The sequence below is a fragment of the Desulfuromonas versatilis genome (genome assembly GCF_019704135.1).
Classification (GTDB): Bacteria; Desulfobacterota; Desulfuromonadia; order Desulfuromonadales; family NIT-T3; genus Desulfuromonas_A; species Desulfuromonas_A versatilis.
Window position 1 is genome coordinate 3,538,604 of record NZ_AP024355.1, and the last position, 56,419, is coordinate 3,595,022.

The window sequence follows — 56,419 nt, forward strand, 5'->3', positions numbered from 1 at the left end:
TACAACCGCAAGCGCCACCCCCACCCGACCTCGGACAAGGCCTCCAACCTGACGCTCGAGGTGGTCTGGACGGTGATCCCCTCGATCCTGGTGATGGGGATGTTCTACTACGGCTGGGCCGGCTACCTCGCCCTGCGCAACGTCCCCGAGGGGGCGCTGGTGGTCAAGGCCACCGGGCGCATGTGGTCCTGGAGCTTCGAGTACGCCAACGGCAAGCTCAGCGACAAGCTCTACGTTCCGGCCGGGCAGCCGGTGAAGGTGGACATCCACTCCACCGACGTGCTCCACTCGTTTTACATCCCCGCTTTCCGGGTCAAGCGCGACGCGGTTCCCGGGCTCGAGAGCCACGTCTGGTTCAACGCCGAACAGCCCGGCTCCTACGACATCTTCTGCGCCGAATACTGCGGGGTGGCCCACGCGGCGATGATCTCCACCGTCGAGGCGCTCACCCCCCACGAGTTCGAGGAATGGTACCGGGGCGAGCCCGCGGCCGCCGAGGCGGACGAGGGCGAGGCTCTGCTGACCCGCTTCGGCTGCATCGGCTGCCACTCCCTGGACGGCAGCAAAAAGGTCGGTCCGACCTTCCAGGGACTGTTCGGCAGCAGCCGCGAGGTGCTCAGCGCCGGGCAGAAGCGGACCCTGACCGCCGACGAGGAGTACCTGAAGCGCTCCATCCTCGAACCGGCGGCCGATATCGTCGAGGGCTTCCCGCCGGCGATGCCCGCCTACCAGGGGCAGATCTCCGAGTTCGAGCTCGAGGAGATCATCGAGTACTTCAAGCGGATGGCCGGGGCGAAAAAGACCCAGTCCCTCGGCGAACAGCTGATGCTCAGGCAGGGGTGCGTCGGCTGCCACTCCACCGATGGCAGCAAGAGCGTCGGCCCCACCCTGAAGGGGGTGTTCGGCCGCCAGGTGAAGGTGCTGCGTGACGGCAAGGAGCTGACCATCGAAGCCGACGAGCAGTACCTCAGACAGTCCCTGATCCAGCCGCAGGCGGACCAGGTCCAGGGCTATCCGCCGATCATGCCGACCTTCGGCGCCCTGCCGGAGGAGGAGATCGAAGCCCTGGTGGAATATCTGAAAACGCTGCAATGACCCCTTCGTTCAGGATTTCGAAGCGATGATGCCGATACTGCAGCTGACCCGGCCACGCCTCTCGGCGCTGGTGGCGGCCTCGGCCCTGGCCGGGGGCCTCGCCGGACCGCGCCCCCCGGGCCCCGTCGGGCTCGCCGCCCTGGGCTGCGGCGTGCTGTTGCTCACCGCGGGCTGTTCGGCGCTGAACCAGTTCCAGGAGCGGGACACCGACGCCCTGATGCGCCGCACCGGCGGCCGCCCCCTCCCCGCGGGCCGGCTCACCCCCCGGGCCGGGCTGCTCGCCGCCGTGCTGATGCTGGGCGCCGGACTGGGCACCCTGGGCGCGGCCCCGGGACCCGTCGTGGTCCTGCTGGGCCTGTTTGCCGCCTGCTGGTACAACGGCGTCTACACGCCCCTCAAACGCCACAGCCGCTTCGCGGTGCTCCCCGGAGCCCTGTGCGGCGTCATCCCGCCGCTGATGGGCTGGGTGAGCGCCGGCGGCGACCCTGGCGACCACCGCATCGTGGTTTTCTCCGGACTGCTGTTTCTCTGGCAGATCCCCCACTTTTGGCTGTTCACCCTCAGGCACCGGGAAGACTTTCAACGGGCCGGCCTGCCGACCATATTCGATGCCTTCAGCGCTTCCCAGGTGCTGCGCATCGCCCTGGCCTGGAGCCTGGCCCTGGCCACCGGGGGGTGGCTGCTGCTCGGCCTGGGGGTTCCGCAGGCCCCGGCCGCCCGGCTGCTGGCCGCCGCGGTCATTCTCTGGCTGACTTTGCGCACCCTCAGAGGGCTGCGTCGCGGCGCCCCGGCGCAAATGTTCGGCACGCTCAACCTGTTCATGGCGCTGCTGATCGGCTCGCTGCTGGTCAACGCCTTTACCGGCTGAGCGGCGCACCGCGAACCTTGCGGCGATCGGCAAAGTTTTGTTTGCCCTCACGTCCCCGGTGCGCTAAATTGAGCGAATAGAATTTAAATGAATATTTTCCGGAGGGGCCCAATGAATACGCAGACCAAGTCCATCCTGGTAATCGACGACAACAAGACCTTCGTCATGTACGCGGGGCTGCTGCTCAAGCGCATGGGCTACGAGGTCATTCCCACCGGCAGTGCCCTCGAGGCGTTGAAGCTGCTCAAGATGATGGCCCCCGATGCCGTCATCCTCGACGTCAACATGCCGACGATGGACGGCATTTCCCTGCTGCGCCAGATCCAGAGCGACCCCGAGCTGGTGGAGGTTCCGGTGATCATGGCCTCCACGGACAGCTCGGGCAAGACCAAGCAGGAAAGTCGCCGGCTCGGCGCCGCGGAATACCTGCTGAAGCCCCTGACCCCCGACAGCCTGCACCGCGCCATCCAGGCCGTGCTGACGCCGGACGGCGTGGAAAAACGCCGGCATTTCCGCATCGCCTTCGCCGGTAAGGTCACCGTGAAAAGCGCGACCGAAAGCCAGGAGCTGTTTGCGGTAAACCTCTCCCAGGGAGGGATCTATCTGCGCAAGAAGGAGCCGTTGCAGGTCGGCACCCAGGTCGAGATCCACATCGCCGCCGGCGAGAGGACCGACCTCCGGCTTTCGGGGATGGTGATCTACAAGAAGGACATCTACGACGGCGCCTTCACCACCCTGCCGGGGATGGCCATCCAGTTCAAAACCCCCGCCCCGCAGACCCAGGAGGAGCTCAAGTCCTTCATCAACGAGCTCGCCGCCCGGGACCTGCTCGAGGAGCAGGAAGAGGTGGTCATCACCATCCAGTAGCCTCCGGCGGGGTACGCCCCCGCTGCGGCAGCCAAACAAGAGCCTCCCGGGTCGCCATGACCGGGAGGTTCTTTTGCTTTCGTGCAGGCGTTTTTGGCCCTGGCAGTCAATGGGCGCCTCCATGCCCCAAAATTCCACCATTAATTGAAGATCGACAGCAATTTAAGGCAGCTTTTTCCTGATGTGTGCTCGATGGCCATCAGCCAGGGCAACTTCTGGTCTGAGGATCAAGAAGTGCGTCCCTGTTGATCACAGAGCGCAAAGAAAAAGCCCCCCATCCGTGGATGGGAGGCTTTCACTATTCTCTCGAATATTAAATTAATTATTAAAATAAGTGGCTTGCATCGGCAGGCAACCAGCCCTCCCGCCTATGTTCATTAGGCAGATGCATCTCTAATGGATGACCCGAATGATGTCCATGCCCTCAAACGGGGTCGATCCAATGTCGCCAGTCACATGCACCGGCACACTTTGCCCCTCCGGGAGTACGGAAATAACGGCGTCCCTTCTGAATTTAACAGTCAATTTGTCCTCATCCTTGCCGTGATGAATGCTGAACGGCCATGGTTCTGCGGGAACGATCTCTTCGAGGCGAATCGAAGTGATGTCGACATCCTCGGCCTTATATCCCGCCGGCAGGAAAATATCTACCTTAACCCACGTCCCTTTGGATTTCTGATTCAAAGTTTCAGGCTCAAACTTGATATCAGTTTTAATGGCGACCCTAGGGATGTGGGTTGTGAAGGTTGCCAGATTCATCCATTGACCGTAGCGATCCCCGTCAAAGGCCCTGGCTCGCCAATTGTAAGAGGTTTTGTCAGACAGCGGGGTCTCCAAGGTAACCGAGGTTGTGCCGTCCCCACCTCCAAGAATTCCGGTTTTCGCATCGATCAAAACATTATTGCTGTACACCTCAAAATCGTAGGTCAGTTGATCGCTATCGGGATCAATAGCGTTTTTGACCATAAGTGTTGGAGTAAGAATCTCAAGGGTTCGCCCATCTGCCGGAGCCAAGAGCAGCGGTGCCCCGGGAGCGTCATTTGCCGTGTTCACCATAAAGGAGGCCATCGGCATCCATTCGCTGAAAACGGTGCCATCAAAACTTCTGGCCCGCCAGAAATAGGTCTGGTTTTCTACAAGCGCAATAGGCACTTCCCAAGCCGTCACATCAGGCATCTCAACAATGCTGCCTGACTGGGCAATCAGGTTGGCCAAGGCCGAATCCTGGTAAACCTCGAACTCATACGTTAAAGCGTCACCATCCAAGTCCATCGAATTATGAACCGAGAGGGTCGGCGTAAACGAATTCACGCCCGTACCGTCGGAGGGGTTGTCCAAGGCGGGGATCGTTGGCGGATCGTTTACAGTATTGGCCATAAATTTAACGACAGTTGACCAGGCACTCTCAGCCATCCCGTCGCTTGCTTTAACGCGCACAAAGTACCTTGTGTTTTCCTGCAAGCCACTTACGAACCACGTGGTGACATTCACTCCCTCTGCCACGGCATCCGACCGCATGAGGGTGGCTGAATCAAAGGTCGCTACCGTGTCTACCTCGAAGTAATAAACAAGTGAAGTAGAATCAGGATCCTCACTGTTGGTAACGACAATATCGGTTTCCAACGCGGGTACCACTGAGCCATTTGCCGGAACTGTGACAACGGGCGCCGAAGGGCTATCGTTAGCCGTATTCACAAAAAACCGGGTGACGGTCGACCAGGGGCCCTCAATGAGCCAATCATCAGCTTGGGCACGCCAGTAATATAAGCCGTTCTCCTGAAGACTAATCGGCACTGTCCATGATGTGGTACCGTCATCACTTTCAACACCTGCCACCGAAGCAACAACCTGTGTGAAATCAGGGTCAAAAGCCAAATCGAAGTTATAGGTAAGATTCGTACTGTCAGGATCCGTGGAATTATTAACAGTGAGCACCGGGTTGAGCACTGCAACAGCCGCCCAATCTTCAGGGCTTGAAATGGTTGGTGCGGTGGGCGGATCATTAACCGTATTCACCCTGAAAGCAGCAGGCGTCATCCAGGGACCATACAAATGCCCATCATAGGCCCGGACCCGCCAGTAATAGGTTTCATTCTCGAAAAGTTGGTCCGAAACCGTCCATGCCGTGCTGCTGGCTGTTTCGAATGCCATACCTGAGACAATAAGGCTTGACAGCCCGCTGTCCCTATAGACTTCGAATTCATAAGTGAGATTATCGTCGTTGGGATCTGCGGCGTTGCTCACCACCAACGAAGGCGTGAATGTTTCAACATCGGCTCCATTCATCGGTCCGATGAGCGCAGGCGCTGATGGTGCGCCCTCGACCCTGAAATATGCACCGGCCAGGCTTTCTTCCACCCCATCAATATTCGCCTGGAGGACTACCAGGTAGTCCTTGGCACTGTATCCCTGAGTATCGATCAAGCCATTGTTGGTGTAGGTTGCCCCCATATTAAGGGCAGTCTGGTCGGCAATCGTATGGTACTCAATCTCCTCGGTAAGATGGATCGTCCTGATAGAAAGTCCGACATTTGCAAGGTCCAAATTGCCCGAGTTCGAGACACTGTATGTGGCCGTAACGACATCCCCCGAGAGGAGACTATTCTTGTCAAGGGATATCTGTCCCTTGAGCAGGGCTGTGGGCTTCGTAATGCTGCTGATTACCAAGTCACGCGTTGATGTAGAGACCAAGGCCCCAGAGGCGTCCATGACCTCAACTGTTACGAGATAAGAACCTGCCGGGTGGGTAGCAGTATTCCAGTAGGACTTGAAGTTGGTCGATCCTCCCTGCATAAGCACAGGAATTTCCTTGGTCCCCGAATATAGCTGGGTACTTCCTTCGGGATTTTGACTACTGACGGTGACCTTGGCGGTGAGATTTTCCATCGCATAATTAAGACTCTGGTTAGTTACGGTTGCAGTGATTGTTGCCTCTTCATTGGGATTGTAAGACACTTTATCGGTGACCAGACCAGACTTTACAGCAATACTTGGGACAATGGTGAAATCGGTCACCGCCGACCCGACTTGACTCTGTCCGTCAAATAAAACCAACTTTACTCGGTAGTTCCCAGCATAAGTGGCACCCGTATTGAATACGAGGCCATTGAAATTCTTCGTCTCACCTGCGGCGAACATCAGGCCTGAGAGTGCTTCTACCTCCTGCACCAGTGCTCCACTGCCATCTTCGATCGAAATCTTGGCATCAAGAGTTTTGGAGAATTGACTCTGGTTTGTGATCTCGGCACTTATGACAGAATCCTCTTCTACCCCGTAAGTGAGCTTGTCTGTCCGAACCAGTGTTGCGTACTTGGAATCCAATACCTGCACAAACTGAGGGCCGATTTCATTCCTGACGGTATTCCCGTTGATGTCTGTGTAAAGGACCTCAAGGCTGTGGCTTACCAATCGGTTCTCGCCCGCGATAGGGCTTTTCAGTGAAATCCGATAGGAAAGGTCTTGGATCTGCCCGATCGCAAAGGCATCAAAACGCCATTCAATGATTGCCTTATCATTTGCGTAATTAATGCTGTAAGGCTGCTGGGTGAATGAATTTGGGTCAATGACAATATTCGACGAAGAAATTGTATCGATCACCCGCACGTTATTGATGGGTGTCATGCTGATGCGCAGATCCGAAAGAACTGGTTTCTCTCCGCTGCTGCTTGGCTTCATTGTCACCCTTACCTCAATGAATCTGCCAGCAAGAGAGAAGGGTTGATTATTCGAAAGAGCCGTAAAATTCTTTCCGCTCAATCCCGCTTCTGTGTCTGAGGTACGCGCCTCAACGAGAATAAGAGCGCCTTCAGGAACCGTCCCCTCTGCCTCCTTGTTCCAAGTGACGGTTCCCCATTTGTTTCCTTCTACACCGCTATCTTGAACCACATACCAGGTCCCTTGGGATGAAGTCCCCCCAAGTGCGACGTATCCGGTCATGTCGCTGTAATTGTAGGGGTAGGCGCTAGCGCCAAGGCTCACTGCCTTATCTACGGCGCCGACCCTGAAGCCCCCTCCACCTACCGCGCCGGATTCAGGGTTGATTCTGTTGGCAGTCCAAAAGTAATAGTTCGTAGACCAAACCTTCCCGTTTGCATCGACCGCGACGCCCGTCGGCCCCGAATCCGTTGTTAGGCTACCAACATAGGTCCCATCCGTCCTCAGGTGTCCCACAGTCGATCCATATAATGAATGGGCCACCCAGACATTACTACCCTTGTCCACAACAACGCCTTGGGCGTAATGAGACCCGTGGTTGAAAATGCCCAGCAATGTACCATTGGGGGCCAGCTTTGCTACCCGGTTTCCCTCAAGGAAGGTGTGCCAAATTTCCCCCGTATTCGGGTCCACACCGAGACCATAATCCCCCCGGCCCTTCCCAAGACATGAACCCGTCATTGTTTTAGTGTCAAACCGCAACAAGCCTGAACCGTAACGAGCCGACCACAGGACTCCATTTTTATCAACGAGGCCGCCATAGCCCCCGCAACCAAGATTGAACGACGTTCCCGGAACAGGCTGACCTGTAATTCCACTCACCTTTTCGTGGATGGTATTGGCCCCGCCAACCCATACGTCATTGTTTGCATCAATTGCCACAGTTCGTGTGTTTGTGGCTGCGACCCTTGTGTAGTTAATAATGCATTCATCTTCAGCGGTGGTCACCCCTCCGTGCGTGTCGGCGCCACCAGTGTTATTCCAGGAAAGCCTGTTATCAGCAGCGCGGGAAGTCTTTATCAACCCATCGCTGTTACGATCAATGCAGGTGTTGTATTGAAATGGGGGCTTCAGAAATTGGCCAGTCGGATTTATCGAACCATCGGAATTTACGCGGGTCCCACCGATAACCAGCCCTACTCTTGTTATTGAACCTTTGCTTCTATCTACCGAGAAACCACTCTCATCCCGATTCGACACCCAGACGTTTCCGACCTGATCCACGGTGGTTCTCGATGGGTTTTTTCCCATCCCGTTCGGAGAAGTATAGTACTCCCCAAGGATCGTTCCGGTATTAACGTCGATCCGGACAATAGACCCTCGCCCGGAATTGGCCACGTAAATAAACGGAAAAGGCTCGGTCGTCTCGCCCAGCTGCAACTGATCGTTCACCCCTTCGTGATTCAGATTCAGCAAGGTCCCTTTATGAAAATCCGCATCCCTCGTATAGGTCACATCGATGCCTGGGACCGGAGCCCCGAAAGCCAACTGAGCTCCTGGCAACAAAAAGCAAACTGCGGCGAGGAAGAACAACGACAGAATTTTTCCATAGATTCTCATCACAATTCCTCCACACCCTTAAGCTGGATCTTTATCTGAATGTCTTTGTCCCCATCTGGAATCACAGTTGTTGGATCCAAAGTTTTTGACGGCACAATCCTGATCGATGGAGCCACGTAGATCGCGTCGGCAGTCTGGGCAAGGGGAGCTTCTCCGTTGAAGATCTTAATGGTCACAGGGTATTGTCCGCTCTGTCCAAAAGTGTTCGAGAAATCCGGAAGCGGGATGTTCTTGAACTGCTCAGACGCAGTGAGGAGAAAATCTTGAGAACCCTGGGTGAGTGTATTGCCATCGGGATCTTTTATTTCGTATTGAGCTGACAACGTGACTTCTGCATTGGATTTATTGACAAGGTATGCGGAAAGCCCGATGGTTTCGGTCGCCCGGATATTGACGAACTTGGGAGAGATGAGGGAGACCAGACCCTCAACCTCTGCTGTGGGGACGATTGTGAAAGAGGTCCTATTTTCAGCGAGCAGTCCCCCTTGAGCGTGATCGACCAGGGTGAGTACAACCTGGTATGACCCGGGAGCGTTCTTTTCCGTGTTCCACGCCAAGGACACCGGCTGGCTTGCCTGGGCATCCACTACAATGGGGTTCGCCGGGAAAGACACCAATCCGACCACATTCCCATACTGATCAACCATCTCTGCACCAACAGATATTTCTGCTGATGTGTCTCCCAGATTTTCGATTTCTGACTCTATCGTGACCAACTCGTTCCCGCCGTAGGTGAATTTGTCGGTAGCCAGAGTGTTGATGGTGACGTTGCTCAAGCGGCTCTTGGTGAGCGAAAAGAGCACCTCATATTCGCCGTAAGTGTCGGAAGCCAGGGGGACGTACCTGCTGCTGTATCCCGGGGCGGACGCCTTGAGGTCCATGACCATCTCGGTAACGCCGCCCAGGGAGTAGCTCCCATCGGCGTCGGTCGCCGCCGACTTGTTTCCACCGACAATGGCGACTTCGGCACCAACGATGGGAAGATTCGTTTCAGCATCCCGAACCGTCCCGAACACCGTCGTGGTGCTTGTCCCTTCAAGATTAAGCGCCAGAGGAACATCATACTCGCCGAATGCATTGACCCGGAAGGAGAAGACCTTACTGTCATAGCCCTCGGCCGAGGCCTTGATCGATACCGACATCGAGGTTATCCCGCTCAACAGGTAATTCCCCTGTGCATCGCTGACGGTCGACTTGTTCGTGCCGGGAATTGAAATGTTCGCTCCGGCTATCGTGGCCCCGGTTGCAGCATCGGTTATTTTTCCGGAGATGGTGCTGGAAGTGTAGTATCGCTGGAGCGGAACCTCGATACTTGTCTCACCCAAATATCCAGCAATGATGTCGACATTGACGCTTTGGCTGGAATACCCGGGGGCAGAAATCGACGCAGCGTAAGTGCCTACCGGGATGCCCGAGACGGAGAAGGCCCCAGCCCCGTCTGTAAAACCTGGGTCGAAACCTTCCGGCGCAGGAGTAAGAGTGATGGTCGCACCGAAGATCGGCTTGTTATTGCTGCCATCGAAAACGGTGCCTTTCAGAATCCCTGGTGGGGGAATCGTAGAGAGCGTCGGGTTGAAGATTAGAACTCCGCCCGGAGCCAGCGGACCTGTGAATCTTGCCCCGTAGTAGCCGGGCTTGGGCCCGGCGGCCGCAGTAACGGACACCGTCCCCGGGGTCACGTTGGAAATTTTATAGGTCCCCTCCGTGGAGGTGTGGGTTTGCCAGAAGCCCGTCCCTGTCGCCTGCATTTCGACCCCGGCGAAAGGAGCATCGACGATCCCATCCCAAACCGTCCCCTGGATATAGGCAGGACCAGGATTCACTGTCATACCAACCTTGCCCACATTATTGACCGCGCCTGCCGTGACATTTGCCGTCAATACCAGAGGCGCGTAACCGCTCAGTGAAAGCTTTATCTGCTGGGCATCTTTTTGGAGGGTATTGAACAGAAACTCTCCATTGCTGTTCGTGGTCGCGCTGACGGAAGGGTCCCCAGCCAGGGACAAAGACACCCCGCTCAAAGGCTGGCTGGACAAGGCGTCGATCACCGCTCCGGCCAGGCCGCCCGTAGTCACCAAGGGCGCCAGAGCGATGTCCATGGTCTGGGTCCATGGTGCCGTCCCGATGATGTACGACTTGGGCTTGTAGCCAGTCGCGGCCGCCTTGATGGTGATTTCTGGATAATTGATATCGGCGATGACATAGGTCCCGGCAAAATCGGTACGTGCCGTGAGATGGGTCCCCATTACGGCCACTTCCGCACCGGAGATCGGAACCCCTGTCGAGGCGTTGGTCACCTTGCCTGTCAGGGTCATCGCAAAAGACATGCTCAGGCGAATCGTCCCCAAGTCAATGGTAACGCCCGGCATTACCACCACGCGGAAGGTATGGCTGGCAAAGCCATTCATGCCAACCGTGACCTGGTAGGTATTTGGAGCAAGTCCCTGCAATTGGAAATACCCGCCATTGTCAGGGTCGGGTTCGACCGATAAGCCGCCCGATATTCTCACCGTGACCCCCTCCTCGTCAGGAAGTGAATCGAGGGGCCGGCCTGTCGTGTTTTCAACGACCCTGCCGACAATGCTGCCAGTAGTAACCTGGGACGGGGTATTGCCCATCCGGGGAGAAAAGGACAGGGTCGTTCTGGCAAAAACCGTTCCGCCACCCGTAACAGTCAGATAACCTGCCTTCGATGCGGAAATAGTCACTTCGCCAGGGGTGACGAAGGTAAACATGAAATTGCCGTCGTCTCCGGTTACGGCGCTCCCGGTCCAGGCGCCAGAGACGGCGACAGAGACTCCCGAAAGGGGTTGTCCCGAGGGATCCTTGATCGTTCCGGCAATGGTCCCGGCTGAATAACTCGATAGCAGCGGTATTTTCCCGAGATTCACAACGGCCCGGTCTGCAACACCCGTCGTGACTGTGTGGGAGGCGTAGCCAGCCATGGAGAAATTGACCAATTGATCACCGGTCGGCACATCCTCCAAGCTGAAATTACCTGATGAATCCGTAGTTGTGTTGATGAGAGGGTTACTCGCTAGAGCAACCGCGACACCACCAACACCTAAAGTGGTAGTTGCATCAACCACCGTCCCAGTAATCCTGCCGCCGGCGGCCGGTGGTGGCGGTGGGGGGGGCTTTTGCTCGGATAGATGAAGCGCCTTGAGAGCCAGAGCCGTAGAGTAGGGATCATCACTCCAAGAGCCGTCAGCGGCCTGGGTTGCGACAAGGAAGTTTATCGCCCCCTCCAAGGCCGTAACATCGGTAGAAACAGCTACGAGGGCGATATAGGAAAGGGCTGTCTCATGGACCGAGGAGGGAGCGCCACCGAACCCACCATCACTGTTCTGTCGAGAGGAGAGATAAGCGGTAGCCTTGTTGACGGCGGTGGCAATGGTAGTCATCTGGGGGAACTGCTGAAGGACAGCCGATATCACCGCTGTCATGTAAACACTGCTTCCGTCCCCCCTGCGAAAGCCCCATCCTCCGTCAGGGTTCTGGGTACCCGTTATATATGCCAGTGAGGGATAAATGACAGTAGGGGTTTGGTAATTGGCAGATTTAAGGGCTTGGAGAGCAAGAATAGTGTCGAGATTATTCGTTTCGTACCCGAGGTATCCACCCCATCCGCCTTTCGCAGAATCTAATGCGGGAATGAGTGCATTGACATCGGAGAGACCCAAGAGCCTTATTCTTGCTGCTATATGTTCAATGGACTGAAAAGATTGCGCTTCAAGCCAGGAGAGACCAGTGGAGTATGGGGTACCGGCGGTCTGGTTCAGGAGTTTTAGGGCCTCCAAGGCAGCCCCCGTAGCGACGGTAGGCTCGACCAGGGAGGTGCCGCTGCCCCAGTTACCTTCCGGACCTTGGGAAGATGTTAGGTATGCAAGGCCGGAGGCAATAGGGGGGAGCTGGGCCTGGGCGTTACCCGTCACAATGGCAAAACAAAGAGTTATTCCGACAAAGATCGAAATCCGCTTAAGCATCTTCCCTCCAGAAGCAAATATTGCAGATAAATCAATTAGCACTCAATGGCAATTGTTGGTGTTTTCTATGCAGCTTGTTGATTTCTTCTGCTAACATTTCATATTTTTCTTGATTGAGATTTTTTACACTGACAAAAAACTCAAATTTTTCATTTTCGTTGGTTATTATTTTCAAAAGAGGAAAATCGGAGACACCAACTCGCTTGATACCAACTTCAGCATTTTTGAAATTTGAAAAAGACAGACAGTCTTGAAAAGACCATCCACGATGATAAAATTTGTAGTCAATAAATATAATATTTTGGTTTGTAACGATTACATTTTTACACAGAATTTTATTATTGTTCTTATGAATACCTCGGATATATGGGATTTTAATATTCAAATGCACCTCTTCACTGCTCCCAATCCTTAATATTTTAAGCAACCTGTTTGTTGGATTATGTGAAAAATGATTTTTATTGTCAGTTTTAAATTTTATGCCAATCTCACTATTATTTTTACCACCTGGCAACTCTTCCTTATTGGCAAACTGACAATTCTTGCAAGTGTTAACTAATTCAATATTTTCATACCCACATTTTTTACAAAATGAGAAAATTTCATTACTTGTTATTTTTTCAACATATGAATTTATGTACTTTTTAGACAAAAGCTCCAACAAAGCAAATGACAAAAAGAATACAATCAAATTGCTTTTAAATATTGGAAATATCTGTCCATGAGCAATATCTAAATACAATAATGGGATTGCAAAAACTAAATATAAAACCCTTAGATACTTACCACCTTCGATCCGTTCAAACAATAGTGGCTTAAACAAAAAGTAAGATGCTAAAAATAGGCAAACCCTATACCTGCCCAGGCCTATCAAAAAAAGAAAAATACACTTACACGCAATACTTAACCCATTGATTAAATCTATTTTTTTATCACTAGACAATAAATTCATATCTTTCAACGGCTCCAACTAAAAACAATCCATGATTTTTCAAATAATAAACAAATCTTTTAAAATAATAATAAAGATTTATTCTAATTGCAGTAACCAATAGCCACCACTCTACAGGCCCACCAGGCAAGAGACCAGTCATGGTTAGCCCAATTTGGAGTGAAAAATACGTTTCTCCTATAATGATTGCAACCTCAGGAAGACTGTAAATTAATGAACTTATCGTCAATGTGATTGCAGTATATGCCTCAACAATGGCAGCTATCCCACTAGCAAATGTAGGCAAAGTCGCTGCAAATGCTCCAGGGACTCCAGCAAATATAATTGCTAGCAATGCAATGGCTACTGCCCCAGCGGCTGCGAGGCAATACAATAAAATTTCACCGAGCAACAGCAATGCTTGAACGTCAGCCCCATTCCCTCCCCCAGTAATCATATAGGCCCCAGCCCCCGTCTCAGGGGCTGTGATAATATACCCACAACCCGTCCAACCATTGGAACTGATATTGCCCTTCGAGACAGTGACCTCATTGCCTGCATTGACAGCATTCTGAATGTCATTTTTTACTTGCTGGTCAATCTGCAACTGAGGTAGGACCGTAGCGATATTGGCCTGATTGACGGTGAAAATGGGTATGCCTTGATCGTTGGCTATTTTTAGCGCCTTGACAGTGCTGATGGCCTGCACCGGATTGCCCGGTGTCGAGAACAACACTTCCGGAACCTTGTGTTCAAGCGCTGAGGAGGTCATCCCACTTCCAAGCATGTACTGTTTGACCGTATCATTGTTTCCGTCCTTGGCCTTGGCCACCTGAATCAAATAATCGGCATCCATGTTGAGGCCCCCAGGTTGCACAAACCTTGGAATCCCCCATAGTGTGAGCACCTTGAGTTTGGTGGCAAAGATGGTCTCCGAAGGCAAGGAAAGAGCGTTCACCCCCATGGTACGGGCCGAGAGGGTGTTCAGGGCTCCAAGTTCGGCGTGATATGCAATCGTCGTGGCGTAGAGAAGGTCACCCACTAACTCATCTTTAGTCAGACCGGCGAAATTCTGCCCCTCGAGCTTTGCCTTGATTGCCTCCAAACTGGCTTTAAGTGCGGTCAACTGGTGCGGGCTGATCCGCCCGAGGTTAAGCCCTATTGACTGGAAAACTCCCGCATCGATGTAATTGGTGATCTGGCTCGCCCCATACGCCGGGTCAAAGAAGGTCATGGTGAAAATATTTGTCCCGCCCAATCCTAGCGCCGCACCGGTCGCCAGTAACTGGCCATCAATTCGCAATTCAGGCTTCACGTTAATAAGATAGGCTGGGAGCGAAGACGGTAGCTCACTGGGCCGAATGGGGGAACCATCAGCATGAGGTTTAGGCAGGTAGGAATTGATAACTGCCTCATCCTGTGGGGTGGCGGGAGAGTAACTGAGCGTGATTTTTTTCCCCGCCAATTCCGGCAAGCTCTTTGTTAGCCTAAGAGAATTGTCCACCTCAGCCGGGGCATCAGGATCAAAATAGGAGACGTTTACAGCTTCGCTTTCCACGCGGAAGGAAAGCTTGTGCCTGAGGCCGTCAGGAATAGCAGCGAAGGTCGCCCCCTTAACCGCTGTGCGATAAGGCAAGGTCCCCAGAAGATAAGGGAGCTCCTGCTTAACTACATCTTTTCGGCCGAGGACGTCTCCCACCGTGGCATCGGGGTGATTTTGCTGGAGATAGTTCTGAAACTGCGCTTGATAGTCCTGCAACGATTGCTGAACTAAAAGAGAATTTACTCCAGTTGCATACCCCTGACTTTCGTTTACCGTGGCAGTGGCATTGACCTGGTCCAGAAAGGTCTGGGCATCGAAGGGAACGGCGCTTTTAAGATCAAGCCCCTCTGTGTAGTCATACTGCTTGTAGGAGGGGTCAAGACTGACCCAAGTATCCCCGGCACCCTCGACATGCTTTGCCCCCCGAGAAGGCAAATAGTCGATGTGGGCCTCAACCCAAACATGCTCGAATCGCGCTGCGACTATCTTGCCGCCTGCCACCAGGCCCTTAGTGGGGATTCCGCCACTGCTCATAAAATCAAGGGCCGCCATCGGATCGGTAAATCCACCAACCCAGTTCATAACTTTGTCGATAGGCAGCTCGACGGTGCCGGTCACATACCGCGCCTCAATACCTGCCGCCCGCAGCAAGGCGATGAGAAGCGAAGCCGTATCGAAGGCGTTACCCTGCTTGGTCTCCAGGGTCATCTGGGCGCCCTGGATGGAGCCCCAAGTGGGAACGAATTCGATATTGTGCCGCACCCACTCGTAGATCTTGACGGGATTTTTTTCCAGCTCCAGGGCCTTATTCCTGATCTCCGGGGCGAGCTGGACTTCGATCGTCTCAGCGAGGTTTTCAGGGGCCAGCAATCCTGCCAAGGAGCCAGTAGACGCAACCAGAACTCGCTTCTGGTTCATCCAGGCATTCGCATCCTTTTTCAAATCCTGCTCGAACTCCTCTTTTTTCATCCGGGGTTCGCGCTTTGGTCCTTTGGGCTGCCGGTTGGGAAGATTGTTGGGGTCAAAAGGGGTGTGCCGCGATGGGGCCTTGGCCTTTTTCAGGTGTTTTTCAGCCTTTTCGATGGCCGCTTCTGCTTCTTTTTTATCTTTTGCCTTTTCAATTCGATCGAGGTTTCCCTTTAATTCTTTAAGATTTTCGTCGTAATGCTTAACAAAGCGAACATGCCGCTCCAAAATTTCAGCAGGAAGCCCAGCCTCTTTGAGGCGCTTCTCCGTTTCGGCAAATTGCTTCCGGACCTCCGCGTCGAGAACATCGATCTCGCCCTTCCGCTCTTTTAGGCGTTGCTTCTTGCCGGCAACCTCCATTGCGGGATCGGTCAGGACGGATTCCAAGCCCTCGGTGAGCATCGAAAACTGCTCTTCTGCCGAAATGGGGCTTTTCAGCTCGTGCCCTTTTCCCTCCCCCCTCTTTGCCAGGTCTTGGGCCGCGTGCGCCACCCCGAATAGACCTCCGGATGTCCAGGTAAAGAAACAGACCACAACAGCTGCGGTTATCCTAACGAATCTGCTAAACATCAATCCCTCCACTAATGCCGCTTTCGAATTGAATTAAATTTACTTTTTCTGAGAACGCCTGCTCTTACTTCAAGTTAGTCAGCCATTCAACACCAGAGCCCCAAATGGGACCATTGGAAAAGCCGGGAGTTCGCCACTTAGCCCCCCGAAAAATTGGACAATACGAAACATTATGGCAAAGGTGCACCTGCCATCCGACCGCCCCCAAAGGACCGACGAGAGACCTGCCACCAAAACCGATACAAATGAAATATTATTTAATTGGAGCTACATAAAACGAAGGTTGCAAGTTTGTCAAGTAATTTTTTCATGAGTCCACTACAAGCTGAACAATAAGAATTATACCGGGCGGGGGTGGAAGGGACATGCGAGCGCGGATTTTCCGGAATCCTCCATCACTCAAAATTTTTTAGACGTAACACTCGCGGTCATAGGTGCCGGGAGGGTGATATTTGTAATTTCAGTATGCTACCGAACTCCTTTCTGCTGATTTTTGGAAATCCTTTCCAATTCTTGCAGGCAAGGAAGCGGGCAGCCGGGGCAAAGGGAGGGGTGATTTGTCCTGGGATGTTCCGACCTTGCGTATTTCACTCCTCACCCCTCACACCTCACGTTTTTGGTTTCAGGGCTCGATCCGGGTCCCCAGCACCTCCAGGAACCTGGCGAGCCAGGCGGGATGCGCGGGCCAGGCCGGGGCGGTGACCAGGTTGCCGTCGACGTGGGCCTGGTCGACGGCCAGCTCGATGTATTTTCCCCCGGCGGCCGTGACATCGGGGCCAACCGCGGGGTAGCAGGAGCAGGCGCGACCCTGGAGAACCCCGGCCGCCGCCAGCAGCTGGGCGCCGTGACAGACCGCCGCGATGGGCTTGCCGGCCGCGGCGAAGTGGCGCACCATCTTGAGCACCGCCTCGTTGAGGCGGATGTACTCCGGCGCGCGGCCACCGGGGATGATCAGGGCATCGTACTCCTCCGCCTTGACCTTGGCGAAGGTGGCGTTCAAGGCGAAGTTGTGCCCGGGTTTTTCGCTGTAGGTCTGATCCCCCTCGAAATCGTGCACCGCGGTGCGCACCGTCTCGCCGCTTTTTTTGCCCGGACAGACCGCGTGGACCTGGTGACCGACCATCTGCAGCGCCTGGAAGGGGACCATGACCTCGTAGTCTTCGACAAAATCGCCGACCAGCATCAGTATCTTTTTGGCTGCCATCCCGATCTCCTTGAATTTGGGTGTTTGCTGGGAGCTTCCAGCAGCCTGTTCATACTATCAAGGATTTTGGGCCAGGCAATTCATCCCCGCCCCAGCGCCCCGCGCAGCCGGATCACGGCCCCGAACCCGCCCACATTTCCCAATATCGCGCCCAGGATCCAGGCCAGGGACCCCGCGGCGAAGGCCTCGGGTCCCAGAAATACCAGTGCCACGTAGGCCAGCAGGCTGTAAGCGGTGAAGAAGAGATGCCGGAGGCGACCGATGGCGCCAATCTCCTGCCGGGTCAGAACCAGGCCGCCCAGCACCGCGCCCAGGATCACGAACAGCACCCCGCAAAGAAGATAGAAGACACCCGTAGGGATCGCGGCGTGCAGCCCGTGAAGCAGCTCGTTGTGGCCACCGAATCCCAGGCCGAACTGCGGGCAGACGCTCAGGGTCGCCAGGCCGGCGGCCGCTTCCACCAGCGTCAGTTTGCCGAAGCTCTTCCAAAGTGCGGGCCGCAGGTCCTTGACCACCATCCGCCGGACGGCCTCATCTATTCTCTGGGTCGGAGCGACCGGATCGGCATCGACAAACTCGGCGAATTCCCGCAGTCTCTGGCGTTCCGCATCAGTTATTTTCATGGCGTCTCTCCTGGTTCACCATCAGGCCGCGCAGTCTGCGGATAGCCCGGCTGATGATCTGCCGGGCGTTGTCCGCCGAAGTCTGGGTCCGCTGGGCAATCTCGGCGAAGGACAAACCCTCCTCGAACCGCATTTCCAGGGCGCGCCGCTGGCTCTCGTTGAGCCTGGCGAGTTGGGCGATTGTGGTGCGCAGGGGATCTGTGCCGGCCTCCGGCGCGGCGTAGGCTTCCACGGCCTGCTCGGAGGAGGTGATGTGCCTGGCATAGGTCTCCCCTTTGCGAACATGGTCGATCAGGGTGTTGCGGGCGATGGTGAAGAGCCAGGGCAGAAAGGGAATCTCGGCCCGGTACCTGTGCCGGCCGCGATGCAGCCTGGAAAAAACCGCCTGGAAAACATCCTCGGCATCGTCCCGGTTTTTCAGCCTGGTCAGGAGAAATCCGAAGACCCGGCTTTTATGTCGCGCATACAGGACCTCGAAGGCCTCCATGTCGCCCTCGCTATAGGCCAGCATCAGCTCCTCGTCGCTCAATTCACGCCACCTCATTCTCCGTTTACCTGCTGATACGGCCAGCAGCGGCAATTTGTGACAAAAATATTTTTTATTTTTTTTGTCACAAACACCTCCCATGGTCCGTTTTAGTGGGCAAAGGCACCCAACAGCCCGCATCCCAAGGAGGAAACCATGAAAACCGCACCATCCAGCAGCAAACAAATTCTGACCGCAGCAGCATTCATTCTGGCCACCCTGCTGGCTCCGCAGGCCGTCCTGGCCCACTGCGACACCCTGGACGGGCCGGTGGTTGCCGAGGCCCGGGTCGCCCTGGACCAAGGCGAGGTCACCCCGGTTCTGAAATGGGTCAAGGCCGAGAACGAGCAGGTGATCCGCGAGGCGTTCGCCCATGCCCTGGCGGTGCGCAAGCTCGGCCCCGAGGCCCGAAACCTGGCCGACAGGTATTTCTTCGAAACCCTGGTGCGCATCCATCGGGCCGGCGAAGGCGCGCCCTACACCGGCCTGAAGGCCGCCGGGGCCGTAGAACCGGTGGTCGCCAAGGCGGACCAGGCCCTGGAGCAGGGGAGCGTGGACAATCTGGCCAGGGCCATCGCGGCCCATACCGAAGAGGGAATCCGCGAACGTTTTGGGCGGGCTGTGGAAACCAGAAAACATGCCCAGCAGAGCGTGCAGGCCGGCCGGGAGTTCGTTGAAGCCTACGTGAGCTACGTCCACTACGTCGAGGGGATCGCCCAGAGCGTCCATGGCGCCCCTCACCACGGCGAGGCGCTCCCCACAGCCGGGCACCAGCATTGACCAAGACGAGCGGGCACCCCTGCCGGGGTGCCCGCTCACGGTGACCGTCAGGGGAATTCCTGCTTTATTTCAACCGCAGGGGCGGCCCCTGTGCCTGCCTTTACCGTCTGATAATTTCACGGCTTGTAGTACATCAGGCGCCTGGCCCAGGGGGCCAGCGCCTGCTCCAGCCTTCTCTGCTCCTCCTCGGCCATGGCGGAAGCCGCGGCCGCCGCCGCGACGTTCTGCCGCACCTGGCCGGGGTCGTCGCAGCCGATGACGATGGTGGAGACCGCCTGGCTCAGCGCGTAGCCGATCCAGGGCTCGACACCGGCCAGCCCCGGCACCTGCAGGCCCAGGCCGCGGCAGAGCACCTTCATGCCGATGATCCCCAGGTTTCTGCTGCGCGCCTCGGGAAGCACGGTGTCCAGGAAGCTGCGGTGGGCCGGTTCGGCAGGATTGACCGGCATCAGCACCGTGTCGAAGTCATACAGGTCGAGGGCTTTGCGCATGATCCGCGGATCCTCGTGGCCGGTCACCCCGACAAACCGCACCCGCCCTGCCCGTTTGGCCTCGTCGAAGGCCTCGATCGCCCCGCCGGGAGCGAAGATCTGCTGCAGGTCGGCCTCGCTGCGCACGTCGTGCACCTGCCAGAGGTCGAGCCAGTCGGTTTTCATGTTGTCCAGGGTGGTGCGCAGGTGCTCCCGGGCCCCGGCGGCGCTGCGCTGGTGGGACTTGCTGGTGAGGAAGATGTCCTTGCGCCGCTCCCCCAGGGCCAGGCCGTAATAGCCCTCGCTCCCCGAATAGGCCCGCGCCGACTCGAAGTAGTTGATCCCCAGGGCGAGGGCCTGGTCGATGACCGCCTGCGCCTGCTTCTCCTGCCCGTAAGTGCGCAGAACCCCCTCGCCCCCCAGGCCGAGTTGGGTGACCTCGACGCCGGTTCTGCCGAGAATGCGTTTTGGGATCTGCATACAGACTCCGTAATGCGTAATGCGTAAATCGTAATGGGTGAATGCAGGTTCGCCTTACGCCTTACGCCTCACGCCTCAGGGCAAACACGCAGGTTCGCCCCTACAAGGCTCACCGGTTCAGCCGCCAGTCGTACTCCTTCCACTCCAGGTCGGCGGCCAGGCCCTGCTCGATGAGAAAGTCCTTGGCCTCGCCATGATCGGTATAGTGGATCAGGGTATCCACCACCCCGTCGTAGCCGCCGAAGTCCGACTGGTACCATTTGAAGATGGGCGAGAGCAGCAGCAGGCGCTCGCGGGGGCGGATCTCCACCTCGGGGCCGTTGATGAAGCCGGCGGCGGCCACGTCGAGCTGCGCGTCGATCCGCTCGGGGGTGTAGAAATTGATGGGCGGGCATGAGGAGCTGGCGCAGACCAGGGTGAAGTGGATGCGCGGATCGGGCGGGTCGATGATGTGATCGATCCTCCCGTCGCTGGAGGAGAAGGGGTGAAACAGGCCATGGGGGGGGCGATGGTTGCCGCGCAGGATGCCGTGCTCGATGTCATCGGGACTGAAGCTCAGCTCGCCGATGCGGTAGCAGAGCCTGGAGAAAAACCCGTGGATCTCCTTGACCGAATCGCGGACCTGCATCTCAACCACCCCGTGAATGACCAGGGTGTTGTAGATGTTGATCCAGAAGGCGAGCCGCTCCTCGCGGTTGCGCAGCAGGTTCAGGTCGTAGTCCCGCAGCAGGGCGGTGTCGGCCACGTACTGCCGGTAGGCCTCGGATTCGCGCATGGCGGCGTAGTCGACCTTGCCCCTCTCCAGGTCGTAGAATTCGGCCTTGAGACGGTTGATGTCGTTGCGCAGATGGGCGGCAACATCGCTTTTCGGGGCGGTATCGGGTACCGGCCCGCTGTTGAGAATCGTCCTGTCGGCCATGCCAGGCTCCTCCCGCTGAAAGCCCTCAAGGGGCCGCAAACTGTCCAACCCCGGCAACTGGCCGGGTCAGGCTCCGCTCAACACCTGCCCCCGCTCGCGGAACAACGCCTCGAGTTCGAGCAGCCCCTGACGGTACAGGGCCGCGGCCCGCTCCACTTCCTCGACCGCCGCGGCCGCTTCCATCCGCTCCAGGGGGGTGTGCAGCGCGACGATCTTGTCGAGCAGGGCGAAGTCGAAATCGACCAGGCGCTCCTCGTCGGAGCTGCTCAACCACGGCCCGGCCTGGGCGGGAAGCTGGCCGCGGGCGACCTCGGCCTTGACCCTGGCGGTTTGCTGGAGCAGCGCCCCGAGGTCCTCCGCCAGCCCCTCACCGGCTCGCCCTGAGGCAATGAAATCGGCCAGGCGGTCGCGAACCTTCTCGAGCTCGCGGGCCAGGTGACGACAAAGCAGACGGTCGGTCTCACGGTAGCTGATGGCGCTGTACCCCAGAAAACCGGGGACATGCCTGCCGAGTATCGCCGTTTTGTGGGCAAGATCGTTCTTCATGTCATGGGCCATCCCCCCCGCGAGATCAGTTTTCGAGCAGGATCAGGTCGGGGTTTTCGATGTGCTCGATCAGGGCGTTGAAAAACCTCTGGGCCGTGGCCCCGTCGATGATCCGGTGGTCGAAGGTCAGCGACAGCGGCACCACCGGCCGCGCCACCACCTGCCCCTCCCGCACCACCGGCGCTTCCTCGATGCGGCCGATCCCCAGGATCGCCGCCTCCGGGGGGTTGATGATCGGCGTCCCCCAGAGTCCGCCGATGGCCCCGTAATTGGTGACGGTGAAGGTTCCCCCCTTGAGTTCGGCCGGGGTGATCTTGCGCTGCCGGGCCCGCTCGGAGAGGTCGAGCAGGGCCCCGGCCAGCTCGAGAATGCTCATGTGCCGCGCCCTGCGCACCACCGGCACCAGCAGGCCATCGGGCGTATCCACGGCGAAGCCGATGTTGATCTCCCGATGCAGCACCACCTGCCCGGCCTGCTCGTCGAGGGAGCTGTTGAGCAGGGGGTAACGCTCCAGCACCAGGGTCAGGGCCTTGACCACCAGGGGGAGATAGGTCAGTTTGAGCCCGCGGCTTTCGACCAGCTTGCGCTCGCGTTGGCGCAGTTCGCGCAGCGCCAAGGCATCGGCCCGCTCCATGATGGTCACGTGCACCGCCGAGGAGTGCGAGGCGACCATCGAGCGGGCCATCACTTTGCGCACCCCCTTGAGCGGGATGCGTTCGGGCTCGCGGGGCGCTTCGGTCCGGGCCTCCCCGGCACCGGCCGCGGCCCGGATATCCTCCGCGGTGATCCGCCCCCGGGGACCGCTGGGCTTGACCCCGACCAGGTCCACCCCGAGCTCCTCGGCCAGCTTGCGGTCTGCCGGCAGAACCGCCACCGGCGCTTCCGGCTCCGCCTCGGCAGGGGGAGGCTCCTCGGCCACCTCCAGTTGCCCCACCACCCCGAGGGCCGCGGGGCGTTCGGGCTGCGCGGCGGCCTCTTCCTCGATCACCGCCAGCACCTCTCCGACCTGGATGGTATCGCCTTCGGCGCCGCGCAGCTCGCGCACCGTTCCGCCGACCGGCGCGGGGAGCTCCACCACCGCCTTGTCGGTCTCCATCTCCACGATCGGCTGGTGGGCCTTGACCCGGTCGCCGACCGCGACCAGCCAGCGCACGATCTCCCCTTCCGCGATCCCCTCCCCGACATCGGGGAACTTGAATTCGAACATGCAACCTCTCCAGAAAAACCGCCAGATCAAACGATGGGCAGCGCCATGAAACCGCCCATCCCAAAGGCCCCCGTCAGAACTCCAGTACCTTGCGCGCCCCCCGCAGAATCCGCCGCAGGTCGGGCAGGTAGAAATGCTCGCCCTTGGGCAGGGGCATCACCGTATCGAAGCCGCTCACCCGCTCCACCGGGGCCTTGAGATAGAGCAGCGCCTGCTCCATCAGCAGAGCCGAAATCTCCGCCCCCAGGCCGCAGGTGCGCGGCGCCTCGTGCACCACCACGCAGCGGCCGGTCTTTTTCACCGATTCGACGATGGCCGCCTCGTCCAGCGGCGAGATGCTGCGCGGATCGATGATCTCCGCCTCGATCCCCTGGCCGGCGAGCTCCTCGGCCGCCTTCTGCGCCTCGCGCACCATCGCGCCCCAGGCCACCAGGGTCAGGTCCCCCCCTTCGCGGACCCGCCGGGCCTTGCCGAGGGGCACCAGCACCTCGCCCTCGGGCACCTCCTCCTTGATGGCACGGTAGATGCGCTTGGGCTCCAGGAACAGCACCGGGTCGGGGTCGCGGATCGCCGACTTGAGCAGCCCCCGCGCATCGGCCGGCGAGGAGGGGATCACCACCTTGATCCCGGGGGTGTGGGCGAGCAGCGCCTCGGTGCTCTCCGAGTGGTGCTCGGGAGCGTGGATGCCGCCGCCGTAGGGCATGCGGATCACCATGGGCGCGCTGTAGACCCCGCGGGTGCGGTTGCGGATGCGCCCGACGTGGGAGATGATCTGGTCGTAGGCGGGGTAGAGAAAACCCATGAACTGGATCTCGGCCACCGGCTTGAGCCCCAGCAGCGCCATGCCGAAGGCGCAGCCGACGATCCCCGACTCGGCCAGCGGGGTATCGATGGAGCGGTTTTCGCCAAAACGCTGCTGCAGCCCCTCGGTGACCCGGAACACGCCCCCTTCCTTACCCACGTCCTCGCCGAGCAGGATGACATCCGGGTCCCGCTCCATCTCCTCGCGCAGGGCCAGGTTGATGGCCTCGACCATGTTCATCTGTGCCATCTCAGCCCTCCTTCAAGGCATCGAGCAACTCACTGCGCTGCCTGGCCAGATGCGCGGGGAGCGCTGCGAACATGCTGTCGAAGACCGACTCGGGAGTGGGCGGCGGGGCCGACTCGGCGCGCCGCGCCGCATCCTCGATCCGGGCCTGGTGGCTGGCGGCCAGCTCGTTCTCCCATGCCTCGCTCCACAAGCCCCGCTGCTTGAGAAACTGCCGGTAGCGCACCAGCGGTTCGAGGGCGCGCATCTTTTCCACCTCGGCGTTTTCCCGGTAGCGCAGGGGGTCGTCGGAGGTGGTGTGGGGCCCCAGCCGGTAGGTCACCGCTTCGATGAGTGTCGGCCCTTCGCCGGAGCGCGCCCGCTCCAGCGCCGTCCGGGTCGCCAGGTAGGCGGCGAAGGGGTCGTTGCCGTCGATCTGGATGCCGGGGAAGCCGTAGCCCACGCCTTTGGCGGCCAGGCTTGCGGCGGCGCACTGCTTGCTGCGCGGCACCGAGATGGCCCAGCCGTTGTTCTGGCAGAAAAAGACCACCGGCGCCCGCCGTACCCCGGCGAAGGTCAGCGCCTCGTGAAAATCCCCCTCGCTGGTGGCGCCGTCGCCGAAGTAGCAGAGCACCGCGTCGGCTTCGCCCTTGTACTGAATGGCCATGGCCATCCCCGCGGCATGCAGGGTGTGGGAACCGACCGGGATGGAAACCGGCAGGAAGCGCAACTCGCGGGGGATGCGGCTCCCCTCTTCGCTCCCCATCCAGTAGCGGAAGATGGTCTCGAGGGGGACGCCGCGGCAGATCGCGGCCATGGTTTCGCGGAAGGAGGGGACCACCCAGTCCCCCTTGGCCAGCGCCAGCACGCTACCGACCTGGCAGGCCTCCTGCCCTTCCACCGGCGCGTAGGTCCCCAGCCGCCCCTCGCGCTGCAGGGCCATGCAGTGCCGATCGAACAGCCGGCCCATGAGCAGCTGGCCGAAGATGCGGCGCAGGGATTCGTCGTCGAATTCGGGGAGAAGCTCGGGATCGGCCTTGCCTTCGGGGCTCAGCACCTGCAGGCGGCGGCCTTGCAGCGGGTCGCAGTCCGAAATTTTCATGAAAGCTCCAGGGGGCTGGTTTCACTTAAAAAAATAACAGAGGCGGGCGGCCTGTCAACGCGGCCGGAGCCGCGCCGGGGGATGAGGTCGGTACGTTTTAAAGGGGAAGATGCGTTGGAAAAGGCGGGGAAAAGGGGCGATAAAAAGACAGATTTGCTCAACAACAAATTCAAGGAGCCGCAGAGATTTGAACCTGAAAAAACGTCTCTAATCCCACCTGACTCCTGACTCCCGGAATCTTTCAGTAATCGATCTTGCCGCGCTCGCGCTTGACCCCGGAGCGGCGCTTCTTGGCGAGCAGCCGGCGCTCCTTGGCGGCCTTGCCCGGACGGGTGGCGATGCGTTTTTTGGGCTTGCGCTGCCGGGCCTGCAGCCGCGAAACCAGCCGCTCCATGGCCTTTTCGCGGTTGGCATGCTGCGAGCGGCCCTCGCTGGCGGTGACGATGATCCCCGTGGGCAGATGCTTGATGCGTACCGCGGAATCGGTGGTGTTGCGATGCTGCCCGCCGGGGCCCGAAGCCCTGAAACAGGTGATCACCAGGTCTTTCTCGTCGATGTGGATCGGCTGCTCGGCCAAGGTTCTTCTCCCGCTGGCAATTTGTCGCCAACCATGTTAGAAGGTTAGACACCCGAATGCAAGAACCGGAAATTCCGCCAAGGAGAGTGCAGTCATGAGCCATTTCGCCCTGACCATCATCGGCCGGGACAGGCCCGGCATCGTTTCCCAGGTCACCGAGATCCTCTTTCGCCAGGGGTTCAACATCGCCGACTCGAGCTGCAGCATCCTGGGCGGGCAATTCGCCATGATCCTGATCATCGCCCACCCCGAACACTCGGCCAAGGAAGCCTTCATCGAGGCCTTCGCGCCGCTGGAGCAGAGCGGCCTGTCGGTCTTCGTGCGGACCCTGAAGCCGGGCGGCGAGACCCGTCCTCATCTCGAGGGGGAGATCTGCATGATCTCGGTCTACGGCTCGGACAAGCCGGGCATCGTCTACCGGGTGGCGCGGGAACTGGGCAGCCTCAACGTCAATATCACCGACCTCAACACCAAGCTGGTCGGCAGCGAAAAACGCCCGGTCTACGTGATGATGCTCGAGGCCGTTCTGCCCGGGGGGGTGAGCTCGGAGCAGCTGGCCGAGGTCATGCGCCGGCTCAAGGACGAGCTGCAGGTCGACATCAGCGTCCGCAACATCACCCCGGTGGAACTCTGATCCATGGCTGTTCGCGAAATCCTCCTCTACCCCGACCCGCTACTGAAAACCGTCTGTGAGCCGCTGGAAACGATGGACGAGCGGACCGATGCCCTGGTCCAGGACCTCATCGACACCATGGTCGCCGCCGGCCACTCGGTAGGGGTGGCCGCCCCCCAGATCGGCGTCACCGGCCGGGCGGTGGTCGTCGACGTCTCCAAGAGCAAGCTCGGGCGGGAGAACAACCACGGCCTGCTGGTGATGATCAACCCGGAAATCCTGCAGAGCGAGGGGCGCGAAACCATGCGCGAAGGGTGCATGAGCGTCCCCGACTACACCGGCAACGTGGAGCGGGCCGAAAAGATCGTGGTCCAGTTCACCGACCGCGCCGGCAAGGAGCAGGTCATCAGCGCCAGCGGTTTCGAAGCGGTGGCCATCCAGCACGAACTCGACCACCTGGACGGCCTGCTGTTTCTCGACCGGGTCTCCAACCTGAAAACCGACGTCTTTCGGCGCAAGAGCCGCTGATTCCGCCGACCAAAGTTGCCAGAAAAACCGACAGGCCGCCCCCCGCGAAGGGGAGCGGCCTGTTTTGCGAGGGGTTCAGGCGCAGATGGTCCGCCAGGCCTGGTCCATGATCTGCCTTGAGGCCGCCTGCAGGCTCCCCTGGAAGACCCCGTTGAGCTTCAGTTCGATGTTGCGCAGCACCGCGCCGGTGAAGGCCCCGGCCGCCAGCAGCAGCACGCCCCGGCGCAGTTCGCCGCGCGCCATCCCTTCGCCGATGGTCCGCTGGACCCAGCGGAAGGGCTCCGAAAAGCAGATCGGACGGATATCGGTCAAAAACTCGCCATGGCGCATGAACAGCATGTATTCCATCATCACCGGGTCCTGCTCGGCGATCTCCAAAAGCAGATCGACAAAGGCCTTGAGCATCTGGAAGGCGCTCTGCCCATCAGCCAGGCGGGCCTGAAGCCGGGCATTGAATTCGTCCAGGGTCAGTTCATGGGTTACCCGGGCAAGGTTTTCCTTGCTCTGAAAATGGTTGTAGATCGCTCCGGTGCTCACCCCCGAGACATTGACGATGTCGGGGATGGAAACCCGGTGGTAGCCCTGCTCCACGAACAGCCTTCGCGCCGCCATGGCGACATGATGCATCCTGTCCCGCGGGTCCGCTGGCCGTCTTTTCATTTGCTGTCTCCCTGCCTCCGAAAAATTCCATGCCCTTGCCGGCCCGGCGCAACCCGACCAGCCGCCGACGCACCTACCTCGTTTCCGCCAGCAGTGAGTCCCCCGCCCCGCCGCTGCCAGCCGGGGGTCCGCTGTCGCCCAGGCTCTTTGCCACCTGCGCCAAATCCTCATCCTCGAGCCGGATCGGCCGCATGGCGGTGAATCGGCGGATCTCCCGGGGGTTCTTCAGCCATTTTTCGACCCGCTCGGCACTCCAGGGCAGCCCCTGCTCGCCGAAGTTCGGCGGGTAAAACCCGGAGAGCAGGCCCGAGAGGTTGGGCCCGCTGGTTCCCGAGCCCAAGGCCCCCTGGCCCGCCGTCAGCAGTTGATGGCAGGAGCCGCAGGCCCGGGTGAAGGCGTGATCCTGGCCGCGCTCCTGCGCGGCAAAATGGACGACCAGGGGGACTTCCCGTTCCGTGAAAAACATGGAGAGTCCCTCGGCGTACAGGGCATTGACCAGGGCGGCGATCTGCTCGGGCGGGAAGCGAAAATCGGGCATGAACAGGGCGGGCTCGCGGAGGGCCTGGGCGATTTCCGCGGCGGTGCGCACCCTCAGGGCCCGGTCGAGGTCGGAGGCCAGGCGGTTGCCCTTGCCCCCGGCGGCATGGCAGCGCCGGCAGGCGTAGCTCTCGAGCAGCCGGCGGCCCTGCTCCACCAGCGGGCTGTCCGGCAGGTTAAAGTGAGCGAACTCCCCGCCGATCATCCCGTGATGGGCGATGGCCATCCGCCTGGTGCCCGGATTCCCCCGGTGACAGTCGACGCAGCCGCCGCGCTCGACATGGTGGGCGGGGTGGCACTCCAGGCACCCCTCAGGGGCCGCGGCCGCGGCGGACAGGGCCCCGGCCAGGAGCAGCAGGATCGCTAAAACGGCAGAACGAACGCCCAATTGGCACCTCGAAAGAACATGGCCACCAGGGTCAGCACCAGGATCAGCAGATAGATCAGGAGGGTGGCCCGGCTCAGGGTTTTCTGTTCCTGCGGAAACCAGCGGGCACCCTCTTCGACCCGGGGCCCGGTCAGCCAGGGCAGCAGGAAAAACCCCAGCACCAGCGCCAGGACCAGGTAGGCCAGCCGGTTGCCATGGCTGACCAGTTCCTGGGTCCAGAGCAGAAACCACGCCGATTTGGAGGGGTTGGGAACCCGGCTGAAATCGGCCCGCTCCTGAAGCGGCGCAGGGATGACCAGCGCCAGCGCTGCCAGTAGGCTTACGACCAGCAGCAGGGCGCGGCGGATCAGGCGGAAAAAATGCGGCGAACTCCGGACGTAGCCTCTCACAGGTAGGGAAGCACTCCTTTGTCTCGGCGGATGCGGTAGAAATGCAGCATGCTCAGCCCAAGGATGAGCATGGGCAGCACCGCGATGTGCAGCACATAGAACCGGACCAGGGACAGGGGCTGTCCGACCTCGTCGGGGACCAGGAAGCGGTGGGCCAGCTCCCCTCCGGGTAGCGACAGCAGCAGCTGCATGCCGGTCTGCGTCGCCCACAGGGCGAGCTGATCCATGGGCAGCAGGTACCCCGTGTAGCCGGCGAACAGCGAAAGGCACAGAAGCACCATGCCGATGATCCAGTTGAGCTCCCGGGGCCGCCGGAAGGCCCCGGTCAGGACCACCCGCAGCGTATGCAGAAACAGCAGGACCAGAAACCCATGGGAGGAGAGCCGGTGGAGATTGCGCAGGAAGGCTCCGCCGGGGACCTGCGACTCCAGGTAGAGGATCGACTCCCAGGCCGTGGCGGTCGAAGGCTGGTAGTAGAACAACAGCAGCACCCCGGAGCACAACAGCACCAGGAAGCAGGTAAAGGCCAGCCCGCCCAGGCAGAAGGTATAGGTGAGCCGCAGGTTGCGCTCCAGCACCACGCGCGGAAACAGATGGCGGACGAAATCCCGCACAAAGCCCTCCGCCCCGTTCATGCCAGCACCCTCACCCGCTCTCCCAGGTCCTCGGTGGCGAGGCGGCGCAGCGCTCGGGGCGCCGGTCCGCTCACCACCTCCCCCACCCGGTTGAAAACACTGCCGTGGCAGGGGCAGACCAGGTTCTGCGGCGTCACGTTGACCGTGCAGCCGAGATGGGTGCAGACCAGGCTCAGGGCGTACACCTCCGCGCCGCTGCGGATCAGCGCCACCCGGGATTCCCGGAACACCAGGGCCCCCTCCAGCGGGATCTCCTGCTTGGCGACTTCCACCACGGCCCGGGAGGCCCTGCGGCCTGCGGGAACCAGGAACTTCCAGGCCAGCACTGCCCAGGCCCCGGAGAAGATCAGGCCCCGGACTACTCTTCGACGCGATCGACCAGCTTTTTCCATTTTTCCACGTAGAGCCTTCTAAATTCCGCGTTTTTCGCCGACAGCCCGGGGAAGCGAGCCGGGTCGAGAAAAGCGCCGTTGCCGACCTGCTGGCCTTCCTGCGCCCAAAAGGAGCTTAGCCCCAGCCCGTCGAGGTCGATGCGGTAAATACGCGCCTCGGGCGGCTCGAGCAGAAACCGCCGGGGCGCCCCGTGGCAGCCGTCGCACATGAGGCTGCCGCTGCGGACGCTGTGGGGGAAAAAGGCCTGCCAGCGCGCTTCCAGAAGGCGGTTTTCCTCCCCCCCGCGCCCGCCGCGCAGATCGCTGAGATAGGCGATGAACTGGGGTCGCACCGGGCTCACCCTCCCGCGCGCGTTCACCCCAAGCGGCGGCGCGTTCTGCTGCCTGAGGTAGGCGCTGCGGACATAGCCGGCTCCGGCAGCGGGCAGCGCCTGGAAGTACTCCCGCGCCGGCCCCTCACCCAGGCGTAGGTAGAAGGTGCCATATTCCTGGGCGGCCCAGGCCGAGTGGCAGGCGTAGCACTCGAGCTTTTCCAGGTGCGCCGCCACCCGGTGCTCGGGCACCGCGGAGTCGGCATCGTGACAGTCTGCGCACCCCCGTGATGACTTGGCGCCCTGCGCCAGGCTGGCCATGGAATGACAATCAGCACATTGCATGCCGAGTTCGGCATGGAGATCAGGGAGCATCTTCAGATAAGGCTCCCCCTCCCCGTCCGCTCCCCGCAGGTAGCGCTGGTGGTCTTCCCGGGGGGCGCGGCCGTCGAATTCGCTGCCGGCGAAATACCCCTTGTGGCAGCGCTGGCAGGCCTGCTTGCCGGGGCGGGAGATGGCGTGCCCGTCGCCATGGCAGTCGAGGCAGCCGGTGAGGTGACACCCGCCGCAGTTGGCGCTAAAGAAGCCGGGGTCGAAACGCCCCCAGGTGCGGGCCACGAACTCTTTCTCGGCGCTGCGGTGGGTCATCGCCTGGTCGAACAGGGTGTCATAGCCCCGGTGGCAGCCGGTGCACCCCTGGGCGCGCACCGTCGCCGAAGCGACGGGCTCTTGGTGCCCCCCGTGGCAGGTGCCGCACTCCATGCCGCCGTGGGCGCCGCGGACCGCGACCCGGTGGCAGGCCGCACAGTCTTCCCCGGCGGCCCGCGGCGCCTCAGGGCGCAGCAGCGCCAGCGCGCTCCAGGCAAGCGTCAAGCCGGCGATAATCAAGCTTTTTCTGATAAATGGCATCCTTGGGATCGTCATGGCAGACCAGGCACTGGTTGACTGCGAGTACTCGCTTGACCTCGGCCCCGTTGAGGGGCCGGGAGTTCTCCCGGGTGATGGCGGAAAAGGCTCGGACCCTCCCGTAATCCATGGTGAGGAAACCGTCGAGGGGCTTTTCCTCGGACTTCTCGCAAAGCAGGGTCCCTTCGATGGAGGCGCCCTCCACCACGTGCTGCCCGAACCCGAGAAACGCCGGGTCGGCGTGGCACTGGCTGCAGCCGATCGCCCTGGGTCCGGTGTTGTGGCCGAAAAAAGGGGCAAAACGCAGCTGGTTGCGCCCCTTGAAGCTGGTGACGTATTCGTCCTTTAGCGTCTCGCCGCGGCGGTCGGCCACGGTGACGAAGGTCTGGCAACCGGGAGTGACCGGGGAGATCCGCCCCCGCTGGTTGAGTGCCAGGGGGAAGGGATAGAGCATGCGGTAATCCTCGGTTTCGCTGAAGCGCCCCGGGGTCTCCCGCCCCTTGATGAAATCCATCCCCATCTGCCCCAAATCGTAGCGGGTGTGGCAGCCGTAGCACTGGGCCACGCTGCGCGAGTGGCAGCTGTAGCATTCGAGGCGCTCATGGCCGACGATGGTGTGCTCGGGGGTGCCGGTAATCACCTTGGACTCGTGCAGCCGGCCGCTGCGCTTGCCCTGCACCCAGGCCTTGTCCCCTTCGACGAACACGTTGGAATACTTGCGCCCCTTGGCGGTGAGCAGCATCTGCTCACCCTGCTGCATCGCCCGGGGGTAGAGGCGCGATTCGCGGGTCGCCTCGTCGTTTTCGCGCTGGATCGGCTCGCTGCGCGGCGCCTCGGTGGCGCTGCCGTGGCAGTCCTCGCAGGTGATCTCGGTCTGCAGGTACATGTTCTGGTAGGCGTACCCATCGCCCATCAGGTCGCGGCTGGTGTGGCAGTCGATGCACTCCAGCCCCTTTTCGTGATGGATGTCGGGGGCGATGCTGGTGGCGTTGCGCGCCCCGCCGATCATCCGCGGCCCGGGCTGGCCGCCGCGGGTGGGGACCAGCGAGTTGTTGCCGTCGTTGAGCCCCTGGTAGGAGAGCGCGATCCGCCCGCTGCGGTTGTGGCAGCGAAAGCAGACATCATTGCCGGGCAGGGGCTGCAGCCGGTGATCGGCCGAATAGGGCCACTTGCCCCGCACCGTGGCGTCCCCGCCCTGGTAGGTGGCGTTGTCGTTGTAGGGAAAGTGACAGGCCGCACAGCCGCCGCCGTGGCTGCCGCTCCAGACCTGATTCGATTCCTGGCCGACGTGGCAAAGCGAGCAGAACTTGCGGTAGAGCTCGCCGGAGAGGTTGTCGAGCTCGCTGACCGGGGCCAGTTCCTGCGGTTCGCCCTGGGGCCCGTAGGCCTGCTCGCCGCGGGCTGCATAGAGACGGCCGTCCTCGCCCTCCCAGGTCAGCTGGATGTTGCGGATCATGCCGGTGTTGGTGGTCATCAGGTTGGAGCGCACCCGGGCTAGCTGGTAGGGGTGGCAACGGCCGCAGGTCTGCTCCCAGGCTTCCGGGGCCGCGGGATTCTTGCCCCCGAACATCCCGCGGTGGGCGCGCCGCTTGTCCCAGGCCTGGGGGTCGCCGCCGTGGCACTCGGTGCAGCCGGGATGGGACGCGGAGACATGTTCGAGGCCCCGATGGCAGAACCGGCATCCGCCCTCGGTAGCGGCATCGGCGCCGCAGCCCGCCAGCAACCCGAGGCCCAGCAAAAGGGCCAGGGCCGGGGACAAAACCAGACGCCGGAGGGGCCGGCCAACGCGGGGCAACCTGCTCATGGGGCGCAATCTTAGCACAACTGCTGGATCGGTTGAAAAAAAACGGCCGATGGGACCCGGGAGGGAGGAAGCCGAAAACCCGGTTCCCATCGGCCAACCGCATTTTACTCAGGGAGGCTGAAAAGAGCCTATTTGCCTTTCTGGCTGATGCTGACCGTCTTGCTGAACTCCCGCCAGAGGAACGGGTCGCTCTGCTTACTGCCGTAGGGCAGGTACCAGAGCTCCACCTTGACGTCGAGGTCGCTGGTCAGGGCCTTGCGCTCGCGCACCCGGCCGTTTTCATCGGTGACATCTTCGCTGGGGAAGAGGATATCGAAGCGCTCCTCCACGGTTTTGTGGGGGGGCAGGCCGGTGTCCTCGATGATGCCGCTCTTCTCGTAGGGGCCGCGCCCCATCCGGTCGCCACGGGCGAACTGCTGCGGCACCGGCATGTAGATTTTCTCTTCGCTGAAAACTTCCTGACCATCTTTGGTTGTTGCGCGTACCGACAGAACCAGTCGGTTGGGGGTCGGTCAGCCATCGGGGATGCTGTGGCCGGACTTGTTGGTCATGGCTACCTTGACCACCGCGGTGGGGGTAACCAGACTGCCGTCGCGCCAATGCATCCCGTATGCTTCAACGTCGAAATCGAGTGCGGCCTCGGCCATGCCGGGGTCGCGGTAGCTCTGCATGTTGTGCCCCAGGCCGCTCTTCTTCATGTGGCATTCCTGGCAGGTTTCCCGGCCCCCTTCGGCGGTGTAGGCCCACAGGTAGCTGCCGTAGGCGGTGGCGCACTGGGTGGGGTTGTCCAGTTCCAGGTTGGGGCCGAGGCCGTGGCACTGGCCGCAGAGGATCGATTCGCTCATGATCGGGCTGACGGCCATCTTGGGGAACTTTTCATCGTCATGCTCCCCTTCGGCCGCCCCGTAGACCACCCCGTCCTGGGGATAGCCGTCGGTCCATTTGTGGGTGATGGCCATGCGGTTGTGGCAGACCAGGCAGTTGATGTTCAGGCTCTGCAGCACCTGCTGCTTCTGCTCGAAGGTTTCCATGTCGCCCTGGCGGTAGGAGTCCATGAAGGCGAGAATGGTGTTCATCAGCTCCTGGGCGACCTCGTCGGTGGCATCGGCCAACTGCGGCAGATGGCACTTGGTGCACCCCTGGAGATGCTCGACCTTGACGTCCTCGAACCCCTTGACCCCCGAGTAGGGCCATTCCTGGCAGCCGTTGATAATGGTGGTGCGGAAGGTCGCCGCGGTGCGCCCGGTGCCGTAGATGGAGCGCGCATGGGCCGACTTCATCCACTCCTCGTGCACCTCCGTGTGGCACTCTTCGCACGAACTGGAGTCGTACATCGCCACCAGCTCGGCAATCGTGGTGGCCTTGCCCCGCTGGGCGGCGATGGTCCCGTCCCTGCCGATGCCGACCTCGCCGGCGAATCCCGGCGAAACCGCGACAGGCAGAGCCACCACCGCCAGCCCCAGGGCGGCCAGCATCAGTGTCCTTGTTATTTTCATCAATGCTCCTTTGCAGGCAGGGTCCCGCCGCGTCCCGGCCGTCCGACCGGGACGCGGCGGGCGCGGTTATCAGCAGCCCTGCAGCATGTCCATCCCCTTTTTCGGGGCCTTCTTCTGCTCCTTGACCTCCATTTCGACCTCGGCCCCGACGGCGATGGCCTCAGCCTTGCCCTTCTCCACCTCGACGGTGACCACGTCCCCGTTGACGGCGGTTACCTTGCCGGTCACGGTGGTCCCCTTGGAAAGGGCCACGCCGGCAAAAGAGGCAACAAGCAAAGTGGCAGCCAGAACAGCAATCATTTTTTTCATCTCGGATCTCCTCTTGACGTAGAAACGGGTTAGAAAATCACCTGCAGTTGGGCGATGAAGGTGTTGAAATCTTCGACGGAGGCGCTCTCCTTGTCGAAGTCGGCGGCCGAGTACTCGAGGGTCAACTTCAAGTCCTGATCGCGGAAGTAGTAGTTGATGCCGCCGCCGATCCAGTCGACTTCCTGGTCGACGATGCCGTCGAACTCGGCGAAGGACCAGTCCTCATACCGGCCGAAGATCTGCAGCGGCAGGTTCGGCAGCAGGTAGCCGGCCTTGACGTAGGAGCCGTTTTTCTCGCCGGTCAACCCGATGGTGCCGGAATCGGGGTCGGCCCCCTTGTAGGCGTCGTCAAGATCGTAGTCGGTGTAGGCGCTGGAGACGGTGAAGGTCCCCACCCCTTCCACCGGGTACTCGAAGAACAGGTCGGCGGTCCAGGCCGAATAGTCCACCGCTCCGGTCTGGGCAGCGACGTTGGCAAAGGCGATGTCCTGCTCGATCTGGTAGGCGGCGCCCAGGGTCAGCACCTTCTTCTTGCCGAGGTAGGTCCCCTTGTAGCCGTAGCCCGTTTCGGGGTCGAGCAGCGAGACGTGGGCCCGGGCCGTGTAGCGGAAGTTCGAGTCCGGCGAGGAGGCCGAGTCGTTGCGGCCGTTCATCACGTCGGCGCGGTACTGGAACTTGCCATCCAGCAGGTCGCCCCAGACCGCAACCCCCTTGTCGCGGGTAGAGACGAAAGGCGCCCGGATCAGCAGCGAGCGGTCCAGGGTCAGGGGCGCCTCGCAGGCCTCGAGGTTCTCGCGGGTGAAGTTGTACTTGAATTTACCGACCCAGACGTTGAAACGCTCATCGACCCGGAAGCGGGCCACCGCATCGAGAATCTGGAAATCCGAATTATCCCCGTCGCTTACCGCAAAGGGACCGATGTTGTTGTCTTCGAGAAACTCGGTCTGCACATACAGGCCGAAGTTCTTCCCCCAGGCCCCCATCAGGGCGATGCGGTTGCGCCGGAAATTGAACTCGGCGGCGGAGTCGTCGCCGTCGGGCGAGGCGCCGTCATCGCGGGCCAGCAGCTGGAACTGCCCTTTGTACTCGAGCTTGAGCATCCCCTGGTCTTCGGGGCCGAAGGTCATGACCGGGCCGGCCAGCGCGGCCGAAGCGCCGGCCAGGCAGCCCATCAGGGCCAGCGAAGCGCAGAACAGCCCGGATTTGAGTCGTCTTATCATGTCGAACTCCTTTTCGTGGGAATCCCGCCCCCGGCCCTTGGGTCAGGGGGCGGATCGCAGTCAGGCGAAAATCAGCAGCCGATGCTCGGGCCCGTGCCTCCTGAGGTCGGAGGTCCAGCCGGCGCTTCGTTCCCCGAAGGGAGGGTCTGGTACTCCTCGTCGGAGCTCTCCACCTGGTTGGCGGCGGGATCCGACGGAAGCAGGTTCAGGGTCGAGGCATCGGCATTGAGGGCCTCGATCTTCTGCATGCGGGTGGCGTCCTTGTTGTAGGTGATGACCGACATATAGCTGCCGTTGTCGGCGGCCCACAGCGAACCCGCCGGCAGTTCCCCACCCTTGGTCGCATCGGCGCTCAGCTTGCCGAATTGGCTCCAGGAGCCGTCGTAGGTCATGACCGGCCAGCCGAGAATGCCGTCGAGAACGAAGAACCCGGCCGAAGCGATATAGCCGGTGCGGCAGTAGGAGTAGACCAGCTGGGTGCCGTCCAGGCCGATGCCGCCCAAGGCGGTGGCGATGGTGGCCGCGTCTTTGAAAGTGTTGTCGGTGCCGTAGTTGACGTTGAAGCCCTTCCAGGCGTAGCCCTTGCCGCCCACGAGCTGGCCTTCGAAGACCACGTAGTCGCCGGCCACTTCGGAAAAGACCCCGGCGGTGGAGGCCGCGGCGGTCTTGACGCCGCGGAAGTCGACCGGCACGCCGCGCCCGTCGCGCAGAGCGTCCAGCAATTCCGCCAGCGAGATGCGGGTGTCCGGCTGCAGGTTGGCCACATCCCGGACGCTGAAGGTGGAGGGGGTGACCGCGGTGGTGGTCGACACCAGCGCGGCCTGGTTCCAGGCGCCGTTGTAGCCGTTGAGAACCTTCAGGTTTTCCCTCGGGAAGCCGTAGTAGCGGAACAGGAAATAGGCGCGGCTCGGGTAATAGGTCTCGGTCTGCGACGAAGTGATGACGATGGTGGTGTGCTCGTCGATGCCGGCGGCCTGGATCAGTTCGTCCATGCGTGCGCCGGTGGCGACCATGTTGACCGCGGGCGCCGGGCCCTCGGTGCGCAGTTCGGCATGCCGGCTGATGTCCCAGAGCACGGCGCCGGGGATGTGCCCCTTCCGGTAGCTGACCGAGTCGGTGACATCGAGGATGACCACCCGCTCGCCGCCCAGCGGGGCGTTGACCAGGCCGCCGGCGATCCAGCCCTGCAGGGTGGCGGCGTCGATCAGCACGTTCTGGCTCTGGCCGGCCAGCGGCGCGGTAGCCGTGGCGACAGGAGCCGGAAACACCACCGGGACCCCGCTGCCGACGTAGGCGGCATCGGCCTCCTCTATCTGGTTGGCCAGGGGATTGACGTCGCTGTCGTCGGCAAGGACATCGCCGGTGAAGGGGGCGATCTGTTCGGCGGCCGCATCGAGCTTGAGGGTCTCGATCGCGTAGCCGGCCGAGGTGGTGGTCAGGTGGCGGTAGTTGTAGCGGACGGTGGCCGGATCCAGGTAGCGGTCGATGGCCCAGGAGGAGCTCAGGGGGAGCTGGCCGCTGGCCACGGTATAGTCCGAATACTTGCCGAGCTGGCTCCAGGAGCCGTCATACAGCTGCACCGGCGCATCCAGGACCGCATCCAGGGCGAAGAACAGCGGAGTGGCCGAATAGCCGGAAGTGCAGTAGACCGTCACCGCCTTGCCGGGGGTCCAGCCCTTGCCGGAGAACAGGGTCTCGATCTCGGCGCGGGTCTTGAAGGTGCCGTCGGCGTCGAAGAGCTCGCCCTGGCCCAGGTACTGCCCCCCGGCGGGATGGCCGTCGACGACCACGAAGTCGCCTCCCATCAGCCCGGGGGTCGCGCCCTGGCCCAGGTAGTTCTTGGAGCCGCGGGCGTCGAGCAGCAGCAGGTTGTCATCGGTCGGCAGGGCGGCCAGGACCTCGATCATCTCCCCCACCGAGGCGCGCAGGTTGGGGTTGAGGTTGGCCAGGTCGCGCACACTGTAGGTCGAAGCGCTCGGCACCGGTACTTCCCGGGTCATCAGTGTCGGGAAGGCGGCGGCGAAGGCGGCGTTGCCCCCGTCGAGCAGCTTCAGACGCTCTTTGGGAAAGCCCCAGTAGCGGAAGGTCCAGTAAGCGCGGGTGGCATAGTAGGATGCCGATGAGGTGGTAAAGACGATGATCGTGTCATCGCCGATCCCCAGGCGCTGGATTACCGCATCCATCTGCTCGCCGGTAGCCACCAGCGGCGTCGCGTCGGCCACGCCCTCGAATCGGGTCGCCTGCAGATCGTTCTTGCCGACCCGGCATGCCCCCTTGATCCGCTCGGGATCGGCTGCGGGATTCATGGCATAGGCACCGAAATCAAGCACAACCACCTTCTGGTCGAAACTTCCGTCACTGGCCAGCAGTCCCTGGTCCATCCAGGCTTTCAGGGTGCCGGCTTCAACCAGTACATTGGTGGCGGCGCCGGCCACGGGGGGGTTATTCGTGGCAGTGCTGGGTCCGTCGTAGCTGTCGGAGCCGCAACCGGAGATGACCAGGGTTGCGGCCAGGAGTACTCCAAGCCAGGCAGAGAGCCTGTTTTTTGCTCCCTTGAACTTTCGATCTTTCATATTGCCTCCAGAGGAAAATGAATACTTCACAGACTAGACATCATCCGAAGCTGCCCTCGAATACCCACCTCCTTTCCCGGGTACGGTCCACCTATCAAGTGGCCGGCGGTGCGGGGGGCTGGGGTGGCCCCCAACGGCCAAAAGCACTGGCACGTTCTCGGAAACAGCTTAAACTTCCATTGCATCCTTCTAGAACGACCATTCTTTCTTCGGGAAAAAGCAAGCAAGACACGGACCATATTTAGGAAAAATTGCCGCTGCGACGCCCTTTTCACGGCGAACCACGGGTAAATGTCCACCGGCAATATTCTTTTTTTATGCGAAAAAAAAAACGGCGCCATTCCATAATGATGTTCTAATTTTTTCCCAGCCATTTACCGATTCAAATTAAGCCATTTGACTTAAAGCATTCCGCGTTTTCACCAACCCGTGAATCCCGGGCCCGCCCCTCCGCCGACCGAAAAGAAAAAACTCCCTGCGACAACCAGACAAACCAGCGGCGGTCTCGCCGGAAGGAATTTCAACGATTTCCAATCGATTTTTGCTTGTTTTTGGCGCACGCTTTCAGTTCAATGATGGGGAACAAAGGAAAAGGCTACCGCTTCCGGAAGCCCGGTCGGTCATTCAGGCCTTGAACAGTTTCGCGGCCGGGGAGAGGCAGAGATGAAGAAAAGACAGATCAATCCAGGAGAAAAACGCGAACGAGTGATCGGCGCGGCCCGCAGACTTTTCGTCGAAAACGGCTACCACAACGTCTCCATCCCCCAGATCGTCGCCGCATCCAAGGTGAGCACGGGGGCCATTTACAGTTATTTCCCCAACAAGGAAAAACTCGCGCAGCATATCCATGAACAGACCCTCGCCTACTTTCAGGCCTGCTTCGAGGCCCGCCTGGTTGGCAAGACGACTACCTATGAGAAGCTCAGAGCCTTTGGCGAGTTGGTTTACGAGCTTGCCGAGAGCGAGCCGGACCTGATGGAATACCTGCTGTTCATGAGGCACGGCGAGTTCATGCAGGAGGCGCCGCCGATCTGCTTCACGCAGCCGTTCCACCTGTTGCGGCGCATCATCGCGGAGGGGATTGAGCGGGGGGAGGTAAAAAATGGCGACTTTTTTATTCTTGGGGTTTCCTTCACCGGGGCGATCCTGCGGGCCGTGGAACTGAGGTTCTGCTGCGTTCTGGAAAAGCCCCTGACCGAAATCGCCGATTCGTTGATCGAAAATGCCTGGGCGGCCATAAAGGCCTGACAACCTGCGGAAAAAAAAGGCCAAGGCCGGGCAATTGTCCGGCCTTGGCTTTTTAACCCCTGGAAACCCGAGGTGAAGCTACCGCCCCTGGTCCTGCGGCTGGGGCAGCACCCGCTCGGCGATCTGGTTCGAGGAGTTGACGCAGTCGTTGAGTCCGACCCCGAAGAAGGCGTTGCCGGTGACAAACAGCCCCGGGTATTCATTGAGCCGCTCGTCGAGCGCCAGCAGGCGCTTGCCGTGGCCCACGGTGTACTGGGGGATCGCCCGCTCGTGGCGGAAGATGCGCACGAAGTCGGGCTCGGCGGCGATCCCCATGATCTGCTTCAGATCAGCCATCACCCGGCTCTTGACCTCGGCGTCGGACAGGTCGATGGCCGCGGGGTTGGTCGCCCCGCCCATCATCGAGCGCAGCAGCACCTGACCTTGGGGAGCGCGGTTGGGGAAGATGCTCGAATCCCAGAGGGTGCCGAGGATGCCGCGCCCCTCCTTTTTGGGGATGAGGTAGCCGAACCCGTCCAGGTCCCGCTCGATCTTCTCCCGCTGGTAGCCGAAGCAGACCACGTTCATCGGCGCATAGGGGATCTGGTCGAGCAGCTCGGCAAGGGCCGGCGACCCGGCGCGCAGCATCTGCGAGAGGGCATGGGCCGGCGCCGCGCTGACCACCACTTCAGCCTCCAGGGTGCTGCCGTCCTCGAGGAGCAGCTGGAAACCGCCGTCCTTTCTGGTGATGGACGCCACCCCGGCGCCGGTGCGGACCTCGCCGCGGAGGGCGGCGGCGGTTCCTTCGGCGAGATCCTGGATCCCCCCCTCGAAGGAGGTGAGGACCCCTCCCGGGCCGGCGGCGCTGGAAACCACCTTGCCGGCCTTTTGCTCGGCCTTCTTCTTTTTCGCCAGCAGCACCATCGCCCGGATCAGCCCGCCGTATTCCCGCTCCAGTTCGTGAATGCGCGGGAAGCAGCTCTTGAGGCTCATGGTCTCCGGGTCGCCGGCGAAAATCCCCGAAACCATCGGCGCGATGAGCTTGTCGAGGGCCTCGGCTCCCAGCCGGCGGCGGCCGAAGGCGGCCAGGGTCTCGTCCTCGCCGTCGCGCTTGGCCGGGATGACGGTCTCGCAGGCCAGGCGCAGCTTGCCGGGCCAGGAGATCAGCTTCGATTTCAGGAAGGCGGGGCCGTTTTCCGGCAGCCGGTGCAGAAGCCCCTCGGAGTAGATGAAGCGCTTGCGGGCGTTGTCGTTGGAGCGCAGCAGGCGGTCGCTGATCCCCAGTTGCCTGCAGAGCTCCAGGGTCATCGGCTTGTTGTCGAGAAAGCCGTTGGGCCCCCACTCGCAGATGTACCCCTGCTCCTTGATGCTCCAGATCTTACCGCCGAGCCGCTCCTTCTTTTCCAAAAGCACCGTCTGGACATCCCGCCCCTGGGCCTTGGCCCGGTTTTCGATGGCAAAGGCGGTGGAAAGTCCCGAGATGCCTCCTCCGATGATGGCGATGCGGGTCATGAACGCTCTCCTTTCAAAAGGGCCTGCTTCATTTTTTAAACTCCTTACCCCTCACTTGCGTCTAGCTTACCGAGGATACGGGCGATGGTCTCGAAGGAGCGAACCAGCTCCTCCTGATCCTGCTCGCCCAGGCGATTCATCACCTGCTGGTAGCCTTTGAGAATGCCGCGCTGCAACTCCTCGATCAGGCTCTGTCCCTGGCCGGTCAGGCGAATGACCACCTGGCGGCGGTTGCCGGCATCCTGTTCGCGGTGCAGCAGCCCCTGCCCGACCAGCCGATCCACCATCTGGCTGGCGCTGCTCATGGCCACCTCGAGTTCGCGGGCCAGATCGCCCAGAGAGCAGCCTTCCCGGTCGGCGATGGTCAGCAGGGTCTTGTACTGGTTGTAGCTCAGATCCATCCCCTCGTGGACCAGAGCGCGCAGCCGGCCCATTTTGCCGATGAGTTGGGGATAGATCACGGCGATTCTTTCGATGCGCTCCACAAATTCGTCCTCCTAATATTTCGGATGCCTAAATATTAGGGCAAGGAACCAATCCTGTCAAGAGGGCATGAACCCCCAATTCCAGGGCACGGTTTTGAGGAGCGTGGGCGCCGAGGCGGGTGCAGATGTGCCCATATCGGCGGCCGAATCCTGGAATCGGTGGTGGATTCGGGGAAGCAATCGGCTATTGACGGTCGCGACGACAACCCCTATAAAGTACCGACACCCAAACGGCTTCCGGCAAGGGACCCCATGCTCTACACCCCGGCTTTCTGGGCCATGTTCGTGGCCAACCTGAGCAACGTCGCCAGCTTCGGCGCCTACTTCCTGTTTCCCCTGTACGTTTCCGGCCACGGCGGCAGCAAGGGGGACATCGGGGTGGTGATGGGCATCTTCGCCCTGGCCTCGGCGGCCTGCCGGCCCTGGGTTGCGGAGATGATCGACCGTCTCGGGCGCAAACGCTCCTTTACCCTGGGCAGCCTCGGCATGACCCTGCTGCCGCTGGCCTACCTCCCCTTTTCCGGGGATCTGCAGGACTTCTATCTGCCGCTGCTGGCGGTCCGCGCCGCTCACGGGGTGGCCCTGGCGATCTGCTTCACCGCGGTCTTTACCTACGTCGCCGACATCATTCCCGGCGAGCGGATCAACGAAGGGATCGGCATGTTCGGCATCTCCGGCCTGGTCGGCATGGCCCTGGGTCCGGTGCTCGGCGAATGGTCCATCAACCTCGGCGGGGGATTCACCCCATTTTTCCTGCTCTCCGCCGCCCTGGCCGGGCTCGGCCTGTTGAGCCACCTGCCGCTGGCGGAAACCGGCACGGGCAGAGGAAATATCCACGGGCCCTCCTTTTTCACCCTGCTCTCGCGCCGCAAGCTGGCGGTAGTGGGGTTGCTGTCGCTGATTTTCGGCATCGGCCTGGCCGCCACCGGCAACTTCGTCACCCCGCTGGCCCAGCAGCGCCAGATTCCCTTCATCTCCCTCTACTACCTGCTCTACTCGGTGGCCGCGGTGCTGGTGCGTTTCGTCGGTGGGCGACTGGCCGACCGGGTCGGCGAGAACCGGATGCTCCCCTACGCCCTGGTGGTCACCGCCGCCGGATCCTTCTGCCTCATTACCGTGGCCGGCAGCCCTTCGCTGGGCCTGGCGGGCCTGGTCGCCGGGGCCGGCCACGGCCTGCTCTTTCCGATCCTCAACACCCTGGCGATCCGCAACGAGCCTGCGGAGATCCGCGGCAAGGTCACCGGCATCTTCACCGGCGGCATCGACAGCGGGGCCTTCGTCGGCTCGCTCATCCTCGGCTACGTGGGCGAACTGGCCGGGTTCGGCGCGCTGTTCACCGTTTCAGGCCTGGTGGTTCTCAGCGGACTGGCGATTTTCCGCTTCCGGCCGGGGGGGCTTGAGCGAGGACAGGGAATAAGCCCGCGGGTCGCTCCAAAATGAAAGCCCCCGTCGACATATCGACGGGGGCTTGGTCTTGCAGGTCAACTGCAGGTCAAAATCAGTTTTTTTCGAACTGCAGGTCCAGCAGCCGCAACCGCTGTTCGTAACGCTCCTCGAGGCGCCGCTGCTGGTCCTCGTAGCGACGCTCGAGCATTTGCTCCTGGCGGCTCGCATCGGGGTCGCCGCTCGATCTCAGCCGCCTTCGCTCCTCACCGAACTGCCGCTGCAAATCGTCGCGATCCAGATCATACTGGTCCTGAAGCCGGCGGTGCTCGACCTCATGCTCCTCCCGGAACTCGCGCTGGTCCTCCCAGCGGTCGCGGCGGAAATCCTCGCCGTCCTCGCGCATCCTCTGGCGAAGCTCCCAGCGCTCCTGCGGGGTTTCCGCCTCCCGGTAATCGTCGTCGTATTCCCTCAGCCGCTCGCGGTACCCTTCCCGGTCGTCGCTCCGTTCCCGGAAAAAGTCCCGGCTATCCTGAAAACGATCCTCTCGAAAATCGCGCCGCTCATCGCGATACTCCCTTTCCATCCCCGACTGGGCAGCGGTCGCGGCAGGCAGGCAGAGCAGCGCGCCGAGCAGAGCCGCAAGGGCCAGGTTCCCAGGTCTGTTCACGATCGGTTCTCCTCTCAGAAAAAGGGCCAGAGGGCGGGACCCATCTTGCTCCCACATCCCCGCTAGGGCTCGCCAAGCCGATCCCGCTTCTCCAGCAACCGCTTGCGGAAGTCTTCGCCGCCGGCCAGGCCAAGGGCCCGGTTGAGGCTCTCCCGGGCCGCTGCCGGGCGACCCAGGGCGGTTTGAATATCCGCCAGGGTGTCCCAGAAAACCGGCTCGGCGGGAGCGAGTGTCACCGCACGCTCGGCAATTGGCAACGCCCGCAGGGGCTCAGCTGATTGTAGCACTACCCATGCCAGGTTGTTGAGGGCTTCGGAGTTGTCCGCCTCGCGTTCCAGCGCCTGGCGGTAGCTTTGCTCCGCGGCGGAGAAGTCGCCGGCTGCGGCCCGGACATTGCCGAGATTGACCAGGGGCCGCGCCCAGGACTTGTCCAGGCGGGCCGCCTGCTGGTATTCGCGGGCCGCCAACTCGGCCTCGCCGCGCCCTTCGTAGGCGACGCCCAGATCGTTGTGCTGGCGGGCATCCAGGGGGTCGTTGAGGACGATGATGCGGGGCGGTGAGCAGGCGCTGAGCAGCGCGGCAAGCGACAGGACGAGAAACAGGCGCATGGGGATCATTCCAGGAGTAGATACAGGTAATTCATGGCCCCCCAACGACGGTCGAAATCCTCGCTGGGGAAAAACCTCCCTGCGGCGACCCCGGCGTGGGCCAGAAAGCCCGCATCGCCATAACCGAACACCACCAGGTAGTGGGGCCGGGCCAACGGCCCGAAACCGGCGTCGATAGGCAGCAGCACCGGGCGCCCGGCATCCACCTGCTGGCGCAGCAGGCGCAGATCCCCCCGCCCGGAGCGGGTGGAAAAGCCACGGGATTTGGCGAAATTCTCCAGATCGGGCAGCAGGCTGCCGCCCAGGCGCGGATCGTAGACGGTGGCACGGATTTCGGCGGGGTCGACCTGTCGGCCGCGATGACCCAGCAGCGAGGCCAGCGCCGCCGGACCGCAATCGTCGTCCAACTGCTGAGGCACGAACGGCACCTGCGCCACGGTTTTAAAATCAACCCGGGAAGGGGGCGGCTGAAACGGCGAACAGCCAGCCGCCCCCAGCAGGATCAGCGTCATCAGAAGAAGTCGGGTCACCTGATAATGATTTGTTTGTTGGTGAGTTTCAGAATGACGATCACCAGCAGCACGATGATCAGCACCGCAATGATCCCCTCCAGAATGCCGCCGGCGGCGAGATCCTTGGACAGCCCCGAGAGCTGATGCAGCTGGGCGTCACTGAGCGTGTCGAGCTTGGCGGAAACCTCCTCGGCGGACAGCCCGAAATCGGCCAGCCGCTGGGAGACCACCTCACGCTCCAACGCCTGACGGATGGTGTCGATCTGGGCCGCCCGCTGGGAGAGGGACACACCGTCGGCCATCCGGCTCTCCACCAGGCCGGCCTGGCTACTGGCAGGGATCAGCGAGACGAGACAGAAGGCCACCATTACAACCCAGCAAATCGGACGACTGAGAACCCAGGAATGCTTTTCGGTCATGTGGAAATCCTCCATTGGCAATGATATCGGACAGTTTAAGAAATATTACCGAAAAAACCGCACCTGACAAGGGGCAAGAAACGAACCGCGGCGAGGGCCGGCCAAATCCACCGCGGACCTTGACGGGCAGGAGTCGCGTATCTATATTGTCAGTGCGATTAATACCAATGCAAAACAGGAGTTTTCATGGGCAAGGACTACTACGCCACCCTCGGGGTCAGCAAGGGGGCCTCGGTCGACGAGATCAAGAAGGCATACCGCAAGCTTGCCCTCAAGTTCCATCCCGACAAGAACCCCGGCGACAAGAAGGCCGAGGAGAAATTCAAGGAAATCACCGAGGCCTACGCGGTGCTCTCGGACCCCGATAAGAAACGCCAGTACGACCAGTTCGGCGAGTCCGGATTTCACCAGCGCTACTCGCAGGAGGACATCTTCCGCGGCTTCGACGTCGGCGACATTTTTCGCGAGTTCGGCTTCGGCACCGACGACATCTTCAGCCACCTGTTCGGCGGCGGCCGGGGGCGCAATCCCTACTTCTCCGGCGGTGGCCGCGCCCAGGCGGTCAAGGGACAGGACTACGTCATGCGCCTGAACATCCCCTTCCGCCAGGCCATGCAGGGAGGCGAGCGGCGCATCGACTTTCGCCGTGACGGGCGGCCGGAACATTTGCAGGTACGCATTCCCGCCGGGGTCGAATCGGGCCAGAAACTGCGAGTTGCCGGCAAGGGGGCCGCCAGCCCCGCCGGGGGCCCGGCGGGCGACCTGTTCCTCGAGATCCAGGTCGATCCCGACTCCCAGTTCGTCCGCGACGGCGACGACCTGCAGATCCGGGTCCAGGTCCCCTTCAGCGGGGCCTGCCTGGGCACCTCCGTCGACGTTCCGACCCTCGAGGGGACCAAGCGGGTCAAGGTCCCGGCCGGCATCAGCGGCGGCGGCAAGATCCGCCTGCGCGGCTTCGGCGTCCCCGGCCAAGGCGGCAAGGCCAAGGGAGATCTGTACGCCATCGTCGAGGTGGAGGTGCCGAAAAAACTCACCGCCGAACAAAAGAAGCTGCTGGAAAAGCTCCGGGAAGCCGGCCTCTGACCCCAGCAAAAAAGCGGCCCCCCAATAGGGCCGCTTTTTTACTCATCACTCATCACTCATCGCTGATTTTCACCCGCCGTAATACTCCCGGCAGTACATCATCGCCAGCCGCCCCCGGCTGGCCAGGCAATCGGGGCAGAGCTGCCCCGCGTCGCCGTACTGCTGCTCGGCGAGGATCGCACCGGCCTGCTGGGCCGGATCTTCCAGCGGCGCCTGCGGGTCGAAATCGGCCTGGCAGATACGGCACTGCTTCATCGCGACTGCTCCAGGTGGCTGGCCACCAGGGCGGCCATGCCGTCGAGGAAATCGCCGTGGTCGTTGAGCGAGGGGGCGCGGTGGAAGAGATCGAGCCCGACCTTGCGCGCATGCTCGGCGTACTCCACGTCGATCTCGAAGAGGGTCTCGATGTGATCCGAAACAAAGGAGATGGGCACCATCAGCACCGAGCGATGCCCCTCGGCCGCCAGGTTGTCGAGCACCTGTACCGTGTCGGGCTCCATCCACTTGACCGGGCCGCTGCGGCTCTGGAAGCCGATGTGCCAGGGGCGCTCCCCGATCCGGGTCATCACCCCCTTGGCCGTCTCCAGCACATGCTCGAGGTAGGGGTCGCCGCGGTCGATGAATTTCTGCGGCAGGGCATGGGCGGAGAACAGGATCTGCACCTGGTCGCGCATCAGTTCGTGGAAGCCCTCCAGCCCCTCGCGGATGCGGTTGGCCAAAGCATCGAGATAGCCCGGCCAGGCGTACCAGTCATCCACCACCGAGTAGCGCAGTTGGGGATACACCTGTTCCACCGCCCGGCGGAAATCCTTGAGGCTGCTGCCGGTGGTGGCCCCGGTGTAATGGGGGTAGAGGGAAAGCACCACCGCCTGCTCGACCCCGTCGGCGCGCATCTGGCGCAGGGCCTCCTCGGCGCCGGGGCGCCAGTAGCGCATGACGACGTAGGGACGGAAGGAGCCGCCGAGGCGCTCGGCGATCCCCTCGCCCTGGCGCAGGGTCCAGTGCAGCAGGGGCGACTTGCCGCCGATCTCCCGGTAGTTCTCCACCACCTTGCGCGAGCGGAAAAACGAGATCATCCCGGCAAAGGGCTTCTGCAGCAGGCTGCCCAGGGGGAGCTGAATCAGCTCGCGGTCGGAGAAGAGGTTGCGCAAAAACGGGCGGACCGCCTCCAGGGAATCGGGTCCGCCCATGTTGAGCAGCACCAGGCCGATGGGTTTGTCAGGATCCATAGTCAAATATTGTAGGGGCGCAATACTTTGCGCCTTGGGCGGGAGGTATCCCGCCCCTACGGTTGATTGATTATTTCTGGCTCAGCCGGTGGACGCACTCGACCATGTGCTTGGCGTGCTCCGGATCGACGGTGGGCAGGATGCCGTGGCCGAGGTTGAAGATGTGCCCCGGGCGCCCGGCGTTCTCGTCGAGGATGCGCTTGACCTCCCGCTCGATGTGCTCCTTGGGGGCGTAGAGCACGGTGGGGTCGAGGTTGCCCTGCACCGCCACTTCGGGGCCGAGGATGTCCCGGGCCTTGGCCAGGGAGATGTGCCAGTCGAGCCCGACCACGTCGGAGCCGGCCTTTTTGACCACGTCGAGCATGGTGCCGGCGCCCTTGACGAAGTGGATGATCGGCACGTCCTTGCGGTCGAGGCCGTTGATCAGCTTGGTGGTGTAGGGCAGGATGTACTTCTCGTAGTCCAGCGGCGAGACGATGCCGCCCCAGGTGTCGAAGATCTGTATGGCCTGGGCGCCGGCGGCGATCTGCGCGTTGAGGTATTGGCGATCCATCTCGGTCACCTTCTCCATCAGCGCGGCGTAGAGTTCGGGGGCGCCATACATCATCCGTTTGATCTGGGCGAAGTCCTTGCTCCCCTTGCCTTCGACCATATAGCAGGCCAGGGTGAAGGGGGCGCCGCCGAAGCCGATCAGGGGGACCCGGCCTTCGAACTCGCGGCGCAGGATCTTGATGGTCTCCAGCACGTAGGGGACATCCTCCTCCATGACCGGGATGCGCAGCGCGTCGATATCGGCCTGGGTGCGCACCGGGTTCTCGAACACCGGCCCGGGGACGAAGTCGAGCTTGAGTCCCATCGGCTCAACCGGGGTGAGGATGTCGGAGAAAAGAATGGCGGCGTCGGCGCCCAGGTAGTCGATGGGCTGAATGGTTACCTCGGCGGCCAGCTCGGGGGTCTTGCACAGCTCGAGGAAGGTGACCTTCTTGCGCACCGCCATGTACTGGGGCAGGTAGCGGCCGGCCTGGCGCATCAGCCATACCGGGGTGCGATCGACGGGCTGGCCCCAGCAGGCCTTGAGAAAATTGTATTCGGTGGTCATATCGCTGAGTTCCTCCTGTGGAATTTGATCGGTATCGTAGGGGCGCACCTATGTGTGCGCCCTGTTTTCTCTTCCCAGACCAGGGCAGACACGCAGGTCTGCCCCTCCCGCATCATTTCGGGGCGTTCTGCGCCGCTTCCTGCTCCATCCGTTTGCGGGTGCGCGCCGGGATGTAGTTGCAGAAGGGCTCCTCTTCCATGTAGTCGCCGTAGACCGCGTCGGCGCGGGCGCGGCAGCCGCCGCAGACGTTGATGAACTCGCACTCGCCGCACTTGCCCTTGTATTTCTTGAAATCGCGCAGGTCGTTGAAGGTCTTGCTGTTGAACCACAGTTCCTTGAAGGGGACCTGCTTGACGTTGCCCACCGAGGAGTGGAAGTAGGAGCAGGGCTTGAGGTTGCCGAAGCAGTCGATCAGGCAGATGGTCTGGGCGGCGATGCAGCCCTTGCCGCCGCCGGTGGAGAAGGTCAGGCTGCGGCGCTGGAAATCGACCCCCTCGGCCTTGGCCATCTGCGGCACGATGCGGTAGTAGTGGGGGGCGCAGGTCGGGCGCATGAGGATCTCCTCCTCGCCCTTTTCCTGTTCGTAGTGCCAGGAGAGGATCTCCTCGTAGTCCTCCTTGGTGATCAGCTCGTTCATGATCTCCTCGCCGCGGCCGGTGGGGACGATCATGAACATGTACCAGGCGGTGGCGCCGAGGCTCTTGGCCAGCTTGAAGGTCGCGCCGATGTCGTGCTGGTTGCGCTTGGTGAAGGAGGAGTTGATCAGGAACTTGATGCCGTTGCGCTTGAGGGTCTCGGCGCCGCGGATCACCCCTTCGAAGGCGCCGGGGCAGGCGCGGAAATCATCGTGAATGGCCGCGGTGGAACCGTCGAGAGACAGGGAAACCATCTTGATGTCGGCCTGCTTCATCTGCGCGCAGACCTCGTCGGTGATCAGGGTGCCGTTGGTCGCCATGCACATGCGCAACCCCTTGGAGGTGCCGTAGCTGGCGATCTCGAAGATGTCCTTGCGCAGCAGCGGTTCGCCCCCGGAGAGAACCATGACCGGCGTGGAGACTTCGCAGATGTCGTCGATGAGCTTCTTGGCTTCTTCGGTGTTGAAATCCCCCACGGCCGCGTCCATGTCCGATGAGCAGCGGCAATGCACGCAGTTGAGATTGCAGCGCTGGGTCGATTCCCAGGCAATCCACTTGGGGATGAATTCCTCGTTTTTGGCGGTCATTCCAACTCCTTTATCCGGCACGCGGTGCGTCCATTGGGCAAATTCCCGCCATGGTACACCATTTAACTGGGAAAAGACAAGAAATCCTGCCCTTTACCGGCAGGAAGAACAGCCATCCCCGGCACTCCCCACTCCTCCGGGCCGTGGCAGCCCGGCCTTCAGGGGGCGCTGCGGTTATTTGCCGCTGCCGTAGACCGGCATGTAGCCATAGGTCCTTTCCCTGCACTGGTCGGAATCCCAACGCTCGCGGTGGCCTTCGGTCTCGACCTGAAGCTTCTCGCCGCTGCAGGAGACAACGCGGCCGGATTTGCCGGTTTTGGTGTTGTCGACCCACTTGATCTCGCCATGGGAGGCGACTTCGCAGATCCCTTCATACCTGTTGCGTTCCATACTCGGCTCCTTTCTTCCATTGCCGCAGAAGAGCAACCTGTACCTCCATTCTATGACATCTGCGGAATCGGGGTCATCCCCTGGGGCAAGCAACAGTCACCACCCTCATTTGCCCCGGGCAACCCAAGACCACCTGCAAGTCAAAATCAAGACCCAGGGGACTCGGCCCCTGACCCCGCCCAGCCCTTTGCTCGCCCAAAGGGCTGGACCCCAAGGGGGGAAAGCGAAAAACTAAAAGGCGGGCCGTTTCCGGACCCGCCTTGTTGGTAATTATCTCTCTGCTGAGGCTCAGCCGTTCACTGCCTCATCCCGTTCCGCTTCCCGTTCGAGAGCGAACAGTTCGTCGAAGATCGCCTGCACGGTGGTGATCCGGTCGGCCTTCCAGGCGTTGGTGCCACAGAACACCAGTCCGGTCTCCACGTCGCCGCGCTGGGCGCGATCCAGGGCGTGGACGATGCAGAAGCGCTCCTGGCCGGCTTTGTAGGTGCATTTCTTCAGGCAACCCGAGGGGCAGGTCACCGCCAGATCGACGTCGCGCTGGCGGATCTGCTCGATGTTCCCCTTGATGGCCCGTCCGGGCAGCCCCGCGGGGCTCATGATCAGGCCGATGTCCTCCTTGCGGCAGTCGAGGTACATCTGTTTGAAGGCGTCGGAGGCGTCGCACTCCTCGGTGCAGACGAAGCGGCTGGCCATCTGTACCCCGTCGGCGCCCTGTTCCAGGGCATGCAGCAGATCGGCGCGGTCCCAGACCCCCCCGGCGGCGATCACCGGCACCTCGACGTTCCAGGTCTCCTTGAAATAGGCTTTGATGCCGCGCACCGTGGCGTACTGGTCGTATTCGCCCGAGCCGATGTTCTCGAGCTTTTCGCCCAGGTGCCCGCCGGCGGTGTCGGGGTCCTCGACCACCACCGCGTCGGGGAGCCGGTCGTAGCCTTTCTTCCACTTGCGGGCGATCAGTTCGGCGGCCTTGACCGAAGAGACGATGGGAACCAGGGCCACCTCGGGCCAGTCGGCGGTCAACTCGGGCAGGTTGAGGGGGAGTCCGGCGCCGCTGACAATCACTTTGGCGCCAGCCTCGCAGGAGGTGCGCACCATTTCGTCGTAGTTGGTCACCGCCACCATGCAGTTGGTGCCGATCACCCCGTCGGGGGCGATCTCGTAGGCCTTGCGGATCTCATCCTTAAGGGCCTGGGGATCGGCGGTGAAGAAATTCTTGCCGTCGTAATGAGGGCTGTTCAGGCCGATGCCGGCGGTGGCGATCAGCCCGACGCCGCCGCAGCGGGCGACGTGACCGGCAAGGCCGGCCCCGGAGATGCGAACGCCCATCCCTCCCTGGATCAGGGGGAAGGGGACGGTATGCCTGCCGATTGTCAGTGACCTCATGCCGTGTACTCCTTTGCGGTAAAAGCAGAAGCATTCAGAATCGCTGACGATCATAGCAAAGAAGCGGACAGGCGAATGTAATAGTTGTGTAAAAACACAAACCCCTTGTTCGCAAAGGGCGCCGGTGGTAAAGAGAAGGGATGAAACTCTTTAAACGCCTGATAAACCCGCTGATGGCATTCATCGGCATCCAGCTGGTCTGGATCGTGGTGGTGGTGCTGTGGATCTACTGGTTCATGGGCAAGCACCGCCAGTTGCGCTCGCTGGCCGAAAAGTACAGCCCCGAGTTGCTGCAGGGGAACGCCGACTGGTTCATCCTGGCCGAAGGGCTGCTGCTGCTGCTCGCCATCCTCGCCGGGATTTACGTGATCTTCCTCTACTGGCAGCGGCAGGCCGCCCTGTACCGGGCCCAGCGCCACTTCATCGCCCAGGTGACCCACGAGCTTAAATCCCCCCTCGCCTCGCTGCAGCTGCATCTGGAAACCATCCGCCGCCGGCGCCCCTCGCCGGAGAAAATGGACGTGTTCGTCGACACCATGCTCGGCGACACCGACCGGCTGCAGCAGCTGATCAGCAACCTGCTCACCGCCAACCGGGTCGAGCAGCGCAAGGTCAAGCTGGCGCTGCGCCGCACCAACCTCTCCGAACTTGTCAACGCCTACTTCAAGCGGCACCAGTACTCCCTGCCCAAGGCGGGGAAAATGACCCTGGCCGTCGAACCGGACCTGTTCGCCCGCATCGAAGCCGAATCGCTGGAGACCGTGTTCCGCAACCTGCTGGAAAACGCCATCCTCTACTCCGTCGACGCGCCGCGCATCCGCGTCGAGTTGGCCCGCAAGGGCAGACAGGCGCACCTGGCCTTCACCGACAACGGCCGCGGGATCGAGCGCAGGGAGCTGAAGAAGGTATTCCAGATGTTCTACCGCGTGCGCCAGACCCGGAGCGCGGTGCGCGGTTCGGGTCTGGGACTGTTCATCGTCAAGGCCATCGTCAAGCTGCACCGGGGCAAGGTCTGGCTGGAGAGCCCCGGCGAGGGCCGCGGAGCGACCGTGCACATTCTGCTGCCCCTGGACAGCGGCGAAGGGAAGGAGGAGCAATGAGCGGGCTGCATATCCTGCTGGTGGAGGACGAGCCCCATATCGCCCGCGGGCTGATCTTCAATCTCGAGGAGGAGGGGTATCGGGTCAGCCACGCCGCCAGCGGCGAGCAGGCCCTGGAGATGGTTTGGGATAAGCCCTTCGCCCTGGTCATTCTCGATGTGGCCCTGCCGGGGATCGACGGCATCGAAGTCTGTCGCCGGATCCGCGAAGAGGACCCCAGGCAGCCGGTTCTGATGCTGACCGCCCGCTCGGAGGAGCGGGACCGGGTGGAGGGGCTTTCGGCGGGAGCCGACGATTACCTGACCAAGCCCTTCAGCCTGGATGAATTTCTGCTGCGGGTCAAGGGGATGCTGCGCCGCTCCGAATGGTACCGTCCGGAGGCGCACGGGGAGGGTATGTTCACTTTCGGGGAAAACGCGGTGGACCTGCAGCACCGCCGGGCCGTCACTCTCCAGGGGGAGATCGACCTGACCGAACTGGAGGTAAAGATGCTGCGGGCCTTTTTCCGCAGCGAGGGCAAAATGCTCAGCCGCGCCGAATTGCTCGAAGCGGTCTGGGGGATGGCCCCGGATACCGAGACGCGCACCCTGGACAACTTTCTGGTGCGCATGCGCAAGTACTTCGAAGCCGATCCGGCCAACCCGGTGCATTTTCTCACCGTGCGCGGCCGGGGTTACCGCTTCGTGCGTTCGCCCGGTGCACAATGAACCAAGGGGGAGCCGGCCGGCTCCCCCTTTTGTTTTGCCTTAGCGCTTGAAGCCGTTGAGGACCTCTTCGCGGAAAGCCTCGATGCCCATCTCGTCGATGAATTTGCCGAGCCGGCAGCGTCGGTCCTGGGCCTTGAACCACTGGATGAGGTGGTCGACCAGGGCCAGGGCTTCCTGGTCGCTGGGGACGTGTTCGAGCAGCTTGTGCGAGAGCCGCGCCTGGCCGCCGCCGTTGCCGCCGACCATGACGTTCCACCCCTTGGGGGTGCCGATCAGGGCGATGTCCTTGATGCAGCCTTCGGCGCAGTCGTTGATGCAGCCCGAGACCCCCATCTTGAACTTCCAGGGGAGCTCGAGGCCGTGGTATTTGGCGTCCATCTTCAGGCCGACCTCCACCGAGTCCTGCTGACCGCGCTTGCAGAAGGTGGTGCCGGGGCAGATCTTGACGCTGCGCACGCACAGCCCGATGGCGGCACCGGGCTTCTCGCCCAGCTCTTCCCAGATCTCGTCGAGTTTCTCCTCGGGCAGCCCGACGATGGCGATGCGCTGGGCGCTGGTGAGCTTGAGCGCCTGGGCCTGGTACTTGTCGGCCACATCGGCGATCTTGCGCAGGGTCGCGGTGTTGGTGATGCCGCCGGGGATGTGCGGGGCAATGGCGTAAGTCTCCTTGTCGCGCTGGATGATTGCCCCTTTTTCGTTGATATCCTTCTTCATCGAACCTCCTGAAAAATGCTACGACCACCCCTTTCAGGAGCGACCGGACCGGGTACCTTATCGCTCGGTTTTTACCCGTTCATGGGGGATTTGTCAACCTTTTGCCCCCGCCGCCAAGGCCGCAGCCACGGATTTGGGTTGCAACCGCTTCGGTATACCTTATAATCGACACGCCGTTCTATTTGTCACCCCCCCCGGGGCATGCTGTTAAAGCCCCTGTCGCCTGTCGCTTTGTTTCTATCCGCAAGGGAGGAGATCTGCATGAAGGCTGTATTGCTCGACGGTTTTGGCGGACTCGAGGTACTCAAGGTCGGCGAAGCCGAAAAACCCGTTGCCAAGGACGACCAGGTCCTGATCAAGGTCGTCGCCACCTCCATCAACCGCCCCGACCTGGTGCAGCGCGAGGGTAAGTATCCCCCGCCGCCGGGCGATTCGGAGATTCTCGGCCTGGAGGTCGCCGGCACCATCGAGGCGCTGGGCGCTGCGGTCAAGGGCTGGAAGGTCGGCGACCGGGTCATGACCCTGGTCGGCGGGGGCGGCTACGCCGAGTACGCCGTGGCCTACGCCAGCCACCTGATGCCGATCCCCGAGAGCATGAGCTTCGAGGAGGCGGCCTGCGTCTGCGAATCGTACATCACCGCCTTTCTCAATGTCTTCATGATCGGCGAGTTCGCCGACGGCCAGACCGGCATTTTTCACGGCGGCGGCGGCGGGGTCAACACCGCGGCGCTGCAGCTGAGCAAGGCGCTGACCCCGGCCAGCAAGCTGATCGTCACCGCCCACCCGAGCAAGATCGAGCGGGTCAGGCAGCTCGGCGCGGACCTGGTGATCGACTTCACCCAGACCCCCGACTTCACCGACACGGTAAAGGAGTTCACCGCCAAGAAAGGGGTCGACCTGGTCCTCGACCACGTCGGCGCCAAGTACCTGGCGCCCAACATGAATTCGCTGGGCTACAAGGGCAGGCTGGTCATCATCGGGGTGATCAGCGGGATCAAGGCCGAACTCAACCTGGCCCTGATGATGGTCAAACGCCAGCAGATCATCGGCTCGGTGCTGCGCTCGCGGCCGGTGGCGGAAAAGGGCGAGATCGTCGCCGAGTTCAGCCGCCGCGCCCTGCCCAAATTCGCCGACCGCACCATCGTGCCGATCATCGAAAAGGTCTTCCCCCTCGATCAGGTGGTTGAGGCGCACCGGATGATGGAAGAGGACAAGCACTTCGGCAAGATCGTTTTGAAGATCAGCTAACCGCTCCGGGAAAAAGCCAAAGGAAGCCTGCAGAACCCATGTTCAACAAATTCTCCATCGACTGGGACAAGCTGCCGCCGCTCACCTCGCCCCGGCGCGACCTCGGGCTGACCGGGGTCGCGCTGGGGCTGATCAACCTGCCGCCGCGCCAGGGGTATACCTTCACCCACACCCACCGGGAACAGGAGGAGGTCTACATGGTGATCGAGGGGCGCGGCGAGCTGCTGGTGGACGGCGAGACCCTCCCCCTGCAGCCGGGCGACCTGGTGCGAGTCGCCCCGGCCTCGAAAAGGGCCCTCAACAACCCCGGCGACGCCCCCCTGCGCGTCATCTGCGCCGGGGGGGTCCCGGCCGCCGGCTATCCCAAGAACCCCGAAGGGCGCTACCTCATCGACGACGGCATTCCGGACTACGATGACATCCCCCCGTGGTATCATGGGGACGAGCAGGTCCGGCTCAGGAACCAGGAGCTCAAGATTCGCCTGCAGCGGTCCCTGGAGCGCAGGGCGGGGAAAACATCCCTGAAGAATTCAGAATCCAGAGATCAGGAGCCGGAATAACAACAATGAACCGAATCCCAGGGTTTTCCTTCTGGATTCTGAATTCTGACTACTGGATTCACGCCGGACCTCCAGGACCTCTTTCAATATGCCCGCAAAAGGACCATCCAGAAAATCCAACCTCGTCCTCATCGGCATGCCCGGCGCGGGCAAAAGCACCGTCGGCGTGGTGCTGGCAAAACGGCTCGGCTACGATTTTCTCGACACCGACGTGGCGATCCAGGCCCGCGAAGGCCGGCGCCTGCAGGAGATCATCAACCAGGACGGCCTGGCGGCCCTGCGGCGCATCGAGGAGGAAGTGCTGCTGGAGCTGCGGGTCACGCGGACCGTCATCGCCACCGGCGGCTCGGCGATCTACAGCGTTGCGGCCATGGAGTCACTGAAGCGGAGGGGAACCATCGTATTTCTCGATGTCCCGCTCAAGGCGCTCCTGCACCGGGTCAAGGACATGGATACCCGCGGGCTGATCATGGACCCCGGCGAGACCTTTGCCGACCTGTACCAAAAGCGGCTGCCCCTCTACCGCCGCTGGGCGGAGGTGGTCAT

General features: G+C 61.4%; 52 protein-coding genes (2 of these 52 cut by a window edge). 14 read left to right on the top strand and 38 right to left on the bottom strand.

The window, feature by feature from the left end; all coding sequences use genetic code 11:
- The 3 genes from coxB to DESUT3_RS15855 all read left to right on the top strand — a co-directional run.
- Positions 1-1,095, top strand: partial view of a cytochrome c oxidase subunit II gene (gene coxB, locus DESUT3_RS15845; RefSeq protein WP_221249441.1) — the 3' portion only. The gene continues 120 nt to the left of window position 1, outside the view; 1,095 of the gene's 1,215 nt are visible here — the last part of the coding sequence; its start codon lies off the left edge, out of view; it ends in the stop codon at positions 1,093-1,095.
- A gap of 25 nt (positions 1,096-1,120) precedes the next feature.
- Positions 1,121-1,963 (top strand): protoheme IX farnesyltransferase, encoded by an 843-nt coding sequence (locus tag DESUT3_RS15850; RefSeq protein ID WP_221249442.1) that lies wholly within the window; start codon positions 1,121-1,123, stop codon positions 1,961-1,963.
- Positions 1,964-2,074: 111 nt separating this feature from the next.
- The gene (locus DESUT3_RS15855; protein ID WP_221249443.1) at positions 2,075-2,830 is read left to right on the top strand and encodes a response regulator; all 756 of its coding nucleotides are present in this window, start codon (positions 2,075-2,077) and stop codon (positions 2,828-2,830) included.
- 393 nt (positions 2,831-3,223) lie between these two features.
- On the opposite strand, the gene DESUT3_RS15860 is transcribed toward DESUT3_RS15855, so the two are convergent.
- From DESUT3_RS15860 to DESUT3_RS15890, 7 genes are all read right to left on the bottom strand, one after another.
- Complete coding sequence (locus DESUT3_RS15860) at positions 3,224-8,104, bottom strand: hypothetical protein (RefSeq protein WP_221249444.1); 4,881 nt, start codon at positions 8,102-8,104, stop codon at positions 3,224-3,226.
- Positions 8,104-12,090 carry a carboxypeptidase regulatory-like domain-containing protein gene (locus DESUT3_RS15865; protein ID WP_221249445.1) on the bottom strand — a complete coding sequence of 1,329 codons (3,987 nt, stop codon included), beginning with the start codon at positions 12,088-12,090 and terminating at the stop codon, positions 8,104-8,106. Before DESUT3_RS15865 ends, DESUT3_RS15860 begins: the two co-directional genes overlap by 1 nt.
- 31 nt (positions 12,091-12,121) lie before the next feature.
- On the bottom strand, positions 12,122-13,060 hold the full coding sequence (locus tag DESUT3_RS15870) for a hypothetical protein (protein WP_221249446.1): 939 nt from the start codon (positions 13,058-13,060) through the stop codon (positions 12,122-12,124).
- Positions 13,026-15,932: a transglutaminase domain-containing protein gene (locus tag DESUT3_RS15875; RefSeq protein ID WP_225911535.1), complete on the bottom strand. Its 2,907-nt coding sequence runs from the start codon at positions 15,930-15,932 to the stop codon at positions 13,026-13,028. The genes DESUT3_RS15870 and DESUT3_RS15875 overlap by 35 nt, the downstream gene beginning before the upstream one ends.
- A gap of 790 nt (positions 15,933-16,722) precedes the next feature.
- Positions 16,723-17,304 (bottom strand): DJ-1/PfpI family protein, encoded by a 582-nt coding sequence (locus DESUT3_RS15880; RefSeq protein WP_221249447.1) that lies wholly within the window; start codon positions 17,302-17,304, stop codon positions 16,723-16,725.
- Between the two features lie 80 nt (positions 17,305-17,384).
- Entirely contained in the window at positions 17,385-17,927 is a 543-nt protein-coding gene (locus tag DESUT3_RS15885) for a hypothetical protein (RefSeq protein ID WP_221249448.1), read from the bottom strand.
- Positions 17,914-18,471, bottom strand: coding sequence for an RNA polymerase sigma factor (locus DESUT3_RS15890; protein WP_221249449.1), 558 nt, complete (start codon positions 18,469-18,471; stop codon positions 17,914-17,916). The genes DESUT3_RS15885 and DESUT3_RS15890 overlap by 14 nt, the downstream gene beginning before the upstream one ends.
- A 138-nt stretch (positions 18,472-18,609) precedes the next feature.
- On the opposite strand from DESUT3_RS15890, the gene DESUT3_RS15895 reads away from it, so the two are divergent.
- On the top strand, positions 18,610-19,233 hold the full coding sequence (locus DESUT3_RS15895; RefSeq protein ID WP_221249450.1) for a DUF6448 family protein: 624 nt from the start codon (positions 18,610-18,612) through the stop codon (positions 19,231-19,233).
- Between the two features lie 116 nt (positions 19,234-19,349).
- Here the strand turns inward: DESUT3_RS15895 and DESUT3_RS15900 are convergent, their stop codons facing one another.
- The 7 genes from DESUT3_RS15900 to DESUT3_RS15930 all read right to left on the bottom strand — a co-directional run bounded on the left by DESUT3_RS15900 (position 19,350) and on the right by DESUT3_RS15930 (position 25,561).
- On the bottom strand, positions 19,350-20,183 hold the full coding sequence (locus DESUT3_RS15900) for an aldo/keto reductase (protein ID WP_221249451.1): 834 nt from the start codon (positions 20,181-20,183) through the stop codon (positions 19,350-19,352).
- Positions 20,184-20,292: 109 nt separating this feature from the next.
- Positions 20,293-21,102, bottom strand: a complete 810-nt coding sequence (locus DESUT3_RS15905) for a DUF547 domain-containing protein (protein WP_221249452.1) — start codon at positions 21,100-21,102, stop codon at positions 20,293-20,295.
- A gap of 66 nt (positions 21,103-21,168) precedes the next feature.
- Complete coding sequence (locus tag DESUT3_RS15910) at positions 21,169-21,648, bottom strand: hypothetical protein (RefSeq protein WP_221249453.1); 480 nt, start codon at positions 21,646-21,648, stop codon at positions 21,169-21,171.
- Positions 21,649-21,673: 25 nt separating this feature from the next.
- Positions 21,674-22,855: a dihydrolipoamide acetyltransferase family protein gene (locus tag DESUT3_RS15915; protein WP_221249454.1), complete on the bottom strand. Its 1,182-nt coding sequence runs from the start codon at positions 22,853-22,855 to the stop codon at positions 21,674-21,676.
- 73 nt (positions 22,856-22,928) lie between these two features.
- A complete protein-coding gene (locus DESUT3_RS15920; RefSeq protein ID WP_221249455.1) occupies positions 22,929-23,906 on the bottom strand; it encodes an alpha-ketoacid dehydrogenase subunit beta in 978 nt (325 codons plus the stop codon).
- A gap of 1 nt (position 23,907) precedes the next feature.
- Positions 23,908-24,984, bottom strand: a complete 1,077-nt coding sequence (pdhA, locus tag DESUT3_RS15925) for a pyruvate dehydrogenase (acetyl-transferring) E1 component subunit alpha (protein WP_221249456.1) — start codon at positions 24,982-24,984, stop codon at positions 23,908-23,910.
- A gap of 241 nt (positions 24,985-25,225) precedes the next feature.
- Positions 25,226-25,561: a peptide chain release factor family protein gene (locus DESUT3_RS15930; protein ID WP_225911536.1), complete on the bottom strand. Its 336-nt coding sequence runs from the start codon at positions 25,559-25,561 to the stop codon at positions 25,226-25,228.
- A 94-nt stretch (positions 25,562-25,655) separates the two neighbouring features.
- On the opposite strand from DESUT3_RS15930, the gene DESUT3_RS15935 reads away from it, so the two are divergent.
- Both DESUT3_RS15935 and def read left to right on the top strand, forming a co-directional pair.
- Positions 25,656-26,195 (top strand): glycine cleavage system protein R, encoded by a 540-nt coding sequence (locus DESUT3_RS15935; RefSeq protein WP_221249457.1) that lies wholly within the window; start codon positions 25,656-25,658, stop codon positions 26,193-26,195.
- Between the two features lie 3 nt (positions 26,196-26,198).
- Complete coding sequence (gene def, locus DESUT3_RS15940) at positions 26,199-26,702, top strand: peptide deformylase (protein ID WP_221249458.1); 504 nt, start codon at positions 26,199-26,201, stop codon at positions 26,700-26,702.
- 75 nt (positions 26,703-26,777) lie between these two features.
- On the opposite strand, the gene DESUT3_RS15945 is transcribed toward def, so the two are convergent.
- From DESUT3_RS15945 to extH, 11 genes are all read right to left on the bottom strand, one after another.
- Positions 26,778-27,362 (bottom strand): TetR/AcrR family transcriptional regulator, encoded by a 585-nt coding sequence (locus tag DESUT3_RS15945; protein ID WP_221249459.1) that lies wholly within the window; start codon positions 27,360-27,362, stop codon positions 26,778-26,780.
- A 73-nt stretch (positions 27,363-27,435) separates the two neighbouring features.
- Entirely contained in the window at positions 27,436-28,287 is an 852-nt protein-coding gene (gene extS / locus DESUT3_RS15950) for a selenite/tellurite reduction operon c-type cytochrome lipoprotein ExtS (protein ID WP_221249460.1), read from the bottom strand.
- On the bottom strand, positions 28,263-28,676 hold the full coding sequence (extQ, locus tag DESUT3_RS15955) for a selenite/tellurite reduction operon b-type cytochrome membrane protein ExtQ (RefSeq protein ID WP_221249461.1): 414 nt from the start codon (positions 28,674-28,676) through the stop codon (positions 28,263-28,265). Before extQ ends, extS begins: the two co-directional genes overlap by 25 nt.
- Positions 28,673-29,311, bottom strand: a complete 639-nt coding sequence (locus DESUT3_RS15960; protein ID WP_221249462.1) for a cytochrome b N-terminal domain-containing protein — start codon at positions 29,309-29,311, stop codon at positions 28,673-28,675. The genes extQ and DESUT3_RS15960 overlap by 4 nt, the downstream gene beginning before the upstream one ends.
- Entirely contained in the window at positions 29,308-29,637 is a 330-nt protein-coding gene (locus tag DESUT3_RS15965; protein ID WP_225911537.1) for a QcrA and Rieske domain-containing protein, read from the bottom strand. The genes DESUT3_RS15960 and DESUT3_RS15965 overlap by 4 nt, the downstream gene beginning before the upstream one ends.
- Before the next feature lie 32 nt (positions 29,638-29,669).
- On the bottom strand, positions 29,670-30,902 hold the full coding sequence (extO, locus tag DESUT3_RS15970; protein WP_225911538.1) for a selenite/tellurite reduction operon b-type cytochrome iron-sulfur cluster-binding subunit ExtO: 1,233 nt from the start codon (positions 30,900-30,902) through the stop codon (positions 29,670-29,672).
- Positions 30,847-32,724 carry a selenite/tellurite reduction operon c-type cytochrome ExtM gene (extM, locus tag DESUT3_RS15975; RefSeq protein WP_221249465.1) on the bottom strand — a complete coding sequence of 626 codons (1,878 nt, stop codon included), beginning with the start codon at positions 32,722-32,724 and terminating at the stop codon, positions 30,847-30,849. The genes extO and extM overlap by 56 nt, the downstream gene beginning before the upstream one ends.
- Positions 32,725-32,852: 128 nt before the next feature.
- The gene (gene extKL / locus DESUT3_RS15985; RefSeq protein ID WP_350297503.1) at positions 32,853-34,220 is read right to left on the bottom strand and encodes a multiheme c-type cytochrome (seleno)protein ExtKL; all 1,368 of its coding nucleotides are present in this window, start codon (positions 34,218-34,220) and stop codon (positions 32,853-32,855) included.
- A gap of 69 nt (positions 34,221-34,289) precedes the next feature.
- Entirely contained in the window at positions 34,290-34,529 is a 240-nt protein-coding gene (gene extJ, locus DESUT3_RS15990) for a selenite/tellurite reduction operon protein ExtJ (protein WP_221249468.1), read from the bottom strand.
- Between the two features lie 29 nt (positions 34,530-34,558).
- Positions 34,559-35,749: a selenite/tellurite reduction operon porin ExtI gene (extI, locus tag DESUT3_RS15995; RefSeq protein ID WP_221249469.1), complete on the bottom strand. Its 1,191-nt coding sequence runs from the start codon at positions 35,747-35,749 to the stop codon at positions 34,559-34,561.
- A 71-nt stretch (positions 35,750-35,820) separates the two neighbouring features.
- Positions 35,821-38,322: a selenite/tellurite reduction operon rhodanese-like protein ExtH gene (gene extH, locus DESUT3_RS16000; RefSeq protein ID WP_221249470.1), complete on the bottom strand. Its 2,502-nt coding sequence runs from the start codon at positions 38,320-38,322 to the stop codon at positions 35,821-35,823.
- A 663-nt stretch (positions 38,323-38,985) separates the two neighbouring features.
- On the opposite strand from extH, the gene DESUT3_RS16005 reads away from it, so the two are divergent.
- Complete coding sequence (locus tag DESUT3_RS16005) at positions 38,986-39,570, top strand: TetR/AcrR family transcriptional regulator (RefSeq protein ID WP_221249471.1); 585 nt, start codon at positions 38,986-38,988, stop codon at positions 39,568-39,570.
- A 78-nt stretch (positions 39,571-39,648) separates the two neighbouring features.
- On the opposite strand, the gene hemG is transcribed toward DESUT3_RS16005, so the two are convergent.
- Both hemG and DESUT3_RS16015 read right to left on the bottom strand, forming a co-directional pair.
- Positions 39,649-41,061, bottom strand: a complete 1,413-nt coding sequence (gene hemG, locus DESUT3_RS16010) for a protoporphyrinogen oxidase (RefSeq protein WP_221249472.1) — start codon at positions 41,059-41,061, stop codon at positions 39,649-39,651.
- Positions 41,062-41,105: 44 nt separating this feature from the next.
- Complete coding sequence (locus DESUT3_RS16015; RefSeq protein ID WP_221249473.1) at positions 41,106-41,546, bottom strand: MarR family winged helix-turn-helix transcriptional regulator; 441 nt, start codon at positions 41,544-41,546, stop codon at positions 41,106-41,108.
- 252 nt (positions 41,547-41,798) lie between these two features.
- On the opposite strand from DESUT3_RS16015, the gene DESUT3_RS16020 reads away from it, so the two are divergent.
- Positions 41,799-42,986, top strand: coding sequence for an MFS transporter (locus DESUT3_RS16020; protein ID WP_221249474.1), 1,188 nt, complete (start codon positions 41,799-41,801; stop codon positions 42,984-42,986).
- A 58-nt stretch (positions 42,987-43,044) separates the two neighbouring features.
- On the opposite strand, the gene DESUT3_RS16025 is transcribed toward DESUT3_RS16020, so the two are convergent.
- The 4 genes from DESUT3_RS16025 to DESUT3_RS16040 all read right to left on the bottom strand — a co-directional run bounded on the left by DESUT3_RS16025 (position 43,045) and on the right by DESUT3_RS16040 (position 45,138).
- Positions 43,045-43,599, bottom strand: a complete 555-nt coding sequence (locus DESUT3_RS16025; protein ID WP_221249475.1) for a hypothetical protein — start codon at positions 43,597-43,599, stop codon at positions 43,045-43,047.
- A gap of 62 nt (positions 43,600-43,661) precedes the next feature.
- Entirely contained in the window at positions 43,662-44,207 is a 546-nt protein-coding gene (locus tag DESUT3_RS16030) for a tetratricopeptide repeat protein (RefSeq protein ID WP_221249476.1), read from the bottom strand.
- Between the two features lie 5 nt (positions 44,208-44,212).
- Positions 44,213-44,626: a cysteine peptidase family C39 domain-containing protein gene (locus DESUT3_RS16035; protein WP_221249477.1), complete on the bottom strand. Its 414-nt coding sequence runs from the start codon at positions 44,624-44,626 to the stop codon at positions 44,213-44,215.
- Positions 44,627-44,733: 107 nt separating this feature from the next.
- Positions 44,734-45,138, bottom strand: a complete 405-nt coding sequence (locus DESUT3_RS16040; RefSeq protein WP_221249478.1) for a PA2779 family protein — start codon at positions 45,136-45,138, stop codon at positions 44,734-44,736.
- Positions 45,139-45,324: 186 nt separating this feature from the next.
- On the opposite strand from DESUT3_RS16040, the gene DESUT3_RS16045 reads away from it, so the two are divergent.
- Complete coding sequence (locus DESUT3_RS16045; RefSeq protein ID WP_221249479.1) at positions 45,325-46,221, top strand: DnaJ C-terminal domain-containing protein; 897 nt, start codon at positions 45,325-45,327, stop codon at positions 46,219-46,221.
- Positions 46,222-46,290: 69 nt separating this feature from the next.
- Here the strand turns inward: DESUT3_RS16045 and DESUT3_RS16050 are convergent, their stop codons facing one another.
- From DESUT3_RS16050 to DESUT3_RS16075, 6 genes are all read right to left on the bottom strand, one after another.
- Positions 46,291-46,476: a hypothetical protein gene (locus DESUT3_RS16050; protein WP_221249480.1), complete on the bottom strand. Its 186-nt coding sequence runs from the start codon at positions 46,474-46,476 to the stop codon at positions 46,291-46,293.
- Positions 46,473-47,450 (bottom strand): ferrochelatase, encoded by a 978-nt coding sequence (hemH, locus tag DESUT3_RS16055; protein WP_221249481.1) that lies wholly within the window; start codon positions 47,448-47,450, stop codon positions 46,473-46,475. Before hemH ends, DESUT3_RS16050 begins: the two co-directional genes overlap by 4 nt.
- Positions 47,451-47,520: 70 nt before the next feature.
- Positions 47,521-48,549 carry a uroporphyrinogen decarboxylase gene (gene hemE, locus DESUT3_RS16060; RefSeq protein ID WP_221249482.1) on the bottom strand — a complete coding sequence of 343 codons (1,029 nt, stop codon included), beginning with the start codon at positions 48,547-48,549 and terminating at the stop codon, positions 47,521-47,523.
- 112 nt (positions 48,550-48,661) lie between these two features.
- On the bottom strand, positions 48,662-49,771 hold the full coding sequence (locus DESUT3_RS16065) for a radical SAM/SPASM domain-containing protein (RefSeq protein ID WP_221249483.1): 1,110 nt from the start codon (positions 49,769-49,771) through the stop codon (positions 48,662-48,664).
- A 174-nt stretch (positions 49,772-49,945) separates the two neighbouring features.
- Positions 49,946-50,161 (bottom strand): hypothetical protein, encoded by a 216-nt coding sequence (locus DESUT3_RS16070; RefSeq protein ID WP_221249484.1) that lies wholly within the window; start codon positions 50,159-50,161, stop codon positions 49,946-49,948.
- Positions 50,162-50,449: 288 nt separating this feature from the next.
- Positions 50,450-51,544, bottom strand: a complete 1,095-nt coding sequence (locus DESUT3_RS16075; protein ID WP_221249485.1) for an NAD(P)H-dependent flavin oxidoreductase — start codon at positions 51,542-51,544, stop codon at positions 50,450-50,452.
- Positions 51,545-51,684: 140 nt separating this feature from the next.
- Between DESUT3_RS16075 and DESUT3_RS16080 the strand changes: the two genes are divergently transcribed.
- Both DESUT3_RS16080 and DESUT3_RS16085 read left to right on the top strand, forming a co-directional pair.
- Positions 51,685-52,644, top strand: coding sequence for a sensor histidine kinase (locus DESUT3_RS16080; protein ID WP_221249486.1), 960 nt, complete (start codon positions 51,685-51,687; stop codon positions 52,642-52,644).
- On the top strand, positions 52,641-53,351 hold the full coding sequence (locus tag DESUT3_RS16085; RefSeq protein WP_221249487.1) for a response regulator transcription factor: 711 nt from the start codon (positions 52,641-52,643) through the stop codon (positions 53,349-53,351). The genes DESUT3_RS16080 and DESUT3_RS16085 overlap by 4 nt, the downstream gene beginning before the upstream one ends.
- 39 nt (positions 53,352-53,390) lie before the next feature.
- Here the strand turns inward: DESUT3_RS16085 and DESUT3_RS16090 are convergent, their stop codons facing one another.
- A complete protein-coding gene (locus tag DESUT3_RS16090) occupies positions 53,391-54,065 on the bottom strand; it encodes a nitrite/sulfite reductase domain-containing protein (protein ID WP_221249488.1) in 675 nt (224 codons plus the stop codon).
- Positions 54,066-54,326: 261 nt separating this feature from the next.
- Here DESUT3_RS16090 and DESUT3_RS16095 point away from each other — a divergent pair, with 261 nt between their 5' ends.
- From DESUT3_RS16095 to DESUT3_RS16105, 3 genes are all read left to right on the top strand, one after another.
- Positions 54,327-55,313: an NAD(P)H-quinone oxidoreductase gene (locus DESUT3_RS16095; protein ID WP_221249489.1), complete on the top strand. Its 987-nt coding sequence runs from the start codon at positions 54,327-54,329 to the stop codon at positions 55,311-55,313.
- A gap of 38 nt (positions 55,314-55,351) precedes the next feature.
- Complete coding sequence (locus DESUT3_RS16100; RefSeq protein WP_221249490.1) at positions 55,352-55,873, top strand: cupin domain-containing protein; 522 nt, start codon at positions 55,352-55,354, stop codon at positions 55,871-55,873.
- A gap of 88 nt (positions 55,874-55,961) precedes the next feature.
- A protein-coding gene (locus tag DESUT3_RS16105; protein ID WP_221249491.1) for a shikimate kinase crosses the window boundary here: on the top strand, positions 55,962-56,419 show its 5' portion. 67 nt of this gene lie beyond the right edge of the window; 458 of the gene's 525 nt are visible here — the first part of the coding sequence; the start codon lies at positions 55,962-55,964; its stop codon lies beyond the right edge, outside the window.

Bases quoted from the DNA above. Each gene is read 5' to 3' on its own strand.
- DESUT3_RS16080 (WP_221249486.1), top strand. From the start codon at position 51,685: ATGAAACTCTTTAAACGCCTGATAAACCCGCTGATGGCATTCATCGGC.
- DESUT3_RS15900 (WP_221249451.1), bottom strand. From the start codon at position 20,183: ATGCAGATCCCAAAACGCATTCTCGGCAGAACCGGCGTCGAGGTCACC.
- DESUT3_RS16100 (WP_221249490.1), top strand. From the start codon at position 55,352: ATGTTCAACAAATTCTCCATCGACTGGGACAAGCTGCCGCCGCTCACC.
- extI (WP_221249469.1), bottom strand. From the start codon at position 35,749: ATGATAAGACGACTCAAATCCGGGCTGTTCTGCGCTTCGCTGGCCCTG.
- extM (WP_221249465.1), bottom strand. From the start codon at position 32,724: ATGAGCAGGTTGCCCCGCGTTGGCCGGCCCCTCCGGCGTCTGGTTTTG.
- DESUT3_RS15850 (WP_221249442.1), top strand. From the start codon at position 1,121: ATGATGCCGATACTGCAGCTGACCCGGCCACGCCTCTCGGCGCTGGTG.
- extH (WP_221249470.1), bottom strand. From the start codon at position 38,322: ATGAAAGATCGAAAGTTCAAGGGAGCAAAAAACAGGCTCTCTGCCTGG.
- DESUT3_RS15875 (WP_225911535.1), bottom strand. From the start codon at position 15,932: ATGCTCACCGAGGGCTTGGAATCCGTCCTGACCGATCCCGCAATGGAG.
- DESUT3_RS16075 (WP_221249485.1), bottom strand. From the start codon at position 51,544: ATGAGGTCACTGACAATCGGCAGGCATACCGTCCCCTTCCCCCTGATC.
- DESUT3_RS16095 (WP_221249489.1), top strand. From the start codon at position 54,327: ATGAAGGCTGTATTGCTCGACGGTTTTGGCGGACTCGAGGTACTCAAG.
- DESUT3_RS16045 (WP_221249479.1), top strand. From the start codon at position 45,325: ATGGGCAAGGACTACTACGCCACCCTCGGGGTCAGCAAGGGGGCCTCG.
- DESUT3_RS15935 (WP_221249457.1), top strand. From the start codon at position 25,656: ATGAGCCATTTCGCCCTGACCATCATCGGCCGGGACAGGCCCGGCATC.
- DESUT3_RS16020 (WP_221249474.1), top strand. From the start codon at position 41,799: ATGCTCTACACCCCGGCTTTCTGGGCCATGTTCGTGGCCAACCTGAGC.
- DESUT3_RS15855 (WP_221249443.1), top strand. From the start codon at position 2,075: ATGAATACGCAGACCAAGTCCATCCTGGTAATCGACGACAACAAGACC.
- DESUT3_RS16005 (WP_221249471.1), top strand. From the start codon at position 38,986: ATGAAGAAAAGACAGATCAATCCAGGAGAAAAACGCGAACGAGTGATC.
- DESUT3_RS15960 (WP_221249462.1), bottom strand. From the start codon at position 29,311: ATGAACGGGGCGGAGGGCTTTGTGCGGGATTTCGTCCGCCATCTGTTT.
- DESUT3_RS16040 (WP_221249478.1), bottom strand. From the start codon at position 45,138: ATGACCGAAAAGCATTCCTGGGTTCTCAGTCGTCCGATTTGCTGGGTT.
- DESUT3_RS15895 (WP_221249450.1), top strand. From the start codon at position 18,610: ATGAAAACCGCACCATCCAGCAGCAAACAAATTCTGACCGCAGCAGCA.
- DESUT3_RS15920 (WP_221249455.1), bottom strand. From the start codon at position 23,906: ATGGCACAGATGAACATGGTCGAGGCCATCAACCTGGCCCTGCGCGAG.
- DESUT3_RS16085 (WP_221249487.1), top strand. From the start codon at position 52,641: ATGAGCGGGCTGCATATCCTGCTGGTGGAGGACGAGCCCCATATCGCC.
- DESUT3_RS16030 (WP_221249476.1), bottom strand. From the start codon at position 44,207: ATGCGCCTGTTTCTCGTCCTGTCGCTTGCCGCGCTGCTCAGCGCCTGC.
- DESUT3_RS15865 (WP_221249445.1), bottom strand. From the start codon at position 12,090: ATGCTTAAGCGGATTTCGATCTTTGTCGGAATAACTCTTTGTTTTGCC.
- DESUT3_RS16050 (WP_221249480.1), bottom strand. From the start codon at position 46,476: ATGAAGCAGTGCCGTATCTGCCAGGCCGATTTCGACCCGCAGGCGCCG.
- DESUT3_RS16065 (WP_221249483.1), bottom strand. From the start codon at position 49,771: ATGACCGCCAAAAACGAGGAATTCATCCCCAAGTGGATTGCCTGGGAA.
- DESUT3_RS15910 (WP_221249453.1), bottom strand. From the start codon at position 21,648: ATGAAGAACGATCTTGCCCACAAAACGGCGATACTCGGCAGGCATGTC.
- DESUT3_RS15885 (WP_221249448.1), bottom strand. From the start codon at position 17,927: ATGAAAATAACTGATGCGGAACGCCAGAGACTGCGGGAATTCGCCGAG.
- DESUT3_RS16090 (WP_221249488.1), bottom strand. From the start codon at position 54,065: ATGAAGAAGGATATCAACGAAAAAGGGGCAATCATCCAGCGCGACAAG.
- pdhA (WP_221249456.1), bottom strand. From the start codon at position 24,984: ATGAAAATTTCGGACTGCGACCCGCTGCAAGGCCGCCGCCTGCAGGTG.
- DESUT3_RS15880 (WP_221249447.1), bottom strand. From the start codon at position 17,304: ATGGCAGCCAAAAAGATACTGATGCTGGTCGGCGATTTTGTCGAAGAC.
- DESUT3_RS15860 (WP_221249444.1), bottom strand. From the start codon at position 8,104: ATGAGAATCTATGGAAAAATTCTGTCGTTGTTCTTCCTCGCCGCAGTT.
- hemE (WP_221249482.1), bottom strand. From the start codon at position 48,549: ATGACCACCGAATACAATTTTCTCAAGGCCTGCTGGGGCCAGCCCGTC.
- DESUT3_RS16070 (WP_221249484.1), bottom strand. From the start codon at position 50,161: ATGGAACGCAACAGGTATGAAGGGATCTGCGAAGTCGCCTCCCATGGC.
- hemH (WP_221249481.1), bottom strand. From the start codon at position 47,450: ATGGATCCTGACAAACCCATCGGCCTGGTGCTGCTCAACATGGGCGGA.
- DESUT3_RS15915 (WP_221249454.1), bottom strand. From the start codon at position 22,855: ATGTTCGAATTCAAGTTCCCCGATGTCGGGGAGGGGATCGCGGAAGGG.
- DESUT3_RS15890 (WP_221249449.1), bottom strand. From the start codon at position 18,471: ATGAGGTGGCGTGAATTGAGCGACGAGGAGCTGATGCTGGCCTATAGC.
- extJ (WP_221249468.1), bottom strand. From the start codon at position 34,529: ATGAAAAAAATGATTGCTGTTCTGGCTGCCACTTTGCTTGTTGCCTCT.
- DESUT3_RS15905 (WP_221249452.1), bottom strand. From the start codon at position 21,102: ATGGCCGACAGGACGATTCTCAACAGCGGGCCGGTACCCGATACCGCC.
- def (WP_221249458.1), top strand. From the start codon at position 26,199: ATGGCTGTTCGCGAAATCCTCCTCTACCCCGACCCGCTACTGAAAACC.
- DESUT3_RS15945 (WP_221249459.1), bottom strand. From the start codon at position 27,362: ATGAAAAGACGGCCAGCGGACCCGCGGGACAGGATGCATCATGTCGCC.
- hemG (WP_221249472.1), bottom strand. From the start codon at position 41,061: ATGACCCGCATCGCCATCATCGGAGGAGGCATCTCGGGACTTTCCACC.